Source organism: Rhodanobacter sp. AS-Z3 (assembly GCF_029224025.1).
Classification (GTDB): domain Bacteria; phylum Pseudomonadota; class Gammaproteobacteria; order Xanthomonadales; family Rhodanobacteraceae; genus Rhodanobacter.
Map to the genome: position 1 here is coordinate 3,208,291 of NZ_CP119392.1, position 54,228 is coordinate 3,262,518.

Consider the following 54,228-nt stretch of genomic DNA (forward strand, 5'->3'; position numbering starts at 1 on the left):
CGCGGAAGCGACAATTCAACTGTTGCCGCGCTTGCCCTGGTCGCCACGCTGCGCAGCCAACACGCGGCCATCGGCATGGTCGTTGCCAGCATCGACGGCCGGCGGCGAATGCAGATCGACGTGGGTATTTCCGGGCTGGCTCGGATTGGCGTCCGGCCAGGTGGGGCCATGGCGCACGCGGTCGTTCTTCGCCTCCAGCAAGGCCTGTATCCGAGCCACCGCGTCTTCCTGACTGATGTGCGGAACTGGCACATCCAGCGGCGGTTGCCTGCGCGTGGCCGGCTTCGCGACGGCCTTCTTTGCGACGGTCTTCTTCGCGACGATCTTCTTCGCGACGACTTTCTTCGCGATGACCTTCTTTGCGATGACCTTCTTTGCGATGACCTTCTTTGCGACGGCCTTCTTTGCGACGGCTTTCTTTGCCATCGGCGCCTTTTTGACTGCGGCCTTCTTTGCTGCGACCTTCTTTGCCACGATCTTCTTGGTTGCAACCTGCTTTGTCGAGATCTTCTTGGCAGCCGTCTTTTTCGCAGCAGTTTGCTTGCCCACTGGTTTTTTCGCTGCAGGTTTTTTCGCTGCAGGGCTTTTCGCTGCGGGTTTGCTCGCCGCCACTTTGCGCGGCACCGCCTTCTTGCTGACTGCCGGTTTGGGTGAAAGGGGTTTCTTTGCCGCGGACTTCTTCGCAACCGACTTCTTGGTCGTAGCCATGCGTTCGTTCTCCTGCGGTGGTCGTTGGAGTGGTGAGGGTCAGTATGCTCGCCTCGACCGCTGCCAGCATTACCCAGTAGTGGAATCGTTCAGCCTCGGAAGCCCGGTTGCAGCAGCGCATTGATGAAATGTCCGAACACTCGCGGGTTCACCAGCACCGTGAACAGCACGCCGTAGGCCGCGCCCCACAAATGCGCACTGTGGTTGATATTGCCCGCACCACGGCGATCCATGTAGATCGAATAGGCGGTGTACAGCACCGCGTAAATGATCGCAGGCATCGGCACCACCAGCACGATGATGCGCGACCACGGCGATAGCAGCACGAACGAGAACAACACCGCCGACACCGCACCCGACGCACCGAGGCTGCGATAGTTCGGATTCGCGCGATTTTTCAGGTAAGTCGGCAGGATCGAAGCCACCAGCGCACCGATGTAGAACAAGGCAAAACCCAGCGGACCCAGTTGCGCGGTGAAGAAACTCTCCATTGCGCGGCCAAAGAAAAACAACGTGATCATGTTGAACAGCAGGTGCCCGAAATCCGCGTGCACCACGCCATAGGTCACCAGGCGGTGGTATTCGCGCTGGCGGGTGATCGCCGGCGGCCACAGGATCAGGTCGTTCATCAGGCGACTGTTGTTGAGCGCCATGAACGAGACGATGCAGGTGATGGCAATGATGCCAAGGGTAATCAGCATGAACAGTTCCGTGACAGGCAGCAAAAACGCACATCTTGAGACTCCCAACGCGGCTTGTCGACTCGATATCCATAGCGCGCGATAGACGTGGGCCATTCACACTCGAAATGCCCTTATGCCCTGCGGTCACACCGACATGCCAGATCGTGACTGCCACGGAACGCGTCTGCCGGCTATCATTCGGCGCCTTATGCGGCGCGCAGCGCCCGATCAACCGACTTGATGAATGCCATGACCCCGCTCCGCTATCTGCACCTGGACGTCTTTGCCGCCACCGCTGGCGGCGGCAACCACCTTGGCGTGGTGATGGGTGCTGAGACATGGAGCTGCGACGCGATGCAGCGTTTCGCACGCTGGACGGCGCTGGTCGAGACGACCTTCCTGCTGCCGCCGACCGATCCGAAGGCCAGCTATCGCGTGCGCATTTTTACCCCGCACAAGGAAATTCCCTTCGCCGGACATCCCAGCATCGGTAGCGCCCATGCCGCACTGGCATGCGGACTGGCTGAACCACGTGACGCACTGCTGTGGCAGGAGTGTGGTGCCGGCACCTTGCCGATCCGTGTCGAGGGCCACGGCGCCAGCCGCGAACTGCTGCTGCAGTCCCCCGGCGAACGCGTGCTGGCTACTGGCGTGGATGCCCACCCGCTACTCGCCTCGGCACTGGCGGGCATCGACCTCGGCCAGCTGCCGCCAGCCCTGGTCGATGGGGGTCGACGCTGGTGGCTGGCCGAAGTGGCCGATGAAGCCAGCCTGCGTGCGTGGCAGCCAGACCATCAGGCGATTCTTGCGCTGGCAACGGCCAGTGACAGCATGGGCTTGTGTGCATTCGCGCGCGTCAGCCACGCCGACCGCCGACTGGTAGTGCGCGCCTTTCCGGCTGGTGTGGGCATCGTCGAAGACCCAGCCTCGGGCGCGGCCAACGGCTTGATCGGCGCTTACATTGCCCACGCCGAACCGCACGGCCCGCTGGCCCGCGGCTACGAAGTCAGCCAGGGGCGCGAGATGGGCCACGACGCACGCCTGGTGGTGCAGATTGACGGCGCGTCAATCTGGGTCGGGGGCAGCAGCCACACGGTGATCGATGGCGCGCTGACCTGGTCCACCTGAGCAGGTGGACCACCGCCGGCAAGCGAGTGACTCAGTTGCCGCGTTTGTCCAGATGTGCGCGACGCGCTGCCACCAGTGACAGCGCCGACCAGTCCATGTCCTCATCACCCGCAGCCAGCGCCTCCAGCAGGCTGTCGCGCAACACGCCGGCAAACGGCAGCGGCACGCGCGCGGCGTCGCCCGCCGCCAGCGCCAACCCCACGTCCTTGTAGCCAAGCGGCAGTGCAAAACCGGCGGGTTTGAAGCGCTGCTCGGCAATCATCTTGCCGTACACCTGATAGGCGGGAGTGGCGAACATATTGCTGGTTACCACCTCGAGGAAGTCCGCTGCGCTGACGCCATGAGCGCGAGTCAGCGCGGTCGCCTCGGCCATGCTCTCGATGGCGCTGGCCAGCATGAAGTTGCCGGCAATCTTGACCACTGCGGCGCGCTCGGGCGCTTCACCCAGCAACCACGTCCTGGCACCCATCGCCTGCAATAGCGGCTGCACCGTTTCGATGGCTTCTGCCTTGCCGGCTGCCACGATACTGAGCTTCGCCGCGGCGGCCATTTCAGGCCGACCGAACACCGGTGCAGCGACGTAATCCAGCCCGCGCTGCGCGTGTGCAGCAGCCAGCTCGCGGGTCAACTCTACTGAGAGCGTAGCGTGGTTTACATGCACCGTGCCCGGGTCCATCGCATCCAGCAGACCGCCGTCGAAAAACACCGCGCGAACCGCCCGGTCGTCCGCCAGCATGCTGCACAACACCTCGCCCTGAGCCGCGCGTTCTGGTGTCGAAGCCACCCTGGCGCCCAGCGAAGCCAGCGGCGCGCAGGCCTCGGCAGAACGATTCCACACCGTGACCGCATGACCGGCCGCGATCAGGTTGCTTGCCATCGCGCTACCCATCGCGCCCAGACCAATGAATCCAACTTTCATGAAGCATTCCTCGTAAATGTTTTCCCGCAGTGAAGCACGGAAAACGTTCATGCGCCGCGAACTTGCCCGAACGGCCGGATCACCCGGACGCTGACTTGATCACGCCCAGGGCTTAAGCTGACCCCAACGTCGACCACCGGGGAGTCCGACTGTGTTCCATCCTTTGCAATGGCTTGGTCGTTCGCTGGCCCGCTTCCTGGCGAAACCGCGACCGGTGGAAATGCACTTCAGCACTTCGGGCTTCGATCTGCTGGTGGCGTCCCTGCGCAAGGGTGACGTGTTGCTGGTCGAAGGCAGCAGCCGATTCAGTACGGCGATCAAGTATCTGACCCAGTCCAGCTGGTCACACTCGGCGATCTATGTCGGTGATGCAGTACTCGACCGCTTTCCCGAACTGGGTCCGCATGTGTTGATCGAAGCGGATGTGGTGGATGGCGTGCGTGCCCTGCCCGTGGACAGCTACCGCGGCGTGCATACGCGCATTTGTCGACCGGTCGGGCTGGCGCCCAACGAAATCCAGCACGTGCTGAGGCACGTCGTTGGTCGACTCGGGCAGCGTTACGACATGCACAATGTGTTCGACCTGATGCGCTATCTGCTGCCGACACCACCCATACCGGGGCACTGGCGGCGGCGGCTGCTGGCGCTCGGTGGCGGCGAGCCAACCGAAGCAATCTGCTCGTCATTGATTGCGGCGGCATTCCACAGCGTGCGCTACCCGATCCTGCCGATATTGGATCGCGATTACCGCGCGTTGCGTGGCACGCGTCAGGCGCGCAAGGAAATCCTGCGTATCCGCAACACCAAACTGTTCACGCCACGCGACTTCGACATCTCGCCGTACTTCCGCATCGTCAAGCCGTTGCTCGAATACCATTTCGACCCGCACCGCGTGCACTGGGCGCAGGCCGAGCCGATCGAGGAAGCCGAGCTGGCCCTGCCGTTCACGCTGCGCGAACCGCCCGAAGCGTGACTGCCCGACTGCCGGCAAAAATCCTGGCCTGCATTACGCTACCTGCCCCGCCGCCTGCCCCGATGCCCACGCCCACTGGAAGTTGTAGCCACCCAGCCAGCCGGTGACATCGACCACCTCGCCGACAAAATACAGACCGGGCACCAGCTTCGACTGCATCGTGCTGGAAGAAATGCCATCGGTGTCGACGCCACCAAGGGTGACTTCGGCAGTGCGATAGCCTTCGGTGCCGCTGGCGATGATCGGCCACGCATTGAGCTGACTGCCAATCTGCAACAGTTCGGCCTCGCGGTATTGGCGCATCGGACGACTCTCGAACCACTGTTCGCACAATCGTTGGGCAAGCCGTTTCGGCAGCGCGTCGCCCAGCACCGTCTTCAGTTCGGCCAGTGGCCGCGCGGTGCGCTGCCCGACCAGCCAGTCACCGGCATCACGATCCGGCAGCAGATCGACACGCAGGTCGTCACCGGGCTGCCAGTACGAGGAAATCTGCAGAATCGACGGACCACTGATGCCGCGGTGAGTGAACAACAGACCCGCACGGAAGCCCTGTTTGCCCACTCGCGTTTCCACCAGCGGCAACGCCACCCCGGCGAGATCCTGGTAATGCTCCTGATGCTTGCCACTCAGCGTCAACGGCACCAGTCCGGCGCGCGTCGGCAGCACGGTGTGACCAAACTGGCGTGCCAGTTCGTAACCGAAACCGCTGGCGCCCATGCTGGGAATCGACAGACCACCGCAAGCGACCACCAGTGATTCGGCATGCACCTCGCCGCGCGCGGTCTTCACGCTGAAACCTTCCGGCGTCTTGCGCACACCCTGCACGCCACAACTCGCCTCCACGGTGACACCCGCCGCCGTGCACTCATCCAGCAACATGCGCACGATCTGTTTGGAGGAGTCGTCGCAGAACAGTTGACCCAACTCTTTCTCGTGATAGGCGATGCGGTGTTTGTCGACCAATGAAATGAAATCCCACGGCGTATAGCGGGCCAGCGCGGATTTGGCGAAATGCGGATTGGCCGACAGGTAATTCTCCGGGGTGGCGCCCATGTTGGTGAAATTGCAGCGCCCACCGCCGGACATCAGGATCTTCTTGCCGACCTTGTTCGCATGATCGACCACCAGCACGCGGCGACCGCGCTGGCCGGCGGCAATCGCGCACATCAGGCCGGCAGCGCCCGCGCCGATGATCAATACGTCCACTTTCACGAATACCGATTCCCGCACATTACTGGTTGCGCATTATCGCCCAGCTGCATCGCTTACACTGGCCTGCCCTTTCCACCGAGTCATCCCCATGCCTTCCTTTGACGTGATTTCCGAAGTCGACAAGCACGAACTGACCAATGCCATCGACCAGGCCAACCGCGAACTGACCACCCGTTTCGACTTCAAGGGCGTGGATGCAAGCTACGTGCTGGACGATTCGGTGATCACCCAGAGCGCGCCCAGCGACTTCCAGCTGCAGCAGATGCTGGACATCCTGCGTGGTCGGCTGGCGGCGCGAAAAATCGACGCCCGCGCACTGGATATCGGCGAGCCGGAAGTAAACCTGGGCGGTGCCAAGCAGAAGATCACCGTCAAGCAGGGTATCGAGCAGCCGGTGGCGAAGAAGCTGGTGGCGGCGCTGAAGGCGGCCAAGCTCAAGGTCGAGGCGCAAATCAACGGCGACAAGCTGCGCGTGACCGGCAAGAAGCGCGACGACCTGCAGGACGCCATGGCCCTGCTGCGCAAGTCGGACGTGGAGCTGCCGTTGCAGTTCGACAACTTCCGCGACTGAGCACCGTTCCGTATCCGTAGGAGCGCACAGGGTGTGCTCCTACGCCTTGGACAACAGCCGTCCGCCCATCGCCGCGTTGACAGCCACCACGAACGCTACCGCCGCCGCATGCGTCAGCAGGTCGGTAGCGGCCGAATCGTAAGCGTGGCAAATTTCCAGCAAGCTCGCCGACGCCGCTGCGCTGGCCAGTCCGACCAGCACCGCGGTCAACACCGGTCGCAGCGGACAGGCGCGGCGCAGCAGAAACACCAGTAGCGCCGACAGCGGCACCGAGAAGCCGATGATGAACAACAGGCAGTCGGCCGACTGATGCAAGCCGGCCACTTCGGTGCCCGGCGCGATCCACGTGCGCAGGCAGCCCAGGCCGCTGGCGCCGATCCACAACACGGCCGCCGGCAGCGGCAGCCAGGCCCACGCCCGGTTGCGCCCCGGCACGCCCAACGAGAACGCCGCCCACGCCGCACTGATCGCCGTGGCCACCGCACCAAGACCGGCCCAGGCCAGATCCGGCGTTGCCGTCCAGCGTCGCAGCATCGGGTCGGCACCGTAATGCATCAACAACAGCACGGCGATACCCGCCACCGCCAGCAGCCAGCCGACGGTGCGCAGCCACGGTGGCAACAGGCGCCGCACTGGCACCAGCTCGATGCCGAGTTGGTCGATCAATGCTGCGTGCGGGCGCAATTCGGGCATGGCCTCAGGGTTCTCCGTGGAAACGTTCGCGCAACGCTTTCAATGCGCGATGCAGGTTTACTTTCAATGCACCGGGATTGCGCCCGGTCAGTGCGGCCGCTTCGCTCAGCGAGCGCTCATGCAGGCCCAATTGCTCGACCGCCTCGCGCTGGCCCGGTGGCAATTCGGCAATCGCTTCGCGCAGACGCTGCGCGCGCTCATCGCTTTCCGTCGCAGCACTGGCATCACCCTCGTCCGCATGGCTGTCGAAGGCATGTTCATCGTGTACTTCGCGGCTGTCGCGACGACCGCGGCTGCGTAGTGCGTCGATCGCACGGCGGCGGGCAATCGCGGTCAGCCACGCATCGTAGGAACGCGCCGGGTCATAGGTATGCCGCACCCGGTGCACGGTGATCAGGGTTTCCTGCACCACATCGTCGAGATGATCCTGCGCCACGCCTTGCCGCCGCGCCGCGGCACGGATCAGCGCTACCGAATCACCCAGCAATTTCTCGTAGGCGCGCCGGTCGCCCGCCTGGGCAGCCGCCATCCACGCCGCCCGACGTTGGTCGGGAGACTTGCTATCGCTTGCCTGGGTGAAATCGACTGGCACGATCCGGCTGGGACTCGTCCGCAAACAAAGTCCGCTATCTAGGCTCAATCGGCCGTTGGCAGTCAAGGTTTGCGACATGGATGCTCCATCGTGGGACCCTCACCATGCATTCGCCGCATCCATCGCCGCAGTTACCTCGTAACTAACAGGTAACCGGCGACAACCCGGCAGCGAAAGACCAGAAAACCACCCACGGATGAACTCCCCATGCTTGTGTTGATCCTCGCCTACCTCGGCGGCGTACTGACCATTCTCAGCCCGTGCATCCTGCCGGTGCTGCCGTTCGTGTTTGCCCGTTCGGACAAGCCGTTCATGCGCAACGGCTTCCCGATGTTGCTGGGCATGGCGATCACCTTCGCGGGTGTTGCCACGTTGGCCGCACTGGGCGGTGGCTGGGCGGTGCACGCGAACCAGTACGGCCGGGTCATTGCGTTGGTGGTGCTGGCCTTCCTCGGCTTGACCCTGCTGTCGAGCCACCTCGCCGAATGGCTGACCCGACCGTTCGTGGCGTTGGGCAATCGTCTGTCGCAGCGCTCCGCCAGTGAAGGCGACTCGATCTGGAGTGCCGCTGGTCTGGGCGTGGCCACCGGCCTGCTGTGGGCACCGTGCGCGGGGCCGATCCTCGGCCTGCTGCTGACTGGCGCAGCGTTGAACGGTGCCAGCGTGCAAACCACCTTGTTGCTGCTCACCTATGCCGCTGGTGCAGCCACCTCGCTGGGGCTGGCGCTGCTGATCGGCGGCAAGGTGTTCAGCCTGATGAAGCGCTCGCTGGGTGCTGGCGAATGGGTACGCCGCGCGCTCGGTGTGCTGGTGTTGGGCGGTGTGGCGGCGATTGCGCTGGGGCTGGATACCGGCGTACTGACCCGCATCTCGCTGGCCAGCACCGGCGGCATCGAACAGAAATTGATCAACGCCGTGCGCCCGGCACCCGCGCCGCAGCCGGTGTTGAAAGCCGGTGACGCGTTGCCAGTGGAAGGCACGATGCCGTCACTCGCTGGCGCCACCCAGTGGATCAACAGCGCACCGCTGACCACCGAATCGCTGCGCGGCAAAGTGGTGCTGGTCGATTTCTGGACCTACTCCTGCATCAACTGCATCCGCACCCTGCCGTATGTGCGCGGCTGGTATGACAAGTACAAGGATCACGGCCTGGTGATCATCGGCGTGCATGCGCCGGAGTTCGCGTTCGAGAAGAATCCCGACAACGTCATCAAGGCCGTCAAGGATCTTGGCGTCAGCTATCCGGTAGCGCTGGATAACGACTACGCGATCTGGAAAGGCTTCAACAACGAATACTGGCCCGCGCACTATTTCATTGACGCGCAGGGGCAGATTCGCAGCCATCACTTCGGCGAGGGCAATTATCGCGAAAGCGAAGACGTGATCCGCCAGTTGCTCACCGAAGCCGGCCAGAAGAACCTGCCCGGCGGCTACATCAACGACGTCAACCACGGTGTCGAAGCCGCCGGATCGGGCGATCCCACCCGTTCACCGGAAACCTATGTCGGCTATGCCCGCGCACAGAACTTCGTCGGCGGTCGGGTGACCCACGACGACGCCCACGATTATCAGGCGCCACGCTCGCTCGCCTCTAACCAGTGGTCACTCGACGGACGCTGGACGGTGCGCGATGAAAGCGCGCAACTGGAGAAAGCCGGCGGCGCCATCGTCTATCGCTTTCGCGGCCGCGACCTGCACCTGGTACTGGGGCCAGCCAGCGACGGCAAGCCAGTCCGCTTCCGCGTCACCATCGACGGCAAGCCGCCGGGCGCCGACCACGGCATGGATACCGATGCCGATGGCAACGGCACCATCGACAGCCAACGCCTGTACCAACTGGTACGCCAGGCCAACGGCAGCGGCGAGCGATTGTTCAAAATCACCTTCCTTGATCCGGGTGTGCAGGCGTTCGCCTTCACCTTCGGCTGATTCCCAACCCACGCCTGCGGAGGTTGCCATGTCACGTCTTGAAGAAACCCTTGCGATGGATCGCCGCCGCTTTCTGCGCGCCGCGCTGACGGGTGGTGCCGTACTGCTGGCCGGCGGCGGATTGCTCGCCTCGCGCGTGCGCGCGGCCGTCAATACGCCTGTCGGCCAGCCGGGCAAGGTGCTGGTCGACATTTTTGATGACCATGGCCGCGATCTAGGGCCGCGAGAAATACCCAAGCTGATCCTCACCGATGCGCAGTGGCAACAGAAATTGCCGCCGGCCTCCTACGACATCATGCGACGCAACGGCACCGAGCGTGCCTTCAGCGGCGACCACGAACGCCCTGCGGTCGCCGGCCTGTTTCGCTGCAAGGCGTGCGATACCGCTTTGTACGATGCCGCCACGGAATTTGACTCGGGCACCGGCTGGCCCAGCTTCTGGCAACCGATCGCCAGACGCAATGTCATCGAGCAGACCGATCATCTGTTCGGCATGACCCGCACCGCGATCAACTGCAAAGGCTGCGACAGCCACCTCGGCCACGTATTCGATGATGGCCCGGTACCTACCGGCCTGCGCTATTGCATGAACTCGGTGGCGTTGCACTTCGTGCCTTATACGACAGGCTGAAGCAGGCAATGATTCAATGGCTGTTGCCACGGCAGCAGCCAATTTAAGCAGGTGCAAGTCATGGAGCTCCACCTGCGCAGCCCATCCATGGCCGAGCTCCCGCACGGGTCGCGAACCGCCTTCGCACGATTTTGGCAATTCCGTCACGCGCCTGCCACGCCGCCCCCAGCACGGTGTGTTTGCACGCGTGCAGACGTTCGTCTGCCGCGTCTTGTGCATCGACAACGGAGAACTGCCATGAGAACCGTAATGGAAACCTATCGTCGGCAAATGGATCGACAAAAACAGAAAGGTGGCATCGGCTGGGTATTGCTTTGGCTATTGGGCGTTCCAATCCCCGTATTGATCGTGTTGTTCCTGCTGCGCGGCTGCACGTGATGCAGGCGTGCCGAAAACGGGATGCAAAACGACAACACAGTCGCAGCAATGCGGCCATCGGGAGAATGTCATGGCACAGGTAGCAATTGAACGCAGCACAATGGTTGAAGTGACCCAACCATCGATGAGATGGGGAGCCATCATCGCAGGTTGGCTGGTCGCCGTCGGCATCGCCTTCCTGCTGTATGTCGGTGGACTGGCGATGGGCTTCACTGCCTTTGATCCCAACGACGCGCAGGCAACCGCCAAGGGTATCGGCATGGGCACCGCCGCATGGCTGGTGCTGACCTGGGTGGTTTCGTTACTGATCGGCGGCATGTTTGCCAGCTGGTTCGACGGCAGGGATGACGAAACCACCGGCGTGATGCACGGCGTCACGGTATGGGGACTCTCCATTGCGGCTTCCGGATTGTTGCTGGCGCTGGGCATGGGCGGCGCGATTGGCAGCGGTGCCAACCTGGTTGCAGCAGGCGCTGGCATGAATCACCACAGCAGGGGTTGGGACGCAGATAGCGCCCATGGCTCACTGCAGATGGGCAACAACGCGACCATTTTGCTGCAGGCACAACTGTCGCAAAAAGTCCGCGCCGCACGCAGCACCGCGTTGGCAGCGCCGATGAGTGCGAGTGGTGCTCCGATGCCGGATATGCAGAATGGTGCCACGCTTGGTGCCGCATCAGCTCGTGGGCTTGACCCGAAGACCGCAGGCGCGGCGACCATGGCCTTGCTCGCCGATCACCCGGACACCGCGAAGGCCTTGCTCGCAGCCAACACGGACATGTCTCCGGCGAATATCGACGCCACCGTTCAAAGTCTGTCGCCCCAAGTCAGCGAGGCTCAGGCGACGCTTAAAGCCGCGGCGGACAAAACGGCGCATTACGCCGCGATGGCAATGTGGGTTCTGTTCCTGAGCATCGTGCTGTCCTTGCTTGCTGCAGCGCTAGGTGGCTGGTTGGGTGCGTCGCACGTGCACCGCGTCTATCACCTTCGTCGCTACACGCGCAGCGTTCCGCTGCGTTGATTCATCGTGCGCGCCATGGCCACCACCCGTGGCCATGGCGCGCATAGTGATCCGCCGCACGCTCCAATGGATTGCGCACGCTGATCCCGCCAAACAGCAAATAGATCGGAAGAAACAACGGCCCCAGCACCATGTACTGCAACACATGCGCGCGCTCGTGGTCAGCCAGCCAGATCATCGGCTCGATGCTGCGGCCGGCACGATGGGCATAGGTGCAGCAAGGAGTGTCCAACTGTGGCCCCGTATGCACGATGACGTTGCCCAGGGTCAGCGCACCACCCGACCCCCACGGCCAGCATCGCACCACCATCGCCAGTTCGCGCGACTGCCAACGCATGCGTGCTCCGAACGGCATCCCGCAACATCCGAGCAACAGCCCGAGCGCACTGTTGGGCAACGTCCACAACATGCCAAGCGCAAGCATCATGCGACGTAACCACGCCCTAAGAACGGGAGGTGTCGGTCCGGATAAATCCACTCGACTTGGATTCACGCTGGCCAGCCGCCATCTGATCGACATGGGCGCATCGTGCCTGCCCGGAAATCTGAGTTTGCCATGAGTACAGCGCTTGCGATCCCGTGCCCGCACTGCGGGGCCATCAACCGCGTGCCTGCCGAGCGCGCCGACGAGCATCCGAACTGCGGGCGGTGCAAGCAGGGCTTGTTCAGCGGCCACCCGGTCGAATTCACTGCAACCAACTTCGACGCCATCGCCACGCGCGGCGACCTGCCAGTATTGGTGGACTTCTGGGCGCCCTGGTGCGGGCCGTGCGTGGGCTTCGCCCCGGTGTTCCTGCAGGCCGCGGCGAAGTTCGAGCCGCGCTTGCGGCTAGGCAAGGTCGATACCGAAGCCCAACCCCAACTGGCCGCGCGTTTCGGCATTCGCAGCATCCCCACGCTGATCCTGTTCAAGGACGGGCGCGAGGCGGCGCGGCAGTCCGGCGCACTCAATGCAGCGCAACTGCAGCAGTTCGTCGCTAACGCACTGGCACCGCACTGACCGCCGCACAGCGCTGCAGCGACGCAGCCACGGCAGACCGCTGATCGCGTTGTCACCGCGAACGGGGCCGCACCACCCATGCCTTTAAGCACAGTGCAGTACCCATCGCAGCCGTTAGTCTTGAGTTTTCGTCTGCGAGGAACGCCCGTGCGCAAACCCCTTCATTCCGCCCTGTTGGCCGCCTTCGTGCTGGCTGGGTTCGTTGCATCGCCGGTCTTTGCCGCCGACAACCACAAGCCCGCAGCAGCGGAAGCCAGTGCCAGCAGCGACTTCCACCTGCCGCCGCTGCCCGCCGATGCCCACGTCACGCAGTCCGCCACGCTGGACGGCAAGACCCTCAAGTACACCGTCACCGTAGGCTCGCTGCCGGTACGCGACGACAAGGGCAAGATCACCGGTGAAGTGGTGTTCACTGCCTACACCATGGCCGGCAACGACCGGCCGGTGACCTTTGCCTTGAATGGCGGCCCTGGCGCCTCGTCGGTCTACCTCAACCTGGGTGCGATCGGCCCGAAGAAAGTGGCATTCGGTGCCGAGGGGGATTCGCCATCCGAACGCCCAACCCTGCACGACAATCCGGGCACCTGGCTGGGCTTTACCGATCTCGTCTTCATCGATCCGATTGGCACCGGCTACAGCCGCGCACTGGTCGATGACAAGGAAGCGACCAAGCAGTTCTACAGCACCGATGTCGACATCAAATACCTGTCGCGGATCATGTACGACTGGCTGGTCAAGAACGGCCGCATGGATTCGAGCAAGTATTACGTGGGCGAAAGCTATGGTGGCTTCCGCGGTCCGCGCATTACCGAATACATGCAGACCCAGCTGGGCGTGGCGATGAGCGGCGTGACGCTGATTTCGCCGTACCTCGATCCTGGCGCATGGAGTGACGACACCGTCTCGCCACTGCCGTGGATGACCACCCTGCCGTCGATTGCCGCGGCGCATCTGGAGCGCGAAGGCAAGCTCAGCGCCGAGGCGATGGCGCCGATCATCGCGTATACGCGCGGCGAGTACGCCAGCACCTTGATGAAGGGTCGCGCCGACCCGGCGGCCACCACCGCGATGATCCAGAAGGTCACCGAGCTGACTGGACTTGATCCGGTGTTCGTGAAGCGCTCCGGCGGGCGCATTGAAACCCAGGCCTATCTGCGTGAGGTGTATCGCGCCGAAGGCAAGCTGGGTAGCCGCTACGATTCCAATGTCACCGCATGGGACCCGTTCCCGTACGCACCGCGCCAGCAGACCGGCGACCCGATCTTGAACGGCATCATTGCGCCGACCACCTCGGCGATGGTTCACTTCGTGACCCAGACCGTGGGCTGGAAGGCGCAAGGTCGCTACAACGCACTCAGCTACGAGGTGAACCGGCTGTGGCATGAAGACGATGACGCTCGTGAAGGTTCAGTCAGCCAACTGCGTGAAGCGGTCGCCAACGACCCCAAGCTGCGTGTATTGATTGCCCACGGCTGGGACGATCTGTCCTGCCCGTTCATGGTGTCGGTGCTGGCCGTCGACCAGATGCCGGCGATGGGTGACCCAAGTCGCGTGCAGGTCAAGGAATATCCCGGTGGCCACATGTTCTATGCGCGCGCCGACAGCCAGGCCGCGCTCACCGCTGACGTGAAGAAACTCTACGGCGTGAAGTAAGCACCTTGACGGGGGCCGGCGCAACGCCGGCCCGTTTCCGCTCAGCGCGCCACCGCGCTGGTGCGCACCAGGTATTGCACGGAGAACATCTGCTGCGGGTCGGTCCAGCTGCGCATCACGGCGAGACCGGCCTTGGCGGCCAGCGCAGCAAAATCCTCCAGCGAATACTTGCAGCTGTATTCCACCTGGATAACCTCGTCGCTGCGGAAGTTGACCCTGCTGCTGCCGACCTTCACCTGCTGCTCGGCCTGACTGACCAGATGCGTTTCGATGCGACCTGCCATCGGGTTGTAACGCGCGCGATGGCGGAAAGCTGACAGGTTGAAATCACTGCCAATCTCACGATTGAGTCGTGCCAGCATGTTGAGGGTGAACTCGGCCGTGACGCCGGCACGGTCGTTATACGCCGCTTCGATTCGCGTCACGTCTTTTTTCAGATCGACACCGACCAGGATGCCGCCGGCATCGCCCATTTCGTTACGCATCTTGCGCAACAGCTTCACCGCGTCGCCCGCCTCGAAATTGCCGATAGTGGAGCCGGGAAAATACAACACGGTTCGCCGCGGGGCGCATGGCGGAATCGGCAATCGCAGCGGTTTGCTGAAGTCCGCACACAGGGGTTGCAACGTCAACGCCGGAAATTCCTCGGCCAGCCGTCGCATGCTCTGGCTCAGCGGAGTGGCTGAAATCTCGACCGGCACGTAGGCCACTGGCCGATCCATCTGGCGCAGCAGCATCCGCGTTTTCAGGCCACTGCCACTGCCGTATTCAACCAGCCGCACTTCACTACCCAGACTGTCCGCGATACTGCCGGCGTGCTGCTCCATCAGGGCAACTTCGCAACGCGTGAGGTAGTACTCCGGTTGCTCGCAGATTTGTTCGAACAAAGCCGAGCCACGCGCGTCGTAAAACAGCCAGGACGGCAGCCGCTTCGGCTCGATTGCGAGGCCGCGTCGAACGATGGACAGAATGTCGTTCAACGGTGGGCGACGATCATCGTCACTGGTACCGCAAGGTTGCACACTACTCATCGATCTTGTCCCAGTCGCAGCCCGGCAAATTGCCAGCGGGCGTGAGGCGGAAAGAAGTTGCGGTACGTGGCACGCAGATGATCGCCTGGCGTGACGCACGAGCCGCCACGCAACACCCACTGACCGCACATGAATTTGCCGTTGTATTCGCCCAGCGCACCAGGCAACGGGCGAAAGCCCGGATAGCTGACGTACGGCGATGAAGTCCACTCCCATACGTCGCCGAACATCTGCAACAAGCCCTCACCCGCAGCGGCCGCCAACGGCTGAAAACGATCCTGCTGCTGCAGGTTGCCGATCACCGGCAGGCCTTGCGCGGCCGACTCCCATTCAGCCTCGGTTGGCAGCCGTGCACCCGCCCAGCGGGCGAATGCCTCGGCCTCGAAATAACTCAGATGGCAGACCGGTTCCTGCAGATCGATTTCCCGCATGCCGGCCAGCATGAATTCGCTGGCCAGGTCATCCTGCCAATAGATCGGGTGCTGCCAACCTTCACGCTGCACTGTGGCCCAGCCCTCGGACAACCATAACGCCGGCTCGCGGTAACCACCCTCGCGCACGAAGGCGAGGTACTCACCGTTGGTTACCAGACGATTGGCCAGCGCATGCGGCTGCAACAGCGTGCGATAGCGTGGCGTTTCGTTGTCGAACGCAAACCCGTCGCCGCGATGGCCGATCTCCACAATACCTTCGCCACCATCAATGAAGCGAAGAGGTACCACGCTCGCCGTCGCTTCGAATGCCAGCGGCGCGCGATAGCCTGGCCGCAACGGGTTGCACCAGAACGCATGTTTGATATCGGTGAGCAGCAACTCTTGGTGTTGCTGTTCGTGGTGCAGACCCAGTTCGACCAACGTGGCCAGTTCGGCATCGTCGCTGTGCATCAGCAGGTTCGCCACCCGATCGTCGATCCGCTGCCGGTAGTCGCGCACCTCATCGAGCGACGGCCGCGACAGCAAGCCGCGCTGCGGCCGCGCATGCATCGGCCCGACCGACTGATAGTAGGAATTGAACAAATAGTTCCACTCCGCATCGCGTGGCCGATAGTGCGGATCGTGCCCCAGCACGAACTGTTCAAAGAACCACGTGGTGTGCGCCAGATGCCATTTGCCGGGACTGGCATCGGGCATCGACTGCAACTGGAGATCCTCGGCCGTGAGGCTGGCGCAAAGTACAAGCGTGCGCTGTCGCACCCGCAGGAATCGGGTGCCGAGATCCTCAGCGGTCGACGCGTTGATAGCCATCAAGCGCAGCTCCGGCGCTGGGCCTGATCGACACTCGCAACGGCAGACCTGACTATCGTGTACTTGATGGATGGCATACCCGCCAGCATGCCGGGCCAGCCGTTTATTTCTTGTGACCATACGACCGTCAACGCTCATGATGGCTGACGCAGCCCGGCAAGGCAGCAGTCCATCGCCATGGGAACACGTCCGGAAAGCAAAGGGCCCGGAGTGACCGGGCCCTTTGTTCAAGCGTTCTCATCGAGCGATGCGATCAATCGTCGTCACCATCGTAACCGTCATCGCGGACGTAGCGCGTCTGGTAACCGTCGTCGTAAACCACGGTGCGAGTTTCCACCACGCGGCGGCGCACGACGGGAACGTCGCGATAAACCACGGTCCGCTGCTCGCGGTAAGCCGGGGCACCGTAATACACCGGCGCCGGGCGCATCGCGCTGTCGACCAGGCCGATGACCGCGCCAGCAACAATGGCACCGGCAATCCAGCGACCGCCACTCCAGTGACCGCCATGCCCGTAATAGCCACCGCGCTGACCGCCGTAATAGCCGCGATCGTAACTGCTGTGGTAACCACCACCGCGATGGTAATCATGGCCACGCGCTGACGCACTCAGCGGCATTGCTACCGCCGCCGCGACTGCCAAACCAATGACTGCCAACTTGCCCGCACCACTGAAACGTCGAGTCATGTCCGTTCTCCATTGTACGAGGTGGATGCTCGTCGGATTACGCTTAATGTGAACTGAAGGGTTCACTTTTTTATGCGCGCCGTATCCCAAGGGTTTATCCCCGGATCCGCCTTGCGTCGACGCAGCAACCAACAGCCGTGGATATCGGTTCGCCGAGCGAAGTCAAACGGAATGCTTGGTGCACTCCAATCCTCGATTTCGAAATGTGTTTCCAGCGCTTCACGATCCAGCTTGAAACGACGGAAGTTGTTGGAGAACACGATCACGCCGTCTCGCGTCAGTCGTTCATTGCACGCTTCGAGCAGCTTTACATGGTCGCGCTGCACATCGAAATCTTCTGCGCGCTTGGAGTTGGAGAAGGTCGGCGGGTCGACGAAAATCAAACCGTAATGGCCGCGATCACGCTGCAGGAACTCCAGCGCGTCGAACTGCATCAGCCGATGACTGGAGCCGCTGTAACCATTCAACGCCAGATTGCGCGACGCCCACTCCAGATAGGTGGCCGACAGATCAACGCTGGTGGTTTCCAGCGCACCACCGGCCGCCGCATGCACGCTGGCAGTGGCGGTATAGGCAAACAGGTTAAGGAAGCAACGACCCTCGGCCAGTTCGCGCACCTTGCCGCGCACCAAGCGATGATCGAGGAACAGGCCGGTATCGAGATAATCGGTAAGGTTGACCAGCAACTTCAGCCCATCCTCATCCACCTCGATGAACTCGTTGCGCTGATCCATCTGACCGTATTTCGAACCACCCTTGCCGCGCTCACGGGTTTTCAGCGCGATGCGCTCACGCGGCACGCCCAGCACTTCACCGGCAACGCGAGCGATCTCGCGCATGCGCAAACGCGCCACGTCGGCGGGCACATCCGCCGGTGCGCGGTACTCCTGGATGTGCAGGTGGTCGTCACCATGGGTGTCGCCATAGACGTCAATGGCAGCGGCGTATTCCGGCAAGTCCTGATCGTAGGCACGCCAGCAATGGATGCCCTCACGGGTGAGTCGCTTGCGCAGGTGCCTGACGTTCTTTTCCAGCCGGTTCTTCAACATCTGCGCGCCGGCTGACAATGGCTTCAGCTCGCGTGGCGCCTCGTCGCGCGGTTTCAGATCAAAAGTCAGCAGCACGGTTTCCAGTGCGCCGTTGTACAGCGCGTAACGCTTTTCTGCATGCAGCTGCATCGCCCGACCCAGCTCCACGTCACCGGCCAGTACCGCTGCGCGCCAGCCACTGAAACGTTCGCGCAAGGTGTCGCCCAGCGCACGATACAGCTGCGGCATTTCGGCACGTTCACCCAGTCGCTCGCCATACGGCGGATTGGTGATCACCAGGCCACTCTCGATACCCGGCGGCGGGGCCGCGCGGGTCATGTCCTGCTTGTCCAGGGTGAAGAATCCAGACACGCCGGCTTCCTGCGCGTTGCGTTTGGCCGTCTGTACCATGCGTGGATCGGCGTCGCTGCCGAAGAACGCGCTGCGCAGCGCGCGCAGGCCGGTTTCGGCACGCACGGTCGCCTCGTCCAGCAAGCCACGCCACGACGCGATGTCGTGTTGCTGCCAGCCGAGGAAGCCGAAATATTCGCGACGCAAGCCCGGCGCCACATCGGCCGCCATCAACGCACCTTCAATCAGCAGCGTGCCCGAGCCACACATCGGATCGAGCAGCGCGCCGCCAGCGGCGTAAACCTCCGGCCAGCGCCCACGCAACAGCATCGCGGCGGCGAGGTTTTCCTTCAGCGGTGCCTCGCCCTGCTCCTCGCGCCAGCCGCGCCGATGCAACGGCTTGCCGGCCAGATCCAGCGACACGGTGGCGCGGTCACGGCGCAGGCGCAGGTTGATGCGGATGTCCGGCTCGTCGGTATCGATGCCCGGACGTGAGCCATCGCGCTGGCGGAACTGGTCGACCACCGCGTCCTTGGTGCGCAGGCCAATGAACTGGCTGTGGGTGAGCTTGCTCATCGCGGTGCCGGCATCCACCGCGAACGTGGCGTGCGCCGCCAGATGCTGGCTCCAGTCGATATCCTGCACGCCGCGATACAGCGCGTCGTCGTCAGCCGCATCGAACTCGGCCAGCGGCAGCAGAATCCGGCTGGCCAGACGCGACCACAAGCAGGCCTTGTAGGCCGTTTCCAGCGTGCCGGAGAAATGTGCGCCAGCCAGCGCCTCGCGCACGTCGCTGGCGCCAATGGCCACCAATTCGTCGCGCAGCAGATATTCCATGCCTTTCGGGCAGGTGGCGAAGAACGAACGGGAGGTCGAGGTGCTCATGCGGCGGCCTCCTGATGGAGCCAGTGATGGAACTGTGCGCTGATCATGGCCATGCTCGCACCCAGTCGATGGTCGTCATCCAGCACCAGCAGCGGCAGCCGATGGCGCGCGGCGAAGGCATGCATGCCGGCCAGCGGGCAGACTTCGTCGCGCCAGCCGTGGATCAACAAGGCGGTGCCTTGGGTACGCAGGTCGAAGCGACGCGAGTAGCCGGGAATTTCGCTCGGCGTAGCCAGCAGCAGCAAACCGGCCACCGGCACCTCCAGCGAGACCAGTCCGGAAACAAACGCGCCCATGCTGGAGCCGACCAGCAGCGGCGGTGCATCCAGCGCCTCGATGGTGGCACGCAGGCGGGCAATCCGGGGTGCCACCGAGTCGGCGTGGCCGCGGCTGTCATCGCTGCGATAGTCCGGCCGTTGCGTGCGCCAGCCCAGCCCTTCCGCCTGCGCGGCCAACTGGCTGATCTTGGTCGCGTCCGGCCCGGTATCCGAGCCATGCGAAAGAATGATCTGGCCGCGCATGGCGGTCTCCATGAAAATACGCTGAAAGCAAGGCGTGCATGGTAACAGGCGGCGTTTCCACCGCGGCTCCGGCGCATGCGAGACTGCCCGAATGAGCCTGACCATTCACGAACAACCGCTGCCCTACATCGACCTGCTGCCCGAACGTGCTGCTTCGGCGGTCCAACTGGTGGTGATCCACTGTACCGAACTGCCGGATATGGCCACCGCACGCGAGTATGGCGAACGCGTGCTGCATCCCAGTGGTGCCGGGAACAGTGGGCATTACTACGTTGACCGCGATGGCGCGGTGTTCCGCTACGTACCCGGCACGCGCGTGGCCAACCATGTGCGCGGGTACAACCCGGCATCCATCGGCATCGAACTGGTCAACCTGGGGCGTTACCCGGACTGGTGGGATTCACGCCATCAGCAGATGACCGAGCCCTACACCGACGCCCAGATCACCGCGCTGCGCGCCTTGCTGGCCGAATTGTGCCGTGCGTTCCCGAACCTGCAGCACATCGCCGGACATGAAGAACTCGATACCGCGCTGATGCCAGCCAGCGACGACGCCAGCGTGCAGATCCATCGCAAACTCGACCCCGGCCCGCTGTTTCCGTGGGCCGACGTGCTCGACGGGCTCGGGCTGCACCGCCTGCTGCCCCCGTAAGCCACGCCACCGCCGGCTATAATCGGCGGCTTCGCCCCTGTCGAGCCTGATTCCATGTCACCCAACCACGTTACCGAACTGGTCGAGCTGCTGCAGCTTGAGCGACTGGAAGACAACCTGTTCCGCGGTCAGAGTCGCGACATCGGCACCCGTTTCGTGTTTGGTGGTCAGGTGCTCGGGCAAGCTCTGTCGGCCGCCCAGCAGACGGTCGATCCGGCTCGCGAAGCGCATTCGTTGCACGCCTACTTTCTGCGCGCCGGCGATATTCGTGCGCCGATTGTTTACAACGTCGAACGTACGCGTGATGGCGGCACGTTCTCTTCGCGCCGGGTGGTGGCGATCCAGCATGGCCAGCCGATTTTGAACGGTTCGGTGTCGTTCCAGGTGCCGGAAGTCGGCGTCGAGCACCAGACCAGCATGCCCGAAGTGCCGGCGCCGGAAGACATCGCGCCCCAGCCACCGCTGCCGCCGGACGAACTCTCGCGCCTGCCGGTGAAACTGCAGCGCTGGCTGGGCATCGATGGCCCGTTCGAGTTCCGTCAGGTATGGCCGCGCGACGAAATGCACCCGGTGAAGCGTCCGCCGATCCAGCACATCTGGTTCCGGCTGACTTCGCCGATCGACGACTCCGCCGTGCTGCATCGCACGTTGCTGGCGTATGCCTCGGACTTCCACCTGATCGGCACCGCCACCCTGCCCCACGGCATTTCGTACATGACCCACAACGTGCAGATGGCGAGCCTCGACCACGCGCTGTGGTTCCACCGTCCGTTCCGCGTCGACGAATGGTTGCTGTACACGTTCGACAGCCCCACCGCGCAGGGCGGCCGCGGGCTGGCACGCGGGCAGATTTTCAGCCGCGACGGGCGCTTGATTGCCTCCACCGCGCAGGAAGGCCTGATCCGCGTGCGCAACGACTGATCGCGTAGACTCCCGCCCATGCGCCAGATCTATACCTCCCCTCGCGAACAGAACATCGATACCGTGGTGGCCTTGATGGCCGAACACGGCATCGGGGCCACCGTGTCCAATCGCTCCAACTACAACCGCTCAACGTGGCAGCGTTTCAGTTACACGCAGCGCAAGGATGACCGCTCCAGTTGGCCGCAGGTATGGATTACCAGCGCCGACGACTACACCCGCGCCCGCACCCTGCTACGCGACATCGGCATTGAGCCGGTGATTCGCTACGGCGAAGAACTGGCGGCCGCGCGCAACCCCGGCAGCACCGACCGGCGCGCCCTTACGGTGGCCCGCGTTCGCCGTATCGTGCTGCTGGTCGTGCTCGGTGTGGCGGCGATGGCCATGCTGCGCGATCTGCATGTGATCTGATTCATCCGCGTGCGATGCCGGCAGCAGCGGCATAGAATCAGGGCATGCGCCGATCCGATCCCGTCCGACTGTTCCAGACGCTGCCCCACGCCTGCGGCTATTACGACGACCGTACGGCGCAGAACCTGGTGCTTGATCCGGCTGCGCCGAACCTCGATCAACTCTACGGCCCGGCACTGGAGCGCGGCTTTCGCCGCGCCGGTGGCCACCTGTATTTCCCGAACTGCGCCAGCTGCCGTGCCTGTACGCCGTGCCGCATCGACGTGGAAAACTTCCAGCCCGACCGCAGTCAGCGCCGCTGCCTGAAACGCAATGCCGACGTGGTCATCAGCGAATGCCTCCCCGGCTACAACCGCGAACGTCACGCACTCTACGAGCGTTATCTGCACAACCGGCATGCCGGTGGCGGCATGGATGACGCCGAAGCAAGCGACTTCCGCCGCTTCCTCACCGCACCGTGGAGCCCCACCGTGTTCATGGAGCTGCGCGTCGGCGAGCGTCTGCTTGGCGTCGCCGTCACCGATGTCTGCCTCAATGCGGTTTCGGCCGTCTATACCTTCTTCGATCCGGACGAGGCCGCGCGCAGCCTTGGCACGTTTGCGATCCTGCAGCAGGTGGAACTGGCGCGGCGCCGTGGCATCCCGTGGTTGTACCTCGGCTTCTGGATCGACGGCCATCCGAAGATGGACTACAAGCGTCGCTTCAAGCCGCTGCAGATTCGCACGTCAACGGGCTGGACCACGATGCCGTAAGGCGGGCACGGCCCGCCGTGTTGCATCAGCTTCGCCGCAGAGTCTGCCTACTGCGCTGACTGCTCCCGCTGCGGATACGGATACAACTTCTCCAGCGGAATCGACAAGCCGTCATCGCCAACCACGCGGCAATGTCGGCGATTGAGCTGTCGCGGTTCGCTGACGCCGCAACTGTGCGCAATGATGCCGACTTCGTGCATCACGTTCTTTGCGTAGTGGAACACCCGCTCGGTCTTGTCGGTGACCACCAGGCCGCGCTGCAGTTTCGGGTTCTGCGTGGTGATGCCGGTGGGACAGGTGTTGCGATTGCACTGCAATGACTGGATGCAGCCCAACGCGAGCATGAAGCCGCGTGCCGAGTTGACGAAGTCGGCACCGATCGACAACGCCCACGCCACGTCATAGGCGGTGATGCACTTGCCCGAACAGATCACCTTGGTTCGTTCGCGCAAACCCTTGACGATCAGCATGTCGATCAGCGCCGGCAGCGCCTCATGCAAGGGCAGACCCACGCCTTCCATCAGCGTCTGTGGCGCCGCACCGGTGCCACCTTCGGAGCCGTCGACAATGATGAAATCCGGCGCACTCTCGATGCCGCGTCGATGCACTTCGTCGCACAGCTCGCCAATCCATTCCGCTCCGCCGAGCACCGCCTTGAAGCCGACTGGCTTGCCGGTCAGCTCGCGAATATGCGTGATGCTGTCCATCAATTGCGACACGTTGGCAATGTCCAGGTGACGGTTCGGACTCTGCGAATCCTCGCCCACCGGAATACCGCGAATAGCCGCGATCTCGGCGGTGACTTTTGCACCCGGCAGCAGGCCGCCCATGCCGGGCTTGGCACCCTGACCCAGTTTGATGCTGACCATCTTCACCTGCTGGTGCGCGCAAATCGCCAGCAGCTTGTCGTCGTCCAGCTTGCCGTCCGGCGTGCGCACACCGTACTTGGCCGTGCCGATCTCGAAAATGATGTCGCAGCCGCCCTCCAGGTGATACGGCGCCAGCCCACCTTCGCCGGTATCCATCCATATACCGGCCTTGGCCGCGCCGCGCGACAGCGCGCGTACCGCGGGTGCCGACAACGCACCGAAGCTCATTGCCGAAATATTGAAGAATGCGGCGTGGCTGTAGGGCTGGCGCGCATACGGCCCGATCGTCACCGGCACCGGCTCGACGTGATCGGTGCCCAGATCCGGGAACGGCGCATTGACGAAGAACGGCACGCCTTCAGCACGCAGATCGCGACTGGAGCCGAACGCGTTGGTGTTGTCCACGTTCTTCGCCGCGCGATACACCCAGGTGCGCTGGGCGCGATTGAACGGCATTTCCTCGCGATCGCTGGAATAGAGATACTGACGAAAGAACTCGCCAAGATGCAGAAACCAGTAACGGAAGTGTCCGATCACCGGGAAGTTGCGCAACACCGCGTTGCCGGTCTGGTTGCGGTCAACCACCCAGGTCGCCAGCAGCACCACCACCGCCAGCGCGAGCGCCAACAGCGCAAACGTGGTGACCACTTCCACCAGCACGATCAGCCAATGCGCGAATCCACCTGATTCCATCCTTGCCTCTCCCCGATCAATAGCTCGCCGTCGGCAGCGAGCGGTCCCGACTCAATCATCGTCGTCGATACGGCAAAGCCTATCGCATCAGGTTGCCGGATGCCCCTCGATCACAGCTCGATGCGTAATTTCCCGGCCGCACGCACCGACTTGGCCACCGCCTCATCCAGCGTGTCAGCACGTGCCAGCGTCACCGCCATGCGCCGACGCCCTTTCACCGCCGGTTTGCCGAAGATGCGCAACTGCGTGTCTGGCTCGGCCAGCGCGGCAGCCACACCGTGGTAGAGCGGACCGGCGCCGTCGCCTTCGACCAGCACCGCGCACGAGGCAGACGGCCCGTATTGATGGATCACTGGAATCGGCAGGCCGAGAATCGCCCGTACATGCAGCGCGAATTCGGAGAATTCCTGCGAGATCAGCGTAACCAGCCCGGTGTCGTGCGGCCGCGGGCTGACCTCGGAGAAGATCACCTGATCCCCCTTGACGAAAAACTCCACACCAAACACGCCCCAGCCGCCGAGCGCGCCCGTGACCGCTGCGGCCTGCCGCTGCGCCTCGCTCAGCGCCGCTTCGCTCATCGGCTGCGGCTGCCAGGATTCGCGGTAGTCACCTTCTTCCTGGCGATGACCGATCGGCGCGCAGAAGCTCACGCCACCCGCATGCTGTACGGTGAGCATGGTGATCTCGTAGTCGAAATCGACGAAGCCCTCGACGATCACCCGGCCCTTGCCTGCACGGCCGCCCGATTGCGCGTAATCCCATGCCTGCTGCAGTTCGTCGTCGCTGCGCACCACGCTCTGGCCCTTGCCGGACGAACTCATCACCGGCTTGATCACGAATGGATAGCCGATCAGCGCAGCCGCCTCCCGGTACTGCGTTTCGTCATCGCAAAAACGATAGGGTGAGGTCGGCAGCTCCAGTTCCTCTGCCGCCAAGCGACGAATACCTTCGCGGTCCATCGTCAGCCACGCCGCGCGCGCCGTGGGAATCACCCGCTGCCCGGCCTTCTCCAGTTCGATCAGGGTCGGCGTGTGGATCGCCTCGATTTCCGGCACCACCAGATCAGGCCGCTCCAGTTCGATCACCGCGCGCAGCGCGTCGCCGTCCAGCATGTCGATGACATGACTGCGATGGGCCACCTGCATGCCCGGCGCATTGGCGTAGCGATCCACCGCAATCACTTCGACCGCATAGCGCTGCAACTCGATCGCCACTTCCTTGCCCAGCTCGCCGGCACCAAGCAGCAGGACGCGCAAGGCGCGCTCGGAATGAGGTGTACCGAAGGGCTTCATCGAGTTCTCCAGAACAGGCAAACCGCGATTGTATGCGGCTTGACAAGGTGCGAAGCAGCCTGCCGGAAGACCTCTTGCGTTAGATATCATTTTGATATCTAATTTCGGCACCTCAGGGAGAATCCTCATGAATGAACACAATGGCTTTTCGTTTGCCGGCATTCCTTTCGTCGGGTTTTGCCTGGTGCTCGCCGCGATCGGCGTTGGGCTGGTGATCACCGCGATTCACGGTCAACCGGACGCGCCACCGCTGGCCCAGCTATTCGCCGGCGTGATCCTGGTGACGATTGACGCCTTCCTGCTCAAGGGCTTCTTCCAGGTGGCACCAAACGAAGGTCAGGTGCTGCAGTTGTTCGGCAAGTACGCCGGCACCGTGCGCCACGAAGGCCTGCGCTGGACCAACCCGTTCTTCAGCCGCCAGCGCATCTCGCTGCGCGTGCGCAATTTTGAAAGTGGCAAGCTGAAGGTCAACGACAACGACGGCAATCCGATCGAGATCGGCGCGGTGGTGGTGTGGCAGGTGCTGGATACTGCCGAGGCTGTGTTCTGCGTCGACGACTATGAGAACTACGTGCACATCCAGAGCGAATCGGCACTGCGCCAGATGGCACAGAGCTATCCCTACGATGCACACGATGACGGTCAGCCCTCGCTGCGCAGCCATGGCGACATCATCAATTCGCACCTGCGTGATGAAATCCAGACACGACTCGGCAAGGCCGGGGTGCAGGTGGTGGAGGCGCGCATCAGCCACCTCGCCTACGCCCAGGAAATTGCCCAGGCCATGCTGCAGCGGCAGCAAGCCGGCGCCATCATCGCCGCCCGTACCAAGATTGTCGAAGGTGCGGTAAGCATGGTCGAAATGGCGCTGGCGCAACTCAGCCAGCGCGGCGTGGTGAACCTGGATGAGGAACGCAAGGCAGCCATGGTCAGCAACCTGCTGGTGGTGTTGTGTGGCGAACGCGGCACCCAGCCGGTGCTCAACACCGGCACGCTGTACTGATCGCAGCAGATGGCCGTTGAAAAAAAAGCGTACCCCCTGCGTATCAGCGCTGCCGTGCTGGATGCCATGCAGCGCTGGTCCGACGACGAGTTGCGCAGTGTCAACGCGCAGATCGAATACGTGCTGCGCGAAGCGCTGCGCAAGGCCGGCCGCCTGAAGTCCGGCAAAGCCGAGCCGGTAGCGGACGACGACCACCATTGATTTCATTGAACGGAGAACTTCATGCTCAAGCTCGCCGCTTCACTCTGCATCGTGTATGGCCTTGGTATCGGCGTGGCGCAAGCCGCCGCGCCGTCGTGCGAGGCAACCTCCAGCAAGATGCTGGCCCAGCTCGACAAGGGCGATTATTCCGGCGCCACGGCAGACTTCAATGAACAAATGAAGTCAGCGCTTGATGCCGACCGCCTGAACAAGATCTGGACGGCGATCGCACAGCAGTTCGGCGCACGTGGTGCGCACGACCCGGCCCGGGTCTCCGAGGTAAAGGGACATACCGTGGTGATCACCCCGCTGCACTACGGCACTCATCGGGTCGATGCGCGCGTGGTCTGCGATCCCGACGGCAAGGTCGCCGGCTTCTTCATCAAGCCGCTCGATTGAGCCATGAACATGACGCCGCCTGAACTGCCGGTGCGTGGACCGCACCTGAAACTTGCGCTGCTGCTTGGTGTGGCAGGCGCGCTCGCCGCACTGGCGCTGAGCCCGTATCTGCTGGCAGTGATGCCGCTGAAATTCGCGCTGCTGCCGATGCCGCTATGGGTGGCGCTGGGCGCACAGGCGGTGCAGGCCGGCCTGTTGTGCTGGCTGCTCGGCTGGCTAGGCCTGTTCCTCGGCGCACACCATCAGCTGGATGCACCGTGGCTGCGCGCGTGGGTTTACCGGCAGCCGCGTCCATCTTTCCGACCGCAGCGCTGGTGGCTGGCTGCGTTACTTGGAGTACTGGTCGCCCTGCTGATCATTAGCATCGATCTGATCGCTTCGCACGGACCAACCGGCACATCGGCGCACGCGTCTTTCGGCGCGGCATGGCGTGGTGGACTGGCTTCGTTCTATGGCGGCATCGTCGAAGAAACCGAATGCCGCCTGTTTCTGGTCAGCCTGTTCGTCTGGCTGCTGGCATGGACCAACCAGCGACAGGCGAAACCATGGATGTTCATCGTCGCCATCGTGCTGGCGGCCCTACTGTTCGGCGCCGCCCATCTTCCGGCCGCGTTCGCGATGGGCATGGCCCACACGCCACTGGTGATCGGCCGCATCGTGCTGCTGAATGCGCTGGTAGGCCTGGTAACCGGCAGCCTGTTCTGGAAATACGGACTGGAGCACGCGATGCTGGCGCATTTTTGCGCCGACCTGGTCTTGCATGTGGCGCTACCGCTAATCGGTGCAGGCTGATTCTTGAGCGCCGGCTTACTCGCTGCGGCTGCGTAGCGACCAGCCCAGTGCCATCCAGCCGGTGACAAACGCCAATCCGCCGAACGGCGTGATCACGCCGCACCAGCGTGGCGCGCCCAAGGCCAGCGCATACAGGCTGCCGCTGAACAGCACGATGCCGATGGCGAACGCCCACGTAGCGATCCGCGCACTGCGGCCACGCCCAAAGCCAATCGTCAACACCAGCGCCAGTGCGTGCCATACGTGGTAATTCACCGCCGTATGCCACAACTCCGCCGCACGGGCATCCAGCACATCGCGTAGAGCGTGTGCGCCGAACGCGCCCAACAACACGGCGCTGGCGCCCGCCAGACCCACCAGAACAGCAACTTTCGTCGAAACCTTTTCTTGCATCACGTGGGTATTTCCGTGCTCGGTGAACGCGGCAGCAATGCCGGTGTCGTATGCTTGAACCGATGAAGACCAAGGATTCTCGCATGATGGGGTTGCGCTGGCGGTACGTTCCGCTGTTGATGTTGCTGCTGCTTTCCGGCTTTTTGCTGGGCGCGTGCCACCGCAGCGAACCGTTGCCGTTCCGTCTGACCAACATCAGCGGACACATGCCAGATCTGGATTTCAAGCTGACTGACGACAACGGCAAGGCGGTCACCGGTGCCGATTATCGCGGCAAGGTGACCCTGCTGTATTTCGGCTACACCCATTGCCCCGACGTCTGCCCGCTGACCCTGGCCCAACTTCACGTGGTGATGCAACGGCTTGGCCCGTTGGCTGATGACGCGCGCATCCTGTTCGTCAGCGTCGACCCGGCACGCGATACGCCAGCCGTGATGCACGCCTACGTCCGTGCGTTCGACAAGCATGCGGTGGGTCTGGTCGGTGACGCGCGCAGCGTGGAAGCCTTGAGCAAGCGCTACCGCTCGGCGTTCACCCGCGAGCCCGGCGACGCGGCGGGCAACTACGAAGTAAGCCACAGCTCGGCCATCTATGTATTTGACCGCGACGGCCATGCGCGCGTGCTGGCCACGCCGTCCGCGTCACGCGATGACCTGGTCCACGACCTGCATCTGCTGCTCGACACCGGAGCCCACTGATGAAAATGCCCAAACTGCCGATGTTGACGGCCGGCCTGCTGCTGGCCTGCGGCGTCCACGCCACCGATGCCGAGCACATTCGCGCCAGTCACGCGTGGATTCGCGTACTACCCAGTGCCCTGCCAGCTGGCGGGTATGTCACGCTGGAAAACGACAGCGATCAGCCGATCGCCCTGCAAAGCGCCAGCAGCACGAATTACGCCGACGTGATGTTGCACCAGAGTTCAACCGCTGGCGGCGTCAGTCGCATGAGCATGGTCGACGCGATGAGCGTGCCGGCGCACGGCAAGGCGCAGCTTGCACCAGCGGGCTACCATCTGATGTTGATGCAGCCGAAGCAGCCAATAAAACCGGGTGACACGGTGGTGCTGACCCTGAAGTTCAGCGATGGCAGCACGCTGGCCATCGACTTCATCGCACGACCGGCAAACGCATTGGATGCAGGCGACGAACACGCCATGCCGGGCATGGACCACGACGGCATCCAGCACGCGCACTGAGCCGCGACAACACTCAGTCGGAAACCGTCACCTCACTGACCACCGGCGCGCGGACTACCACCCGGCGCGGCGGCTTGCGCGGCAGCCGGCCGTTGCGCGACAGGCGCAACCACAGGCGCAGCGCCATCAGGCCGCCGATCGATTCCACCAACGCGGACGGCACCCAGATAATCACGCCGCCAATCAGCTGGCCGGTGAGCACATTGAAGGTGAACGCGCGTCCGCAGATTTCGAAGATCGGATAGAGGTCGATCTTGGAAAACGTGACGATCGCGCCGGCAACAATCTGCGGCGTCATGGTGATCGCCGGAGACAGCACGCGCAGGCCCGCCATCATCCGACCCGGCGGATGCGGACGATGATCCAGCACCAATGACCAGTAGGCAAAACCACTGACCAACATGCTCCAGTTCATGAATCGATAGATGCGCCAGTCCAGCATCGCCAGCGTCTGCATCGAGGGAATCAGCCAGACCAGGATGAAGGCGATGAACAACAGCGTGGCAACGGTCGGATTCCACAGCACGCCAAAGAACAGCCGCCACGGCCACGAACGTTGCAGCGGACGCAGCAGCCGCACGCGCCATGTCAGCGGCAGGCCCGCACGCAACACCGTCGACGGATAGGCCGCAACGATCAGCAGCGGTGCAATGTGATGCAGCAGTAATTGCTGGATGCGGTGCATGAAGAACTCATGCTCGGCGTAATAGTCCAGATAGGTATGCAGCGACAGGTAGATGATCGCCATGCCGGACCAGAACGCCAGCTTGCTGGCAAAGCGCACCGGCAGGCGGCGACAGCCACGCAGGTACAGCACGCTGGTCACCACGAAGCACGTGAGCAATACCCACGAAAACTCCCACGGCACGATCCATTTCAACAAGATTGAACTCACTGCACCAACACTTCTGTCTGTGCCGGCAAGCGCCGGCGACCGCCCAGCTTAACGCCGCGCGCCCTTTCCGTCAGCCGCCAACGGCTTCCTGCACAACGGCAAATGGTCGCGCCTACTGCCGGCGCCGGCTGTAGCGCGTGCGCCGCCAGCCGTACAGCATACCCAACAGCACGATCAGGCCAGGCACCAGAACAATGTTGATGACCTTCACGCGCAGGCCGAGCGCATCGATCTCGGCATTGAGTTGGTGCTGTACATCGCGTAGTTCCTTGTTGATCGCCAGTTGGCGCTGGCGGAACTGTTCGATCTCGCGGCGTTGCTCGACGGAGGCGACATCACCATGACTACCCTTGGCCGGCTGCAACTCTTCCAGCCGGCGTCGGGTATCGGCCAGCTCGCGTTCGAGCTCACGCTCCTTCTGCAGGAATTTCTGGTCCGCAGCGTTACGCAACGCCTGTACCCGGGTGAACGGACGCTGCGAGGTGGAGCGGCCACGAATCGATAGCAAGGACGAGGAACCACTCAGGTTGTCCACCAGATTGGTCAGCATGTCGCCGTTGTTGGCGAAGATCCGCATCATGGTCTGACCCAGCATGGTCTGCGGCTCCACCCACAGTCGATCACTGAGCAGGTCGGTGTCGGCCACCAGAATCACCTCGGCATTGGGTGCCGAGCGGGCCAGGTGCCCCGCTTGCGCGGCACGCTCGGGGAATGCGCTGTCGAAGGTGCCATGCAGCCGCGCCGCCAGCACGTAATGGATATTGTCCGGGGTGTAGTCCTGCAGCAGCGTGGTGGGGTCGGCACTCGAATCCAGCACGCGCTGTGTCGGCACCACCTCGGCCTCGGCACTGCTCTGCAGCAACGGGATCAGCCGTGAACGCGTATCGGGCGCCAGATCAAAGTAGCCCACGGTGGACACATTGATGCGTTGCAGACTGGCCGTGACTGCGTCATTGCGGTTCAACTCCTGCGCGCCGAGGGCGAGCATCGCCGGATGATTGAGGCTGCTGCCGGCCAGTTCGATCTGCAACGCACGCGTGCGATCAAGCACCACTTTTCGCGGGTCGTAGACCACACCCCAGGTTTTGAACAGGCGCGGCAGATCGGACACATGATCGGGAACGGTGATGCTGTCCGGCCCGTACGCTGACAGGTCCAGCTCGGCATCCGGATCAACAAACACCACCAGGTGCCCGCCGCCCAGCACGTACTGGTCAATCGCATATTGCGCATCTGGCGTCAGTCGCTTGGGCTGGATCAGCAGCAGCACCTTGATGCGCGGGTCGACCTTCTGCAATGTCGCCGCGTCGATCGATTTCACATCGAACAATTGGCGCAGTTGCTGAAAAGCCATCCATGGCTGTTCGCTGAGTGCCGGATTGCCGTCGACCGGCAGCGAACTGATTACGCCAACTTGCGGCTTGCTGGTCTGGTTGAGCTCATAAACCAGCTTGGCGACGTCGTACTCGAGAAACGCTTCGCGGGAAGGGTCGAAGAACGCAATCGACAACGTCTTCTCCGGCAGGCGCTCTTCCACACCGTCGCCGTCGATACTGCCGGACATGGCGCTGCCGGCCAGGCCGAAGAACACCCGCTCGCCGTTGCTGCCGCCATTGGCGCCGGTCAGCCCGGCACCTTCGGCGCTGGCTTCGTCATCCGAATACGGCACCGGATCGATGATCTGCAAGCGGATATGTCCACGCGAACGCGCCACCATTTCCTGCAGCATTTCGCGTACGCGCTGCTCGTAACTGCGCAGTTGCGGCAGGTCGCGGGTAGCATGCTCCGAAAAATACAGAGTCAACCGCAACGGGCGCTGCAGGTCGTCCACGATATGCAGCGTGCCGGGCGTCAAGGTGTACAGCTTGTCGCTGGTGAGGTCGATGCGCGACGCATGCAGCCAGCGGCTGCTGGCCACGATCAACGGTACGAACACCAGCACCAGCAACACCAGCGCGAGGTAAAGCAGGCCGCGCCGATTCAGCCGCAGCGGCGTAGACAACCAACGATGGATGCGCGAAAAGGCCATGGCGTCAGCGCGTCCGTTTCAGGTCGAGCAGCAACACGCCGCCAATCAACCAGCCCAGTGTGCTCAACACGAAATACAGCACGTCACGGATATCCAGCACACCGCGGGCAATCGCCTCGAAATGGCGCAGCATCGACAAGTGGGCCACCGCATTGATCAGCCGGCGCGGCAAGCTGCCGGAAAAGAAATCCAGTACCTGCTGTTGTCCGACCAGAATCAGCAGCACGCAGACCAGCGCACTGAGGATAAATGCCACCACCTGGCTGCGGGTCAGTGCCGACATGCAGGCACCAATGGCGGTGAAGCTGCCGGCCATCAACCAGCTGCCGAGATATCCCGCCAGAATGATGCCGTTGTCGGGCGAGCCGAGGTAGTTGACGGTGATCCAGATCGGGAAGGTCAGTGCCAGCGCAAGGCCGATGAACAGCCACGCGGCGAGGAACTTGCCCAACATGGCCTGCCACAAGGTCAACGGCAGCGTCAGCAACAGTTCCAGCGTGCCGCCCTTGGTCTCTTCCGCCCACATGCGCATGGTGATCGCCGGCACCAGGATCAGGTACAGCCAGGGATGCATCACGAAAAAAGGTTGCAGGTCGGCCTGGCCGCGCTCGTAGAAATCCCCGGCGTAGAACGTAAGAATCGCGCTCAACACCAGGAAGATCACCAGGAACACGTAGGCCACCGGCGTCACGAAATAACTGCGCAACTCACGCCGCGCCACTGCCACGATTGGACTCATGCGAGGCTCCCGGCGTTGTCACCAACCGTGGTGATCTGGCGGAACACCTCATCCAGGCGACCACGCTCAAGCTGGATCTCGGAGACCTCCAGCCCCTGTTCGCGCAGCAACGTCTCCACCGCCTCCAGAATGCGTTCGCCGGGCTTGGGGAACACCGTGATGCGGCCATCCAGCGCATCCACCTCGATCGCCGCCACCTGTGGCAGCCGCCCCAGCATTTCCTGCGACATGCCACTGCCCGGCGCACTGAACGACACCGCACCGTGATAGCGCGAACGCGCCTCCAGTTCAGCCGGCGTGGCATCGGCCAGCAGCCTGCCGCTGGCGATGATCACCACCCGATTGCACAGCGCATGAACCTCTTCCAGCAGATGGGTGGAGATCAGGATCGTGCGGTCGCGCGCCAGCGTGTCGATCAACTGACGCACCGCGTGTTTCTGGTTTGGGTCAAGACCGTCGGTTGGCTCATCGAGCATCAACACCGGTGGATCGTGCAGGATCGCCTGGGCCAGCCCGACGCGCCGACGCAAGCCCTTGGACAAGGTGTCGATACCCACGCCAAGCACATCCTCCAGCTGCAACTGCTGCACCACCGCGTCAAACCGGCGATGCGCCGCTTCAGGCTTCAGCCCACGCACGCGTCCGATGAACTGCAGGAACTCGCGCACGGTCATCTCGCCGTAACTGGGCGCACCTTCGGGCAGATAGCCCAACGCCCGCTTGACCTTCAGCGGCTCGCGGCTCACATCGTGACCGCAGACCCGCGCCGTACCCGACGTCGGCACCAGAAAGCCGGCAATCATGCGCATCGCGGTGGACTTGCCGGCACCATTCGGACCGAGCAGGCCCAGCACCTGACCCGGCTCGACACGGATGCTCAACGCGTTCACCGCGATGAGAGGGCCATAGCATCGGGTGAGCTGGTCGGTTTCGATCATGTCCGGTTATGGGTTGTTAAAAAGCGGAACAGCAAGCGAGCAGCACGTGCGCAGCAACGGTCACAACGGGCCCTGCAATGTACCGCAACACGCACCTTCAAGCTCCAAAGAAAAAGGCCCTTCCGTGACGGAAAGGCCTTTTTCAGCTTGCTGCAGAAGACGCGTGAAGAGCTTACTTGCCCGCGCTGGCCGCCTCGGCGGGTGCCGCAGCCGTGGCCGCCGGAGCCGGAGCCGACGCGGCGTTCGCCGGGGCATCGTCCAGCGACGGCGGCTGCAGGCCGGCTTCCTGCTCCGGCGTTTTCTCCGGTGCATCGGAAATCGGCAGGAACACGTCGTACTTCGCATACTGCGTAATGTTGCCGCCGGCATCCTTGACTTCCGGCGTAGCGACCACGTCATAAGGACGGTTGACCACTTCGTCGTACTTGTAGCCATGCGTCTGCGCGTAGGCCTTGAGCATGTCGCGGGTCTGCGGCACACCGGCAAACGTGCCGTTCCACACACCCTTGAGTGCTGCCCCACCAAATGCCAGCGTGGCGCGCACATTGCCGTCCACCACCACGCGACCGAAGCGATCACGACTGCCCGGAGCGATCGCGCTGTCTGCGGCAGCCGCTGCGCTGCTGGCCTCAGCCGGGGCGGCGCCCGCGGTATCCAGCGACGGCGGGGTGGCAGCCATCAGCTGTGCGCTCTGGCCGTTGATGGTCAGCGTGCTGCTGTCAATCGGGAAAGCCACGTCGAAGGCGTAGGTCTGATCGCCGTAATTGGTGGTGATCAGGATGCGCGAACCGGTGATGTTCACGCCAAGCTTCTTGGCAGCTGCCTGAATTTCGGCGGTTGCCTTGGCCACGGCGTCATCCAGCCCTTCCAGGCCTTCCTTGCGCTCAATCGAGGTGGACACCAGCAGCACCGGGGTCGGCTGCGTCTGTTCGATGTACGGCACCAGTTGGCTGTAGTCGATGTTTGGCACGCCAGCCAGCACGTTCTGCAGGTTGTTCAGGCTGAACTGCACGAACGAGTCGGGGTCGCCATGGATATACAGGTTGGCGAAGCGATTGATCAGGTTCCAGCCATAGGACACGTCATACGACCACGTAACCTGGGTGAGCTGGCCGCGGCTGCCCTGGCGTTCCAGATCCAGCGTGAAGTGCTTGTCCAGACCGCGCCAAGCGTTGTCCAGATTCCAGACGATGGTCGCCGTCTTGGTGTTGCTGTCGATCTTGTCGAAGTCGGGCGTGGCGCTGGCGATGGTCAGACCACCGTTGCCGAGCTTGGCATCGCTCGAGGTCCAGCTGATTTCGGCGCCCGGACCGAAAGCTTTGCCCGAGTAGGTGAACTGGACGCTCGGGTCGAGCGAACGCAACACAGCGTAGTCCGGCAGTCGACGATAGTTGTCGAGTACGTCGTAGACCTGACGCATGTCCTTGCCGATGACCAACTGGCGTTCGACATGCCCGCTACCGGGCATGACCACAGCTGCCAGGACACCGATGACCGCGACGATGACCAGGGCAACAAGAAATTCAAAGACACGCATCATTCCAGAGTTCTCCGAAGCGTCTTTACGCCATACCTAGATAATATTTCCCCGGCGTTCCATGCGGACCCGTTGAGGGGTTGTTTCCGCGGGTCTTGGCAGGGGGTCGGCAAACGCCGAAGCTACGGATGTTACTTGCTCAGGGGCCGGAACGCTATCCGCAGCCATTGCTGGTTTGAGTGCCCCAAAAACAGGGCGGGCTGCGGTCGGCGCAGGCACCGCAACCGCTCCACCCACGCCCCGTCACACCTCAAACGATGCCCATTTCCAGCGCCTTCAACACGGCCCGGGTGCGGTCGCGCACGCCCAGCTTGGAAAGGATGTTGGAAACGTGATTCTTCACCGTGCCCTCGGCCACCTTGAGCGAGTTGGCGATTTCCTTGTTGCTGTAACCGCCGGACAACAGTCGCAGGATTTCCGTCTCGCGCTCGGTGAGCGGATCAGGCTGCTCCAGACTGGTGAAATTGTTCTGCATCCGCGACACCCCGGCCATCAACCGCTGGGTGACCATTGGCGCCACCAGTGAGCCGCCGGCAGCCACGGTGCGCACCGCCTCGACCAGTTGTTCCAGCGAGACGTCTTTCAACAGGTAGCCGCGCGCGCCGGCCTTCAAACCCTGCAGCACCAGTTGGTCGTCGTCAAAGGTGGTCAGGATGATGGTGGGCGGCAAGTCGTTGCGGGCCGACAGCGCCTGCAGCACTTCCAGACCACTCATGTTCGGCATGCGCAGGTCCAGCAGCACCACGTCCGGCTTGATGCGCGGAATGTCCTGTACCGCTTGGGCGCCATCGGCGCACTCGGCCACCACACGGATATCTTCGGACAGATCCAGCAACGAGCGGACGCCCTGGCGAACCAGATTCTGGTCGTCAACGAGACAAACGGAAATCATTGCGGGTCCTCGGGAAACTTGGCTTGATGATGTGCTGCTGAATGAGGTGATGCTTGCAGCTGGCAAGGCCGGCCGCGGCGAACGTCGACGCGCTTTTGCACCCCGGCGCCCACATCACAGATTACGACACATTGAGCGCGGGCGGCTCAAGCCGGCTTGGCGCGTGCGCCAGCGCGGGCTGCTCGCCCAGCGGCAGTCGCACGGTCAAGGCGAAACCCTGGCCAAGCCCGGTATCCAGCGTGACACTGCCACCAAACTCAGCCAGCCGCTCACGCATGCCCGACAGGCCATTGCCTGGCTCGACCTTGTCGGCGCCGCGACCGTCATCACGCGCATGCAGGCCGATCAGGCTTTCCCCGGCATAGGCGAAGTTCAGCCACAGGTTGCGCGCGCCGGCATGGCGCGCGGTATTGGTGATGATTTCCTGCGCGCAACGCAGCAGAACCTGGGCCCGCCGCGGGTCTTCCACACTGAATCGCGGCGGCATCACCACGTGCACATGCAGGCCCGGCACACCTTCGGCCAGGCCACGCAAGGCCTGGGTCAAGTCAATCGCATCGTCCTGACGCAACTCGCTGACTACCTCGCGAACATCCGCCAGCAGCAATTTGGCCGTGCTCTGCGCCTTGCGCACGTGCGCACTGGCAGCCTCATTGGTGAGATGACTGGCTACTTCGAGGTTGAGGCTCAGGGCCGTCAGGTGATGGCCGATCAGATCGTGCAGATCCCGCGCGATGCGCATGCGCTCGGCGATTCGACTGGATTCGGCCAGCAAGGCGCGGGTAGCCCGCAGTTCGGAATTCAGGCGCCGCTGCACGTCACGCTGTTCGGCCTGCTGGCTGGCCACCGTGGAGGTGATGAAAACCAGCACCGAAATACCCAGATAGATGCTCGCCTGCAGGAATCCCAACGCCACACTGTGGTCGTACTCGGGGAAGGTGGCGAAGATCGCCACCAGGCTCAAGTGCTGCAGCACCAGCCAGAACACCGCCAGCCAGAACGGCAGCAGCCACGGCAGCACCAGCGAAGCCACCACCATCAGCATCGCCGACAGGCCGCTGTGGCTGTACCAGCCAACCGCCACTGCCGCCGCCGTCATCAAGGCAAGCCCAAGCAGTTTCCACACCGGATGCCGACGCGAACCGAGGTTACTGGTCAGCAGCCAGTACATCAGCCCGAAGATCAGGTAGCACAGCGTCCACAGCAGCAACGAAAAGTTCGGGCGCTGCAGCAGGCTTAGTCGTTCAGTCGCCCAACTGGTGATCAGCGGCGTCCCTACCGACAAGTAGGTGAAGAAGCCCGCGTAGCGGAGCAGGCGAATATGATTGAAGAATGACCAGCGCATGGCATGCATCATTGACGGCGCAGCGGATTCGCGCAATGCGCGAGAAGTCATGGTCGCAACGGGAGCGAGCGGCCCGGAAAATCGTGCTTTACGAAGCTTTTACATGTGCCTCAACGTGATGTAAGGGGCATCCGCGCATGGCATAATGGGCCATTGCGCGAGGCAGTTACCCCGTCTCGTCCCCGAATCCACCCTTGCGGAGCAACGAATGGCCCTTGCCATCCGCGACGTGCGCGAGCACGACCTGGATGCCGTGCTGGCGCTCAACAATGCTGCCGGTCACTCCATCCTCGCACTGGACCAAACCCAGTTGCGCTATTTCTTCGAGCGCGCGGATTATTTCCGCGTGGCCGAGATCGACGGCCAGCTCGCCGGTTTCCTGATCGCCCTGCGCGAAGGGCACGATTACGCCAGCCCGAACTACCGCTGGTTTGCCGAACACTATCCGCAGTTCCTGTACATCGACCGCATCGTGATCACGAATGCGCATCGTCGCCACGGGCTGGGGCGCATCTTCTATTGCGACGTGCACAGCTACGCCGAAGTGCGTGTGCCGCTGCTGACCTGCGAAGTGTTCCTGGAGCCGCGCGATGACGTCGTCGTACTGTTCCACGGCACCTACGGTTTCCAGGAAGTGGGCCAGCAGCGCATGGGTGAGCACGGCCCACAAGTCAGCCTGCTGGCCGTCGACCTGCCCAGCTTCGCCTATGTCCGTGATACCTGGCTGGAGAAGAGTGGCCTGCCCGCGGTGCCATGGCTGGCCGAACGCGAACGGCCCGGCCTGACGCCAACCCATCCACTTCGTCTCGCCGGGGAGCAACGCGCATGAATGCCAGCATGGATGCCGCCGACGCCTGCGACCTGCGTTTCGGGCAGGTCGGTATAGCCTGCGTGCGAGTGCGCCGGGTCGATGCCGCTGCGTTGTGCGACGAACTGGAACGCCGCGTGCGTGCAGCGCCGCAAATGTTTGCCCGCGCCGCCGTGGTGCTGGACCTCAGTCACCTGCTCGACCTGCCTGATGACGGCACCGTCGACGCGCTGCTGGAAGCGGTGCGCAGTGCCGGCATGTTGCCGGTGGGGCTGGCTTACGGTACCAACGAGACCGAGGCGCTGGCCAAGCGCATGGGCCTGCCGCTGATCGCCAAGTTCCGTGCTGCCTATGAACCCGTCCAGGGCGCACCGGTTGCTGCCGAACCCGCGCCGCGCAATGAACCCGCCCCGGTTGAACGGCACGAGGCGATCTTGTCCGCGCCCGCCAGCGGCAGCGTGGGTTCCCAGCAGCACGCAGGCTCGGTGCGCTCCGGCCAGCAAGTCTATGCGCGTGATCGCGACCTGATCGTCACCGGCGCCGTGGCCAACGGTGCCGAAGTGATCGCCGATGGCAACATCCACATCTATGGCGGCCTGCGTGGTCGCGCGATGGCGGGTGCGCAGGGCGACGAAAAGGCGCGCATCTTCGTTTCCGATTTCCGTGCCGAGCTGGTGGCGATTGCGGGGCAATATCGGGTCTTCGAGCAGATCCCTGCCGACCTCGAAGGCCATTCCGTGCAATGCTGGCTCGATGGCGAAAAACTGATGATCGCCAAGCTGTGATCACCCACAACAAAAACAAATCTGCGGAGATGAACCCTTGACTGCTGAGATTATCGTTGTCACCTCCGGCAAAGGCGGCGTCGGCAAGACGACGACCAGCGCCTCGCTGGCCACCGGTCTGGCCATGGCCGGCAAGAAAGTCGCCGTGATCGACTTCGATGTCGGCTTGCGCAACCTCGACCTGATCATGGGTTGCGAACGTCGAGTGGTGTATGACTTCGTCAATGTCGTACATGGCGAGGCCACGCTGAAGCAGTCGCTGATCAAGGACAAGCGCTACGAGAACCTGTTCGTGCTGGCGGCCAGCCAGACCCGTGACAAGGATGCGCTGACCCAGGAAGGCGTCGAGAAAGTCCTCGAGGGCCTGTCCGAAATGGACTTCGACTTCGTCGTCTGCGATTCGCCCGCCGGCATCGAGAAAGGCGCCCACCTGGCGATGTATTTCGCCGACCATGCGGTGGTGGTGGTGAACCCGGAAGTTTCTTCGGTGCGCGATTCCGACCGGATCCTCGGCCTGCTTGCCAGCAAGACCCGGCGCGCGGAAAAAGGCGAGACACCGATCACCCAGCATCTGCTGCTGACCCGCTACAACCCGGCCCGCGTAGCCATCGGCGAAATGCTGAGCGTGAAGGACGTCGAGGAAATTCTCGGCATCCAGGTGGTTGGGGTGATCCCGGAATCGGAGAACGTGCTGACCGCATCGAACAATGGCATCCCGGTGATCGTCGACGCCAATTCACTGGCCGGTCAGGCCTATGGCGACACGGTTGCCCGCATCCTCGGCGAGGAGCGTCCGCTTCGCTTCATCGACGTGCCCAAGAAGGGCTTTCTCCAGCGCGTGTTCGGAGGTTGATCACGATGGGCATTCTCGATTTCCTGAAGCGCAAGCCCGAGGCCACCGCCAACGTGGCGCGCGAGCGTCTGCGCATCATCGTGGCGCAGGAACGTTCCACCCGCGGTGCGCCGGACTACCTGCCGATGATGCGCAATGAGCTGCTTGAAGTGATCAAGAAGTACGTCCACGTCGACCTTGAAGCCATCAATATCAACTTCGAGCGCGACAGCGGCCACGAAATTCTTGAACTCTCGGTCACCCTGCCCGACGGCAAGCTGCCCGCCAAGAGCGAAGCCAAAAACGGCTGAGTCCGCGATGCTGACTACCGCCGGGCGGCCACGCGCCGCCCGGCCTTCCCTTTCCGGCCATTCCATTCGCGCACACTGCGCACCTTCATGCACCCCGACAATCACACTTCCGCCAGCGATCCTTCCAGCCTCGTGCTGTGCGTCGGTCAGATTGGATTAGACCACGCAGCCAGCCTGCTCGACCGGTTTGGGCTGAAGCTGCAACGGGTCGCCGCGAACGCGCCGATCCCCGGCAGCTTCTGGGGCGACCGCGAAGCCGGCATCATCGGCAGCACGGTTTACGCGCGCGACGACACGCCGGTGCATTCGCTATTACATGAAGCCGGCCACCTGATCGTGCTGCCGGCAGAACAGCGCGAACACGTACACACCGACGCCACCGATTCCATCGAGGAAGAAGACGCCACCTGCTATCTGCAGATCGTGCTGGCTGACGAACTTCCCGGCGTGGGCAGGCAGCGTCTGATGACCGACATGGATGCGTGGGGCTACACCTTCCGGCTCGGCTCGACCCAGGCATGGTTCGAGCGCGATGCCGAAAACGCACGCGACTTTCTGATCGCTCGCGGCCTGCCCTGCTGATTCTCGCCAGGCATACCAGGCCGTCGCTTCAACTCACCGATGGCGCCTGATAGCCGCCTACCTCGACCCGGAAGCCGATCGCCAGCCGGTTCCAGCCATTGATCGCGATGATCGCCAAGGTCAGGTCGACCATCGACTTTTCGTCGAACTGCGCGCGCACTTGTTCGTACAACGCATCCGGCAGATCGTTCGATGCCACCAGCGTGACCGCCTCGGCCCAGGCCAGTGCGGCACGTTCGCGCGGCGTATAGAACGGCGCTTCGCGCCACGCTGACAACAGGTACAGGCGCTGCTCGGTTTCGCCGGCGGCACGCGCATCCTTGCTGTGCATGTCCAGGCAATACGCGCAACCGTTGATCTGCGACACGCGCGTCTTCACCAGTTCCAGCAGTGAATGCTCCAGACCCGACTCACGGGCGCAGGTTTCCATGCCAAGCATGGCCTTGAACGCAGCGGGTGATGCTGCCTTGTAATCCAGACGTTGATGCATGAAGAATTCCTTGCAGCCATGACGAGAGGCGCCCATCACTCCGGCGCGAACAGCCGCTGTGCATCGGCGTAAGTGAACTCACTGACGAAGCCATCAAAGCGGCCACTGATCAGCATGCCCCGCACGGCATGGTCGACCGCACCCAGTGCCAAGGTGGCGAGCCGGGTAGCCGTGCTGACACGCGCAACGCCCAACGCGGTCAACTCGGCCACACTGGGCATGCCCACACCAGCGGCGACATTCACCGGCGCATCAAGCGCCTGCACCAGCGCGGCCAAGGTGGCGGGGTCGCTCAGACCAATCGGATAAATGACGTCGGCGCCAGCCTGCAGATAAGCCTTGCCGCGGGCGATCGCGTCGTCGAGACGCATTGCGGGCGCCATATTGTCGGCGTGCATCCAGTTGTCCACCCGCGCATTGATCACGAGGGGAACGCCGCAGGCATCCGCCGCGGCGCGCGCCGCACGCACCCGTGCTGCGGCCTCGGCAAGCGGACGCAGCGGGCCATGCCCGGGTAGTCCGTCCTCGATGTTGATGCCAACCGCGCCGGCGCCGATCACTGCCTGCACGGTTGCCGCCACCGCTTCGGGCGAGTCGCCATAACCGGTTTCGATATCCACCGTCACCGGCAACTCGACCACCCGCGTGATGCGCGCGACCGCCGCCAGCACTTCCGCCAGTGGCGCTCGCTCGCCATCGGCATAGCCCAGCGACCACGCCAAGCCACCGCTGGTGGTGGCCACCGCCGCAAAACCACGTTGCACGAACAATCGTGCGCTGCCGGCGTCCCAGGCATTCGGCAGCAGCAGTATCTTGCGGCGATCATGCAGCGCGCGAAATACCTGTGCCAGCTCGACTTGGGTCGCCTTTGCCATCGTCCGTCACCTGCGCGAAGTGCCTGCCACGCAGCTTACTGCCAACGAACGGCAGAGCGCTTGCCGCAGATCAGCCGCCTCGCTAAAAGCGGCACTGGCCGGGCTGCTCGACGCGCCCTAGAGTTGTGGCCGAGGTTCGTTCGCACATCGTGCCGGAGAACACCGTGGTCATGCGTCGGCTGGTGCTGTTGTTTGACGGTACCTGGAACAAACCCGAATCCAACACCAACGTGGAGCGTCTGCGACGACTGATTGCGCCCGTCGACGACGACGGCAACCTGCAAATGGTCAACTACATTCCCGGGGTGGGTGTGAAGCGCGGACTAACCCACCTGCTCGGCGGCGCGTTCGGCTACGGACTTTCCGACAACGTGATCGACGGCTACCGCTGGTTGTGCGAGAACTGGCAGGCCGGCGACCAGATCCATTTATTCGGCTTCAGTCGCGGCGCCTATACCGCACGCAGCCTCGGCGGCTTGATCCGCAAATGCGGCCTGCTGCGCTGCTCCAGCAACGCAAGCGTCGCGCAAGCGGACGTTGACGCGGCCTACGACTTCTATCGCAACCTCACCAGCAAACCTGACGACCCGGCTGCGGTGGAATTTCGCGCCGACCATTCGATCGAAGTGGACATCCATTTCATTGGCGTCTGGGATACCGTTGGCTCACTCGGCATCCCGGACACGGCGTCGTGGTTCCCCTATGCCCGCGCGCGCTACCAGTTCCACGACACCGAGCTGAGCAAAATCGTGAAGTACGCCTATCAAGCCCTTGCGCTGGACGAGCACCGCGCCGATTTTTCACCGGCCGTGTGGACACGCAATCCGTACACGGTAAAGGCCGGCGAATCGCTGACCTCCAAGAAAGTCGAACAGATCGAGATCGAGCAACGCTGGTTCATTGGCTCGCATTCGGATGTCGGCGGCGGCAACGACCGCGACGGCGCCGGCCGCAAACCCGATCCACTGCCCGACCTGCCGCTGGCCTGGCTGCAACGCAAGGCGATGGATGCCGGATTGTGTTGCAACAAATCATGGATTCCCGCAGAGGATGCGAACAGCGGCATGCCGCGCGATTCCTACAAGGAATTCATGAGCGGCCTCTACAAGGAATTCAAATCGCCGATCGACCGCCTGCTCGGCACCGGCGTCAACGAACGCGTCGACGACTCGGTGTGGCGACGCTGGCTGGCCGATGCCAGCTATCGACCGCCATCACTGGTTCGCGCACTGGCCAATGCCACCGTGCTGATGTCGATTGAAACGGTGGTGCCGCCGGCACGCCCACCCAAGGCGTGGGGCGACGCGCGCTAAAGCGGCTCGATGATCTCGGCCGCCATCACCGCCATGGCATCAGCGTCGCTCACCGGCAACACCGTCTCGCGCGTCACCCCGTGATACCAGAACCACGCCAGCGCACCCGCCACGGTCAGCAGCGATGCTCCCAGTGCCAGATGCAACATGCTGGCCGACAGCAGCGGCGACATCACACCAGCAACAAAACCGCACAACAACAGACTGGCAAACGCCTGCACTGACGAAATGCCGCCGCGATGGTTCGGGAAGCGATCGAGCAGCAGCAAGGTCAAGGTCGGGAACGCCAGTTGCACGCCGACACCGTGCAGGATCAGCGGCAGCATCGACCACGGCAGACGCGGCAGCGGGAATAGCAGCGCCAGCAACACATGGAAGACGCAAGCCAGCAACATCAGCGTATAGCCCAGGTTCACGGTGCGCTTGGCGCTGTAGCGTTCAGCCATCCGCCCTGACAACCAGGCGCCGCTGATCAGTCCAATCACCACCGGAATGAACAGCCACGGAAAACCCTGCGCCGACAAATGCAGCAGCTCGCGCACAATGCGCGGCGCGGAAGAAATATAGAGAAACAAGCCGGCAAAATTAACCGAACTGGAAATCAGCAACGGCCAGAACGAACGGTCGCGCGCAAAGCCCATGTAGCCCGCCAGCAACGGCCGTGGCGCAAAGCGCGAACGCCGTTCCGGTGGATGCGTTTCGTCCAGCAGCGTGTACAGCGCCAGCGACAGCAGCACGGTGAAAGCAGCCAGCAGCCAGAAGATCCCGTGCCAGCCACCCAACGGCAGCAGCAACGCGCCGATCATCGGCGCAATCACCGGCGCCACCCCGAAAATCATCATCACCTGTGACATCAGCCGCTGCGCCGCCGGCCCTTCCAGACTGTCACGAATCACCGCCCGGCCCACCACCAGACCGGCCCCCGCACACATGCCCTGCAGGCCGCGACAGGCCAGCAACATCGCGAACGAAGTGGACGATGCCGCGCCCACCGAGGCCAGCGCGTAGACCAGCATGCCGGTAACGATCACCGGCTTGCGCCCGATCGCGTCGGAAATCGCGCCGTGGAACAGGCTCATCACTGCATACGTCAGCAGGTACATGCTGATCAACTGCTGCAGCGCCGTGTCGTCCACCTGGAAGCGCGCGCCGATCAACGGAAACGCCGGAAACACCGCGTCGATCGAAAACGGACCGATCATCGACAAGCCCGCCAGCAGCCACGGCAGGCTGCGTCGCACGGTGTGCTGGGCTGGGTTCATGAGGATGGTTGATCGCGGCGGGTCGCGCATTATAGACGGCCACGCTTGACGGCAGGGCGGCGGAATCGACTACGATGCGGCATGGGAGATGGCATGCCTCCCGTTCCGGAACACCATCACGGCCCGGAACAAACCACTTCTCGTGATTTCGAGCGTTGAAGTTGATGATGCCTGCTCCCCCGGTTTCCGGCGGTGCAGGCGTGCCTGCATCGCGGCAACCGGACACACCCGTCAGGAGGCACGCTCGTGGGCTTTACCGGATTTTTGGCAATCGGCATCGGCGGCGCCATCGGCTGCTGGCTGCGCTGGGGCTTGGGCATCCTGCTCAACCCGATGTTTCCCACCCTGCCGCTGGGCACGCTTGCCGCCAACCTCACCGGCGGCCTGCTGATGGGCTGCGTGATCGGCGTGTTCGATCACTTCCAGACCTTGTCGCCGGCGCTGCGGCTGTTCGTGTTCACCGGTTTTCTCGGTGGACTCACCACCTTCTCTACCTTCTCTGCCGAGTCAGCCACCTTGCTGCTGCGCCAGCAATACCTGTGGTTCAGCGGCCACGTGGCCGTGCATGTGATCGGCTCGCTGGCGATGACCGTGCTCGGCATCACCCTCACCCGCAGCCTGCTACGCCATTGATCGGGGCCATCGCATGAACCAGGACAACCTCCAGCAAGGCGTGCAGCTGACCTTCTACTGCCACTCGCGCACCAAGCACGACGGCATGCTGCTGTCCGAATGGCTGCTCGAACAGGCCAAGAAACGTGGACTCGGCGGCGGCTCGGTATTCCGCGCCATTGCCGGCTTCGGTCGGCACGGCGTGCTGCACGAAGAGCAATTCTTCGAACTGGCCGACGACCTGCCGGTGAAGATCGAATTCCTGTTGCACGAAGATCAGACCGAAATCCTGTTGCAACTCGTACGCGACGCCAACATCGACGCCACCTATGCATGCTGGCCTGCCAGCTTCGCCGTACTCGGCAAGCACTGAACGGGACAAACGACTGCACCTACGCATGAAGCGCGTCGTGAACCATGACGCGCAGAAGGAACGTACCAGCGGATCACTGGAACAGGCTGGCATTCGCATCCATGACAACGCACCGATCGAGCGGCGCGTTCACGACGATCGCCAGCGCGCCACGCTGACTACTTGCCGACAGCGTCAGGTCGCCGCATAGTCAGGGCTGACCTTTATGTCATCAGGGGATAGCCATGAAGCGCCATATCACCAAATTGCTGGTCACACTGACCCTGCTCGTCGCCACCGTCGCCACCGCAGCGGACACCGCGCCGCCACCCAGCTACTTCGATCACGCCAGTCACGGCGAAATGCTGACCGGCGGCGTGAAAATGATCCCGATCACCACCCCCAAAGGCACGTTCCACGTCTGGACCAAGCGCGTCGGCAACGACCCGAAGCTGGCCGTCCTGCTGCTGCACGGCGGCCCCGGTGAGACGCACGAATACCTTGAGGTATTCGACAGCTTCCTGCCTGCCGCCGGCATCGAATACATCTACTACGACCAGCTCGGCTCGGCCTATAGCGACCAACCGAAAGACGACTCGCTGTGGACCGTCGACCGCTACGTCGACGAAGTGGAACAGGTGCGCCAGGCGCTGCACCTGGACAAGAACAACTTCTGCGTCCTCGGCCACTCCTGGGGCGGCGTACTGGCGATGGAATACGCGCTGAAATACCAGCAGCACCTGAAATGCCTGGTGATCTCCAACATGGTCGATTCGATCCCGGCCTATAACGCCTACGCCAACACCGTGCTGATGCCGGCGATGGACCAGGCCAAGCTGGCCGAGGTGAAGAAGCTGGAAGCCGAACACCGCACCAGCGACCCGCGCTATATGGCCATCCTCGGCCCCATGCAATACGAACAGCACGTGCTGCGCCTGCCCCAGGCGCAGTGGCCCGAGCCAGTCACCCGCTCGTTCGGCCACATGAACGAACACATTTACAACCTGATGCAAGGACCCAGTGAACTGGGCGCCAGTGGCCGACTGCTGAACTGGGATCGCAGCAAAGACCTGCAACGCATCACCGTTCCCACGCTCGTTATCGGCGCCCAACACGACACCATGGACCCGAAGTACATGCAGGGCATGGCTAAAAAACTGCCGCACGGACAATTCCTGCTATGCCCGAAAGGCAGCCACATGGCGATGTATGACGACCAGCAAACGTACTTTGATGGGCTAATCGGCTTCTTGAAAAAGGTGGAAGCCGAGTGAGTCAAACAACACATCCGGACACTGCAGGATTAGATTGCGGCAATAGCACCAAGTCGTTGATCGGTCGCGCCGCGACAAGTAATCGTGGAGGACCGGCTGCAGGCTTACCCTGCACTTTGAAATCTACATAGCGTCAGACGTCAGAGCGGCGTTCTTCTACGCTTGTGAAGCGTGTTGCACGTTTGCAATTTTCTCAGGCTCGCCGCGTTGTGTTGTTCCTGGCTGGCCTGCATTGGGGTCTTTCGCGCGCTCGATTTTCATCGCAATTCGCGCGCGTGTGGACGCCTCGCTTTTGTATACTTCGTGGCGCGCGCGGTTCGTCGCAATGTGTAGTGTGTCGTCAGCGGTTCGTTCTTCGCGCGCAGGCCACAACCTTCCCGTGATTGCCCAGCATTCAAAGCAGCGGTATGGTTCTGGTTCACGACGGCATGGGGCTCTGCCTTCTTACCAGTCATTCAAGCGGCCGGCTCCGCCGCTGCTTGATTCCAGCGTTATGTGGATGCGACCAGGCACCAGATGCCTCGACCCGCATGAACCCTTACGCCTTGCTGTCCGGCAACTGGGGCTGGGCAGACACCGATGATTGCGCGGCGACGCCCAAGCAGATCCGCTTCAGCGAAGACCGGCAGAAGATGTTTCTTTCGCTGGTGCCTCGCCGTGAGGACGGTACCCGCGAGCCTCGCCGTGAGGCCACCTACCAGGTTCTCGGCGAGCTTCCCGACGGCTTGCGCATGTCAATGGACGGAGAGCAGCGACTTGATGCGGCCGGCAAGCCGATCGACTGGGACCTGATGGTGATTGAACCTGACCAGATTTGCTGGCATCGCAGCGACTGGCCCGCGGGTGGCTGCACCAAATCCATCCATCGCTGCAAAGCCTGAAGCAGGCATCCGCTTACGCGCTGCCGCTGAGGAAGCGACTCGTGACGCACGTCAATTCCCAAGGAAGCTGCCATGCAAAGGCCGGTTCGTTCCATCCATCGCGTAGTCGCCGCCGTGCTGGCCATCATCTGGTTGCTGGTGGGAGCCGTGGGTTTCATCGTCATGGCGCGATCCGGCCAGTGGTGGTGGGCGCTGTTTGGGTTGTTCGCGTTCTGGTACGCGTGGGTCTGGGTACTGGTGGTAGCCAAGGGGCGCCTGCTGACCTGGCAAGAGGCCAGCAGGCCGTGGCGCATCCATGCGCCAGAGCCGGGCAAACCGTCTGCGTCACCACGCAAAAAGCAGCGCGACGCATGATCTTTCAGCAACGAGGCACGGCATGAAGAAGCGCAATTCCATGACCAATTGTCAGGTTATGCTGTCGATGCTTCTGCAGTCATCTTGAAGAAACATGCCAGTCGGCGTACACCAGCCTGCGAACCCGCTGATGGAACGACCATGAAGATCGAGCGCAGCTACTGGTTTCCGGCCAAACGTTACGGTTGGGGCTGGGGCTTGCCGACCCGCTGGCAAGGCTGGGTTTGCTTTGCCATCTACGCAGGCGGCATTTCGCTGGTCATGCATTTCTTCCGACCCGTACGCGAACCGGGCTTGTTCACCCTCGGCATCGTATTGCTCACCCTCGGTCTGATTGCGGTGTGCTGGCTGAAGGGCGAACCACCTGGCCGACGCGGGAACGATTGATCGACGTTGACGAGCGGCCGTCCCAACACGATTGAACTGGGCTGCACTTGCCGCAACACTGCTCGGCATGAAACATCTGCTCACCCGCTGTGCCGTCGCACTGCTTCTGCTGCTGCCCGCGGCCGCCATCGCCGACCCGGCGCTGTGGGTGGTGAAGGACGCCGACACCACGATCTACCTGTTCGGCACCGTGCACCTGATGCCGAAGGACGCCGACTGGCACTACCCGGTACTGGACCGCGCGCTGGCCGACAGCCAGACCTTGTACATCGAACTGACGGACGACAACCCGGCCAACATCGCCGGCCTGGTATTGCGCATGGGCATGGATACCGCGCATCCGTTGACCGGCCAGCTCAGCGAGTCCGAAGCGCAGCGCCTGCGCATGCTCGCCAACAAGGCCGGTGTACCCGGCGGCATGCAAACCTTGAACATCATGCGACCGTGGCTGGCTGCCTTGACCTTGTCACTGTCACCGCTGAAGAACGCCGGCATGGACCCGGCGCAAGGCGTGGATAAACAACTGCGCGCACAGATGACGGCCGCGCACAAACCCGTGGTCGGGCTGGAAACCGCCGAGCAGCAGATCCACCTGCTTGCCGACATGCCGCGCTCGGTCGAACTGGGGCTGCTGCGCTCAAGCATGCGTGATGCGGACAAGGGCACGACCCAACTGGAGGAGATGATCGCCGCCTGGAAGGCCGGTGACCCGGACACCCTCGACCGCGTCGGCACCGCCGAGATGCGCACACAGGAACCGAAGCTCTATCAGGTGATGCTGGTGCAACGGAACCAGGCCTGGGCGGCGAAGATCGCCAGCCTGCTGCAGCAACCCGGCACCGTCTTCATCGCGGTCGGCGCGGCGCATCTGGCCGGGCCGGACAGCGTGCAGGTGCAGCTGAACAAGCTCGGCATTTCGGCCGTACGGGAGTAGTTCTCCTACAAGAACCGGGTGCTTTCTGGCACCATCGACCGGTTATCCGCGCGCCGCGCGCCACTTTTCAAGATCCAACGCATGAACCTGCAAGCCAATTACGAACAGATCCCGCTGAAGGAATACGCCGAGCGGGCTTATCTCGATTACTCGATGTACGTGGTGCTGGACCGCGCCCTGCCCTTCGTCGGGGACGGCCTGAAGCCGGTGCAGCGACGCATCATCTACGCGATGAGCGAGCTGGGGCTGGCCTCCACCGCCAAGCCGAAAAAGTCCGCGCGCACCATCGGTGACGTGATCGGCAAATTCCATCCGCATGGCGACAGCTCCAGCTACGAAGCGATGGTGCTGATGGCGCAGCCATTCTCGTACCGCTATCCGCTGGTCAATGGCCAGGGCAACTTCGGCTCGCCGGACGACCCGAAAAGCTTCGCCGCGATGCGCTATACCGAAAGCAAGCTCAGCCCGATCGCCGAAGCGCTGCTGGGCGAACTGGCTCACGGCACGGTCGACTGGGTACCGAATTTCGACGGTACGCTGGAAGAGCCAAGCTGGCTGCCAGCGCGCGTGCCGCATGTGCTGTTGAACGGCTCGATGGGCATTGCGGTGGGCATGGCCACCGACATTCCGCCACACAATCTGCGCGAACTGGTCACCGCCTGCATCCGTCTGCTGGACGAGCCGAACGCGACGGTCGCCGAACTGTGCGAACACGTGCTCGGCCCGGATTATCCGACCGAGGCGGAGATCATCACCTCGCGCGCTGACCTGTTGTCGATCTACCAGACTGGCGGGGGTTCGGTGCGCGCCCGCGCGATCTACCAGCGCGAGGAAGGCAATATCGTGATCACCGCGCTGCCGCATCAGGTCAGCCCGTCGAAGATCCTCGAACAGATCGCCGCGCAGATGCGCGCGAAAAAACTGCCGATGATCGAGGACCTGCGCGACGAGTCCGATCACGAGAACCCGACCCGGCTGGTGATTGTGCCGCGCTCGAACCGCGTCGATGCGGACGAGACCATGCAGCACCTGTTCGCCACCACCGACATGGAGAAGAGTTTCCGCGTCAATCTCAACATGATCGGCCTGGATGGCCGGCCGCAGGTGAAGGATCTCAAGCGTATTCTCAGCGAATGGCTGGCGTTCCGCACCAGCACCGTGACGCGCCGACTCGAACACCGTCTGGCCAAGGTCGACCGCCGCCTGCACCTGTTGGAAGGCCTGCATACCGCCTACCTCAATCTCGACGAAGTGATCCGCATCGTACGCACCGAGGACGAGCCCAAGCCGGTGCTGATGGCGCGCTTCCGACTCAGCGAGGAGCAGACCGACTACATCCTCGAAACGCGCCTGCGCCAGCTGGCCCGTCTTGAGGAAATGAAGATCAACGCCGAGCGCGATCAGCTCGAAGAGGAGCGCGCGCGCATCAACGTACTGCTGAAATCGCCAGCCAAGTTGAAGACCCTGATCAAGGAAGAGCTGCGTGCCGACGCCGAGAAATTCGGCGACGATCGCCGCTCGCCGCTGGTCGAGCGTCAGGTGGCGCAGGCACTGGACGAAAGCGCGCTGGTGGCCAGCGAACCGGTCACCGTGGTGCTGAGCCAGAAGGGTTGGGCACGCGCTGCCAAGGGTCATGACGTGGATGCCGACGGTCTGAATTACCGCGAAGGCGATGCCTTGCTCGCTGCCGTGAAGGCACGCACCACGCAACAGATTGCCTTCATCGACTCTACCGGTCGCGCCTACTCCACGCCGGCGCACACGCTGCCATCCGCACGCGGCAACGGCGACCCGCTGACCGGCCGCTTCAGTCCCGTCGCCGGCGCCAGCTTCGATGCGCTGGTGGCTGGCGACAACGACAGCCGACTGGTGCTAGCCAGTGACTTCGGCTACGGCTTCGTCACCCGCTTCGAAGCACTCACCGGCCGCAACAAGGCCGGCAAGCAGATCATCAGCCTCAGCGACCAGGCCAAGGTGCTGGCACCGCAACTCACCGCCGACCCGGCACGCGATCGCATCGTGGTGGTCACTACCGAAGGGCATCTGCTGATGTTCTCGGTCGCCGAGCTGCCCGAGCTGGACAAGGGCAAGGGCAACAAGCTGATCGAGATCCCCAAGAAGCAACTGGCCGAAGGCGAACGCGTGGCCGGCGTGGCGGTGGTCAGCGAAGGCAAGGGCGAAGTGACGATGTATGCCGGCGCGCGCAAGCTGACCCTGAAGTGGGCCGACCTGGTCGAGTACGGCGGCACCCGTGCCACCCGCGGCAATCTGCTGCCACGCGGCTTGCGTCGAGTTGAACGGATCGAGACCACCGCGTGAACTGATGCGTAAAAATGTCCTCGCGGGAGCCCGCTGGCGGGCGATGCTTTTTTTGCCGATACGCAGAACAGGAGCATCGCCCGCCAGCGGGCTCCTACGGGCGGTGGTTTACTCGGCAGGAACTTGTCGGCGCGCGGCCGTTCCAACAGGGATGTACACGCGAACGCAGCCCCGCGCGTTCACCACGTGATACCCGGAGTCCCCATGAGCATCCAACGCACCCTACCCGCCCTGTTCGCCACACTGCTGGCCACCACAGCATGGGCACAAACCGCGCACAAGCCGCTGAACCTCAAGCTGCCGCCCAGCGACGTTCCCGCCGCCAGCAGCAGTGCCGCGGCACCCGCCACGTCCAGCACCAGCGCACCAGGCGTCTATTACGGCGACACCAGCGGTCGCATGGGCAATACCGAAGTAGCCAGCGACACCCGGCGTGACTGCGACGACTCCAGCTACAACCAGCCACAAGTGCATGGCAGCGTGGGCATGGGCGTAGTCGGCGGCAATCACGTCAGCGGGAACTACCAGACCGGCACGGTGAACGTCAGCAAGGCGTTTGGCAGTTGCGATCATCCCAGCGGCGGTATCAGCATCTCGGTCGGCACCAGCACCGGCCACTTCCACGGCCGCGGTCACTGATCGACGTTATAATCGCCGGATAGTGTCGAGGAGGGTCTCCATGCACGGCGAATACAAGATGCCTGGCGGCAAACTGGTGGTGGTTGACCTCGACACCAGCGACGGCCGCTTGACCCATGTTCATTTAAGCGGCGACTTTTTTCTGGAGCCGGACAGCGCGCTGGATACGATCAACGCCAGCTTGCTTGGGCAACCCGTGCATACCGGTGAAGTCGAACTGGCCACCACCATCCACGCCGCGCTCGGCACCGAGGTGATGATGTTCGGCATTTCACCCGAAGCCATTGCAGTGGCGGTACGTCGTGCGCTGGACGGAGACACCGCGGCATGATGCGCACCGATTGGCACGATCACGACTGGCAGCTGATCCACACGATTCCGCAATCCCCAGCCCTGCATATGGCACTGGAAGACGTGCTGACGCACGAGGTCGGCGCCGGGCTTCGCCCGCCCACGCTACGCATCTGGGAATGGGCCTCACCGGCGGTGGTCATCGGCCGCTTCCAATCGTTGCGCAACGAGGTGGATACGGAAGCTGCGAAGCGGCACGGCATCGAAGTGGTGCGCCGGGTTTCCGGTGGCGGCGCGATGTTCATCGAACCGGGCAACACCATCACCTATTCCATCTACGCGCCGCAGTCGCTGATCAAGGGCCTGTCGTTTCAGGAAGCCTATGCTTTCCTCGACGAATGGGTGCTGGCGGCACTCGCCGACATGGGCATCAAGGCGTGGTACAAGCCGCTCAACGACATCACCTCCGAAGGCGGCAAGATCGCCGGCGCGGCGCAGGTGCATCGCGGTGGCGCCGTGCTGCATCACGTCACCATGGCCTATGACATCGACGCGACCAAGATGCTGGAAGTGTTGCGCATCGGTCGCGAGAAGCTGTCGGACAAGGGCACTACCAGTGCCGCCAAGCGGGTCGATCCGCTGCGCAGTCAGACTGGCCTGCCCCGTGAGGAAGTGATCGAACGCATGATCGCCACGTTCCGCCGCCTGCATGGACTGAACAACGGCAGCTTGACCAGTGAGGAACTGGCCCAAGCCGAGGCACTGGCGATCAGCAAGTTCGGCAGCGCAGCCTGGCTGAGTGACGTGGCGTAACCCCTTCTGCAGCGTGCAGGACGGACGCTGCCCACTGCCCCGGTGGTGTGGAAGACCTGACGGGCGGTGCCCGCCCTACGCCATCAGCGCAGCAATGGCAGGATGTGCTCACGGCTGAGCTGCGCCACGGGCACGTCCGGTGCGGCCGGGTCGATCCAGCGCAGTTCTTCGATTTCGGCTTGCGATGTAACCACGCCGCATACCTCAACAACGTAGACAACCGCCTCGACGCGGTGACCCGGCTCGTTCGCGGCCGGCGCACTGCAATGGCACAGCAAGCGTGCGGAAGCAGTTACCAGTGCGCAGCCCAGCTCCTCGCGCAAT

At 63.1% G+C, this 54,228-nt stretch carries 63 protein-coding genes and 1 riboswitch (1 of these 64 only partly in view); of the genes, 37 read left to right on the plus strand and 26 right to left on the minus strand.

Going from position 1 to position 54,228, the window contains the following annotated elements:
- Positions 1-15: 15 nt before the first annotated feature.
- Both PY254_RS14325 and PY254_RS14330 read right to left on the minus strand, forming a co-directional pair.
- Entirely contained in the window at positions 16-624 is a 609-nt protein-coding gene (locus tag PY254_RS14325; RefSeq protein ID WP_281012713.1) for a histone H1-like repetitive region-containing protein, read from the minus strand.
- Between the two features lie 173 nt (positions 625-797).
- Positions 798-1,409, minus strand: coding sequence for a rhomboid family intramembrane serine protease (locus PY254_RS14330; RefSeq protein WP_281012714.1), 612 nt, complete (start codon positions 1,407-1,409; stop codon positions 798-800).
- Between the two features lie 231 nt (positions 1,410-1,640).
- Between PY254_RS14330 and PY254_RS14335 the strand changes: the two genes are divergently transcribed.
- Positions 1,641-2,519, plus strand: coding sequence for a PhzF family protein (locus PY254_RS14335; protein WP_281012715.1), 879 nt, complete (start codon positions 1,641-1,643; stop codon positions 2,517-2,519).
- 31 nt (positions 2,520-2,550) lie between these two features.
- On the opposite strand, the gene PY254_RS14340 is transcribed toward PY254_RS14335, so the two are convergent.
- A complete protein-coding gene (locus PY254_RS14340; RefSeq protein WP_281012716.1) occupies positions 2,551-3,438 on the minus strand; it encodes an NAD(P)-dependent oxidoreductase in 888 nt (295 codons plus the stop codon).
- Between the two features lie 151 nt (positions 3,439-3,589).
- Between PY254_RS14340 and PY254_RS14345 the strand changes: the two genes are divergently transcribed.
- Positions 3,590-4,411 (plus strand): C40 family peptidase, encoded by an 822-nt coding sequence (locus tag PY254_RS14345; protein WP_281012717.1) that lies wholly within the window; start codon positions 3,590-3,592, stop codon positions 4,409-4,411.
- Positions 4,412-4,444: 33 nt separating this feature from the next.
- On the opposite strand, the gene PY254_RS14350 is transcribed toward PY254_RS14345, so the two are convergent.
- Entirely contained in the window at positions 4,445-5,623 is a 1,179-nt protein-coding gene (locus tag PY254_RS14350) for a BaiN/RdsA family NAD(P)/FAD-dependent oxidoreductase (protein WP_281012718.1), read from the minus strand.
- 88 nt (positions 5,624-5,711) lie between these two features.
- On the opposite strand from PY254_RS14350, the gene PY254_RS14355 reads away from it, so the two are divergent.
- Entirely contained in the window at positions 5,712-6,194 is a 483-nt protein-coding gene (locus PY254_RS14355; protein ID WP_281012719.1) for a YajQ family cyclic di-GMP-binding protein, read from the plus strand.
- Between the two features lie 39 nt (positions 6,195-6,233).
- On the opposite strand, the gene PY254_RS14360 is transcribed toward PY254_RS14355, so the two are convergent.
- Both PY254_RS14360 and PY254_RS14365 read right to left on the minus strand, forming a co-directional pair.
- Positions 6,234-6,887: an NrsF family protein gene (locus PY254_RS14360; RefSeq protein ID WP_281012720.1), complete on the minus strand. Its 654-nt coding sequence runs from the start codon at positions 6,885-6,887 to the stop codon at positions 6,234-6,236.
- 4 nt (positions 6,888-6,891) lie between these two features.
- Positions 6,892-7,416, minus strand: coding sequence for an RNA polymerase sigma factor (locus PY254_RS14365; protein ID WP_281012721.1), 525 nt, complete (start codon positions 7,414-7,416; stop codon positions 6,892-6,894).
- 270 nt (positions 7,417-7,686) lie between these two features.
- On the opposite strand from PY254_RS14365, the gene PY254_RS14370 reads away from it, so the two are divergent.
- The 4 genes from PY254_RS14370 to PY254_RS14385 all read left to right on the plus strand — a co-directional run bounded on the left by PY254_RS14370 (position 7,687) and on the right by PY254_RS14385 (position 11,438).
- Positions 7,687-9,408: a cytochrome c biogenesis protein DipZ gene (locus PY254_RS14370; protein WP_281012722.1), complete on the plus strand. Its 1,722-nt coding sequence runs from the start codon at positions 7,687-7,689 to the stop codon at positions 9,406-9,408.
- Between the two features lie 28 nt (positions 9,409-9,436).
- On the plus strand, positions 9,437-10,039 hold the full coding sequence (gene msrB, locus PY254_RS14375) for a peptide-methionine (R)-S-oxide reductase MsrB (protein ID WP_281012723.1): 603 nt from the start codon (positions 9,437-9,439) through the stop codon (positions 10,037-10,039).
- A 237-nt stretch (positions 10,040-10,276) separates the two neighbouring features.
- On the plus strand, positions 10,277-10,417 hold the full coding sequence (locus PY254_RS14380) for a hypothetical protein (RefSeq protein ID WP_281012724.1): 141 nt from the start codon (positions 10,277-10,279) through the stop codon (positions 10,415-10,417).
- A 70-nt stretch (positions 10,418-10,487) separates the two neighbouring features.
- Positions 10,488-11,438 (plus strand): hypothetical protein, encoded by a 951-nt coding sequence (locus PY254_RS14385; RefSeq protein WP_281012725.1) that lies wholly within the window; start codon positions 10,488-10,490, stop codon positions 11,436-11,438.
- 1 nt (position 11,439) lies between these two features.
- Here PY254_RS14385 and PY254_RS14390 read toward each other — a convergent pair whose 3' ends face one another.
- Positions 11,440-11,862: a hypothetical protein gene (locus PY254_RS14390; RefSeq protein WP_281015233.1), complete on the minus strand. Its 423-nt coding sequence runs from the start codon at positions 11,860-11,862 to the stop codon at positions 11,440-11,442.
- 132 nt (positions 11,863-11,994) lie between these two features.
- On the opposite strand from PY254_RS14390, the gene trxC reads away from it, so the two are divergent.
- A complete protein-coding gene (gene trxC, locus PY254_RS14395) occupies positions 11,995-12,438 on the plus strand; it encodes a thioredoxin TrxC (protein ID WP_281012726.1) in 444 nt (147 codons plus the stop codon).
- Positions 12,439-12,585: 147 nt separating this feature from the next.
- Positions 12,586-14,091 carry a S10 family peptidase gene (locus tag PY254_RS14400; protein ID WP_281012727.1) on the plus strand — a complete coding sequence of 502 codons (1,506 nt, stop codon included), beginning with the start codon at positions 12,586-12,588 and terminating at the stop codon, positions 14,089-14,091.
- 41 nt (positions 14,092-14,132) lie between these two features.
- On the opposite strand, the gene egtD is transcribed toward PY254_RS14400, so the two are convergent.
- The 5 genes from egtD to PY254_RS14425 form a co-directional block, all read right to left on the minus strand.
- Complete coding sequence (gene egtD / locus PY254_RS14405; protein ID WP_281012728.1) at positions 14,133-15,122, minus strand: L-histidine N(alpha)-methyltransferase; 990 nt, start codon at positions 15,120-15,122, stop codon at positions 14,133-14,135.
- Entirely contained in the window at positions 15,119-16,366 is a 1,248-nt protein-coding gene (gene egtB, locus PY254_RS14410) for an ergothioneine biosynthesis protein EgtB (RefSeq protein ID WP_281012729.1), read from the minus strand. Before egtB ends, egtD begins: the two co-directional genes overlap by 4 nt.
- 253 nt (positions 16,367-16,619) lie before the next feature.
- Complete coding sequence (locus PY254_RS14415; RefSeq protein WP_281012730.1) at positions 16,620-17,054, minus strand: hypothetical protein; 435 nt, start codon at positions 17,052-17,054, stop codon at positions 16,620-16,622.
- A 62-nt stretch (positions 17,055-17,116) separates the two neighbouring features.
- Positions 17,117-19,318: a bifunctional 23S rRNA (guanine(2069)-N(7))-methyltransferase RlmK/23S rRNA (guanine(2445)-N(2))-methyltransferase RlmL gene (gene rlmKL, locus PY254_RS14420; RefSeq protein WP_281012731.1), complete on the minus strand. Its 2,202-nt coding sequence runs from the start codon at positions 19,316-19,318 to the stop codon at positions 17,117-17,119.
- Positions 19,315-19,839, minus strand: coding sequence for an alpha/beta hydrolase (locus tag PY254_RS14425; RefSeq protein ID WP_281012732.1), 525 nt, complete (start codon positions 19,837-19,839; stop codon positions 19,315-19,317). The genes rlmKL and PY254_RS14425 overlap by 4 nt, the downstream gene beginning before the upstream one ends.
- A gap of 91 nt (positions 19,840-19,930) precedes the next feature.
- On the opposite strand from PY254_RS14425, the gene PY254_RS14430 reads away from it, so the two are divergent.
- Genes PY254_RS14430 through PY254_RS14445 form a run of 4 tightly spaced genes read left to right on the plus strand, consistent with a single transcriptional unit; the run spans position 19,931 to position 22,575 of the window.
- Positions 19,931-20,491 (plus strand): N-acetylmuramoyl-L-alanine amidase, encoded by a 561-nt coding sequence (locus PY254_RS14430; protein ID WP_281012733.1) that lies wholly within the window; start codon positions 19,931-19,933, stop codon positions 20,489-20,491.
- A gap of 54 nt (positions 20,492-20,545) precedes the next feature.
- Entirely contained in the window at positions 20,546-21,412 is an 867-nt protein-coding gene (locus PY254_RS14435) for an acyl-CoA thioesterase (protein ID WP_281012734.1), read from the plus strand.
- Positions 21,413-21,430: 18 nt separating this feature from the next.
- Positions 21,431-21,823 carry a hypothetical protein gene (locus PY254_RS14440; RefSeq protein WP_281012735.1) on the plus strand — a complete coding sequence of 131 codons (393 nt, stop codon included), beginning with the start codon at positions 21,431-21,433 and terminating at the stop codon, positions 21,821-21,823.
- Positions 21,824-21,867: 44 nt separating this feature from the next.
- On the plus strand, positions 21,868-22,575 hold the full coding sequence (locus PY254_RS14445; protein WP_281012736.1) for an arginyltransferase: 708 nt from the start codon (positions 21,868-21,870) through the stop codon (positions 22,573-22,575).
- Between the two features lie 47 nt (positions 22,576-22,622).
- On the opposite strand, the gene PY254_RS14450 is transcribed toward PY254_RS14445, so the two are convergent.
- Positions 22,623-24,137 carry an FMN-binding glutamate synthase family protein gene (locus PY254_RS14450; RefSeq protein WP_281012737.1) on the minus strand — a complete coding sequence of 505 codons (1,515 nt, stop codon included), beginning with the start codon at positions 24,135-24,137 and terminating at the stop codon, positions 22,623-22,625.
- Between the two features lie 110 nt (positions 24,138-24,247).
- On the minus strand, positions 24,248-25,429 hold the full coding sequence (gene purT / locus PY254_RS14455) for a formate-dependent phosphoribosylglycinamide formyltransferase (RefSeq protein ID WP_281012738.1): 1,182 nt from the start codon (positions 25,427-25,429) through the stop codon (positions 24,248-24,250).
- Positions 25,430-25,556: 127 nt separating this feature from the next.
- On the opposite strand from purT, the gene PY254_RS14460 reads away from it, so the two are divergent.
- Genes PY254_RS14460 through PY254_RS14475 form a run of 4 tightly spaced genes read left to right on the plus strand, consistent with a single transcriptional unit; the run spans position 25,557 to position 27,824 of the window.
- Entirely contained in the window at positions 25,557-26,432 is an 876-nt protein-coding gene (locus tag PY254_RS14460) for an SPFH domain-containing protein (protein ID WP_281012739.1), read from the plus strand.
- Positions 26,433-26,441: 9 nt separating this feature from the next.
- Positions 26,442-26,633: a type II toxin-antitoxin system antitoxin gene (locus tag PY254_RS14465; RefSeq protein ID WP_281012740.1), complete on the plus strand. Its 192-nt coding sequence runs from the start codon at positions 26,442-26,444 to the stop codon at positions 26,631-26,633.
- A gap of 21 nt (positions 26,634-26,654) precedes the next feature.
- Positions 26,655-27,032 carry a DUF3887 domain-containing protein gene (locus PY254_RS14470; RefSeq protein WP_281012741.1) on the plus strand — a complete coding sequence of 126 codons (378 nt, stop codon included), beginning with the start codon at positions 26,655-26,657 and terminating at the stop codon, positions 27,030-27,032.
- 3 nt (positions 27,033-27,035) lie between these two features.
- Complete coding sequence (locus PY254_RS14475) at positions 27,036-27,824, plus strand: CPBP family intramembrane glutamic endopeptidase (protein ID WP_281012742.1); 789 nt, start codon at positions 27,036-27,038, stop codon at positions 27,822-27,824.
- Positions 27,825-27,839: 15 nt separating this feature from the next.
- Here the strand turns inward: PY254_RS14475 and PY254_RS14480 are convergent, their stop codons facing one another.
- A complete protein-coding gene (locus tag PY254_RS14480) occupies positions 27,840-28,217 on the minus strand; it encodes a DUF423 domain-containing protein (RefSeq protein ID WP_281012743.1) in 378 nt (125 codons plus the stop codon).
- Between the two features lie 83 nt (positions 28,218-28,300).
- Between PY254_RS14480 and PY254_RS14485 the strand changes: the two genes are divergently transcribed.
- Both PY254_RS14485 and PY254_RS14490 read left to right on the plus strand, forming a co-directional pair.
- Complete coding sequence (locus PY254_RS14485) at positions 28,301-28,915, plus strand: SCO family protein (protein WP_281012744.1); 615 nt, start codon at positions 28,301-28,303, stop codon at positions 28,913-28,915.
- Positions 28,915-29,415: a copper chaperone PCu(A)C gene (locus PY254_RS14490; RefSeq protein WP_281012745.1), complete on the plus strand. Its 501-nt coding sequence runs from the start codon at positions 28,915-28,917 to the stop codon at positions 29,413-29,415. The genes PY254_RS14485 and PY254_RS14490 overlap by 1 nt, the downstream gene beginning before the upstream one ends.
- Before the next feature lie 13 nt (positions 29,416-29,428).
- On the opposite strand, the gene PY254_RS14495 is transcribed toward PY254_RS14490, so the two are convergent.
- From PY254_RS14495 to PY254_RS14525, 7 genes are all read right to left on the minus strand, one after another.
- Positions 29,429-30,310 carry a cytochrome c oxidase assembly protein gene (locus tag PY254_RS14495; protein ID WP_281012746.1) on the minus strand — a complete coding sequence of 294 codons (882 nt, stop codon included), beginning with the start codon at positions 30,308-30,310 and terminating at the stop codon, positions 29,429-29,431.
- A 112-nt stretch (positions 30,311-30,422) separates the two neighbouring features.
- Positions 30,423-32,339 (minus strand): Gldg family protein, encoded by a 1,917-nt coding sequence (locus PY254_RS14500; RefSeq protein WP_281012747.1) that lies wholly within the window; start codon positions 32,337-32,339, stop codon positions 30,423-30,425.
- A gap of 4 nt (positions 32,340-32,343) precedes the next feature.
- Positions 32,344-33,078, minus strand: a complete 735-nt coding sequence (locus tag PY254_RS14505; RefSeq protein ID WP_281012748.1) for an ABC transporter permease subunit — start codon at positions 33,076-33,078, stop codon at positions 32,344-32,346.
- Positions 33,075-34,016, minus strand: a complete 942-nt coding sequence (locus PY254_RS14510) for an ABC transporter ATP-binding protein (RefSeq protein ID WP_281012749.1) — start codon at positions 34,014-34,016, stop codon at positions 33,075-33,077. The genes PY254_RS14505 and PY254_RS14510 overlap by 4 nt, the downstream gene beginning before the upstream one ends.
- A 172-nt stretch (positions 34,017-34,188) precedes the next feature.
- Positions 34,189-35,556 carry an SRPBCC family protein gene (locus tag PY254_RS14515; RefSeq protein WP_281012750.1) on the minus strand — a complete coding sequence of 456 codons (1,368 nt, stop codon included), beginning with the start codon at positions 35,554-35,556 and terminating at the stop codon, positions 34,189-34,191.
- Positions 35,557-35,803: 247 nt separating this feature from the next.
- On the minus strand, positions 35,804-36,445 hold the full coding sequence (locus PY254_RS14520) for a response regulator (protein ID WP_281012751.1): 642 nt from the start codon (positions 36,443-36,445) through the stop codon (positions 35,804-35,806).
- A gap of 121 nt (positions 36,446-36,566) precedes the next feature.
- Positions 36,567-37,790 (minus strand): sensor histidine kinase, encoded by a 1,224-nt coding sequence (locus PY254_RS14525; protein WP_281015234.1) that lies wholly within the window; start codon positions 37,788-37,790, stop codon positions 36,567-36,569.
- Positions 37,791-37,998: 208 nt separating this feature from the next.
- Between PY254_RS14525 and PY254_RS14530 the strand changes: the two genes are divergently transcribed.
- From PY254_RS14530 to PY254_RS14550, 5 genes are all read left to right on the plus strand, one after another.
- On the plus strand, positions 37,999-38,619 hold the full coding sequence (locus PY254_RS14530; RefSeq protein ID WP_281012752.1) for a GNAT family N-acetyltransferase: 621 nt from the start codon (positions 37,999-38,001) through the stop codon (positions 38,617-38,619).
- Positions 38,616-39,383 carry a septum site-determining protein MinC gene (minC, locus tag PY254_RS14535; RefSeq protein ID WP_281012753.1) on the plus strand — a complete coding sequence of 256 codons (768 nt, stop codon included), beginning with the start codon at positions 38,616-38,618 and terminating at the stop codon, positions 39,381-39,383. Before PY254_RS14530 ends, minC begins: the two co-directional genes overlap by 4 nt.
- 37 nt (positions 39,384-39,420) lie before the next feature.
- Complete coding sequence (gene minD / locus PY254_RS14540) at positions 39,421-40,236, plus strand: septum site-determining protein MinD (RefSeq protein ID WP_281012754.1); 816 nt, start codon at positions 39,421-39,423, stop codon at positions 40,234-40,236.
- Positions 40,237-40,241: 5 nt separating this feature from the next.
- Positions 40,242-40,526 (plus strand): cell division topological specificity factor MinE, encoded by a 285-nt coding sequence (gene minE / locus PY254_RS14545; protein ID WP_281012755.1) that lies wholly within the window; start codon positions 40,242-40,244, stop codon positions 40,524-40,526.
- Between the two features lie 87 nt (positions 40,527-40,613).
- Positions 40,614-41,108, plus strand: a complete 495-nt coding sequence (locus tag PY254_RS14550) for a hypothetical protein (protein WP_281012756.1) — start codon at positions 40,614-40,616, stop codon at positions 41,106-41,108.
- A gap of 28 nt (positions 41,109-41,136) precedes the next feature.
- Here PY254_RS14550 and PY254_RS14555 read toward each other — a convergent pair whose 3' ends face one another.
- On the minus strand, positions 41,137-41,598 hold the full coding sequence (locus PY254_RS14555) for a carboxymuconolactone decarboxylase family protein (RefSeq protein ID WP_281012757.1): 462 nt from the start codon (positions 41,596-41,598) through the stop codon (positions 41,137-41,139).
- A gap of 35 nt (positions 41,599-41,633) precedes the next feature.
- On the minus strand, positions 41,634-42,473 hold the full coding sequence (locus tag PY254_RS14560) for an isocitrate lyase/PEP mutase family protein (RefSeq protein WP_281012758.1): 840 nt from the start codon (positions 42,471-42,473) through the stop codon (positions 41,634-41,636).
- A gap of 170 nt (positions 42,474-42,643) precedes the next feature.
- Between PY254_RS14560 and PY254_RS14565 the strand changes: the two genes are divergently transcribed.
- The gene (locus PY254_RS14565; RefSeq protein ID WP_281015235.1) at positions 42,644-43,786 is read left to right on the plus strand and encodes a T6SS phospholipase effector Tle1-like catalytic domain-containing protein; all 1,143 of its coding nucleotides are present in this window, start codon (positions 42,644-42,646) and stop codon (positions 43,784-43,786) included.
- On the opposite strand, the gene PY254_RS14570 is transcribed toward PY254_RS14565, so the two are convergent.
- A complete protein-coding gene (locus tag PY254_RS14570; protein WP_281012759.1) occupies positions 43,783-45,048 on the minus strand; it encodes a multidrug effflux MFS transporter in 1,266 nt (421 codons plus the stop codon). The genes PY254_RS14565 and PY254_RS14570 overlap by 4 nt on opposite strands.
- 75 nt (positions 45,049-45,123) lie before the next feature.
- Positions 45,124-45,229, plus strand: a riboswitch (Fluoride riboswitch).
- 65 nt (positions 45,230-45,294) lie between these two features.
- Here PY254_RS14570 and crcB point away from each other — a divergent pair.
- The 12 genes from crcB (at position 45,295) to PY254_RS14630 (ending at position 53,904) form a co-directional block, all read left to right on the plus strand.
- Positions 45,295-45,681, plus strand: a complete 387-nt coding sequence (gene crcB / locus PY254_RS14575) for a fluoride efflux transporter CrcB (protein WP_281012760.1) — start codon at positions 45,295-45,297, stop codon at positions 45,679-45,681.
- Positions 45,682-45,694: 13 nt separating this feature from the next.
- Positions 45,695-46,033 (plus strand): putative PII-like signaling protein, encoded by a 339-nt coding sequence (locus PY254_RS14580; protein WP_281012761.1) that lies wholly within the window; start codon positions 45,695-45,697, stop codon positions 46,031-46,033.
- Between the two features lie 25 nt (positions 46,034-46,058).
- Entirely contained in the window at positions 46,059-46,223 is a 165-nt protein-coding gene (locus PY254_RS14585; RefSeq protein WP_281012762.1) for a hypothetical protein, read from the plus strand.
- A 34-nt stretch (positions 46,224-46,257) separates the two neighbouring features.
- Positions 46,258-47,286, plus strand: a complete 1,029-nt coding sequence (locus PY254_RS14590) for a proline iminopeptidase-family hydrolase (protein WP_281012763.1) — start codon at positions 46,258-46,260, stop codon at positions 47,284-47,286.
- A gap of 530 nt (positions 47,287-47,816) precedes the next feature.
- Positions 47,817-48,167: a hypothetical protein gene (locus tag PY254_RS14595; RefSeq protein WP_281012764.1), complete on the plus strand. Its 351-nt coding sequence runs from the start codon at positions 47,817-47,819 to the stop codon at positions 48,165-48,167.
- Between the two features lie 72 nt (positions 48,168-48,239).
- Positions 48,240-48,521: a hypothetical protein gene (locus PY254_RS14600; RefSeq protein ID WP_281012765.1), complete on the plus strand. Its 282-nt coding sequence runs from the start codon at positions 48,240-48,242 to the stop codon at positions 48,519-48,521.
- 141 nt (positions 48,522-48,662) lie between these two features.
- Positions 48,663-48,908: a hypothetical protein gene (locus PY254_RS14605; protein ID WP_281012766.1), complete on the plus strand. Its 246-nt coding sequence runs from the start codon at positions 48,663-48,665 to the stop codon at positions 48,906-48,908.
- A gap of 67 nt (positions 48,909-48,975) precedes the next feature.
- Entirely contained in the window at positions 48,976-49,842 is an 867-nt protein-coding gene (locus PY254_RS14610) for a TraB/GumN family protein (protein WP_281012767.1), read from the plus strand.
- An 81-nt stretch (positions 49,843-49,923) separates the two neighbouring features.
- Positions 49,924-52,161: a DNA topoisomerase IV subunit A gene (gene parC, locus PY254_RS14615; protein WP_281012768.1), complete on the plus strand. Its 2,238-nt coding sequence runs from the start codon at positions 49,924-49,926 to the stop codon at positions 52,159-52,161.
- A gap of 204 nt (positions 52,162-52,365) precedes the next feature.
- Complete coding sequence (locus PY254_RS14620) at positions 52,366-52,800, plus strand: hypothetical protein (protein ID WP_281012769.1); 435 nt, start codon at positions 52,366-52,368, stop codon at positions 52,798-52,800.
- A gap of 40 nt (positions 52,801-52,840) precedes the next feature.
- Entirely contained in the window at positions 52,841-53,131 is a 291-nt protein-coding gene (locus PY254_RS14625) for a lipoate-protein ligase small subunit (RefSeq protein WP_281012770.1), read from the plus strand.
- Positions 53,128-53,904, plus strand: a complete 777-nt coding sequence (locus PY254_RS14630; protein ID WP_281012771.1) for a lipoate--protein ligase family protein — start codon at positions 53,128-53,130, stop codon at positions 53,902-53,904. The genes PY254_RS14625 and PY254_RS14630 overlap by 4 nt, the downstream gene beginning before the upstream one ends.
- A gap of 83 nt (positions 53,905-53,987) precedes the next feature.
- Here the strand turns inward: PY254_RS14630 and PY254_RS14635 are convergent, their stop codons facing one another.
- Positions 53,988-54,228, minus strand: the 3' portion of a protein-coding gene (locus PY254_RS14635) for an NUDIX hydrolase (RefSeq protein WP_281015236.1). The gene runs 158 nt beyond the window's last position; only the last 241 of its 399 coding nucleotides appear in the window; its start codon lies beyond the right edge, outside the window — the gene reads right to left on this strand; it ends in the stop codon at positions 53,988-53,990.

Bases quoted from the DNA above. Each gene is read 5' to 3' on its own strand.
- PY254_RS14330 (WP_281012714.1), bottom strand. From the start codon at position 1,409: ATGCTGATTACCCTTGGCATCATTGCCATCACCTGCATCGTCTCGTTC.
- PY254_RS14335 (WP_281012715.1), top strand. From the start codon at position 1,641: ATGACCCCGCTCCGCTATCTGCACCTGGACGTCTTTGCCGCCACCGCT.
- PY254_RS14340 (WP_281012716.1), bottom strand. From the start codon at position 3,438: ATGAAAGTTGGATTCATTGGTCTGGGCGCGATGGGTAGCGCGATGGCA.
- PY254_RS14355 (WP_281012719.1), top strand. From the start codon at position 5,712: ATGCCTTCCTTTGACGTGATTTCCGAAGTCGACAAGCACGAACTGACC.
- PY254_RS14360 (WP_281012720.1), bottom strand. From the start codon at position 6,887: ATGCCCGAATTGCGCCCGCACGCAGCATTGATCGACCAACTCGGCATC.
- PY254_RS14365 (WP_281012721.1), bottom strand. From the start codon at position 7,416: ATGGCGGCTGCCCAGGCGGGCGACCGGCGCGCCTACGAGAAATTGCTG.
- PY254_RS14370 (WP_281012722.1), top strand. From the start codon at position 7,687: ATGCTTGTGTTGATCCTCGCCTACCTCGGCGGCGTACTGACCATTCTC.
- msrB (WP_281012723.1), top strand. From the start codon at position 9,437: ATGTCACGTCTTGAAGAAACCCTTGCGATGGATCGCCGCCGCTTTCTG.
- PY254_RS14380 (WP_281012724.1), top strand. From the start codon at position 10,277: ATGAGAACCGTAATGGAAACCTATCGTCGGCAAATGGATCGACAAAAA.
- PY254_RS14385 (WP_281012725.1), top strand. From the start codon at position 10,488: ATGGCACAGGTAGCAATTGAACGCAGCACAATGGTTGAAGTGACCCAA.
- PY254_RS14390 (WP_281015233.1), bottom strand. From the start codon at position 11,862: ATGCTTGCGCTTGGCATGTTGTGGACGTTGCCCAACAGTGCGCTCGGG.
- trxC (WP_281012726.1), top strand. From the start codon at position 11,995: ATGAGTACAGCGCTTGCGATCCCGTGCCCGCACTGCGGGGCCATCAAC.
- egtD (WP_281012728.1), bottom strand. From the start codon at position 15,122: ATGAGTAGTGTGCAACCTTGCGGTACCAGTGACGATGATCGTCGCCCA.
- egtB (WP_281012729.1), bottom strand. From the start codon at position 16,366: ATGGCTATCAACGCGTCGACCGCTGAGGATCTCGGCACCCGATTCCTG.
- PY254_RS14415 (WP_281012730.1), bottom strand. From the start codon at position 17,054: ATGACTCGACGTTTCAGTGGTGCGGGCAAGTTGGCAGTCATTGGTTTG.
- rlmKL (WP_281012731.1), bottom strand. From the start codon at position 19,318: ATGAGCACCTCGACCTCCCGTTCGTTCTTCGCCACCTGCCCGAAAGGC.
- PY254_RS14425 (WP_281012732.1), bottom strand. From the start codon at position 19,839: ATGCGCGGCCAGATCATTCTTTCGCATGGCTCGGATACCGGGCCGGAC.
- PY254_RS14430 (WP_281012733.1), top strand. From the start codon at position 19,931: ATGAGCCTGACCATTCACGAACAACCGCTGCCCTACATCGACCTGCTG.
- PY254_RS14435 (WP_281012734.1), top strand. From the start codon at position 20,546: ATGTCACCCAACCACGTTACCGAACTGGTCGAGCTGCTGCAGCTTGAG.
- PY254_RS14440 (WP_281012735.1), top strand. From the start codon at position 21,431: ATGCGCCAGATCTATACCTCCCCTCGCGAACAGAACATCGATACCGTG.
- PY254_RS14445 (WP_281012736.1), top strand. From the start codon at position 21,868: ATGCGCCGATCCGATCCCGTCCGACTGTTCCAGACGCTGCCCCACGCC.
- PY254_RS14450 (WP_281012737.1), bottom strand. From the start codon at position 24,137: ATGGAATCAGGTGGATTCGCGCATTGGCTGATCGTGCTGGTGGAAGTG.
- purT (WP_281012738.1), bottom strand. From the start codon at position 25,429: ATGAAGCCCTTCGGTACACCTCATTCCGAGCGCGCCTTGCGCGTCCTG.
- PY254_RS14460 (WP_281012739.1), top strand. From the start codon at position 25,557: ATGAATGAACACAATGGCTTTTCGTTTGCCGGCATTCCTTTCGTCGGG.
- PY254_RS14465 (WP_281012740.1), top strand. From the start codon at position 26,442: ATGGCCGTTGAAAAAAAAGCGTACCCCCTGCGTATCAGCGCTGCCGTG.
- PY254_RS14470 (WP_281012741.1), top strand. From the start codon at position 26,655: ATGCTCAAGCTCGCCGCTTCACTCTGCATCGTGTATGGCCTTGGTATC.
- PY254_RS14475 (WP_281012742.1), top strand. From the start codon at position 27,036: ATGAACATGACGCCGCCTGAACTGCCGGTGCGTGGACCGCACCTGAAA.
- PY254_RS14480 (WP_281012743.1), bottom strand. From the start codon at position 28,217: ATGCAAGAAAAGGTTTCGACGAAAGTTGCTGTTCTGGTGGGTCTGGCG.
- PY254_RS14485 (WP_281012744.1), top strand. From the start codon at position 28,301: ATGATGGGGTTGCGCTGGCGGTACGTTCCGCTGTTGATGTTGCTGCTG.
- PY254_RS14490 (WP_281012745.1), top strand. From the start codon at position 28,915: ATGAAAATGCCCAAACTGCCGATGTTGACGGCCGGCCTGCTGCTGGCC.
- PY254_RS14500 (WP_281012747.1), bottom strand. From the start codon at position 32,339: ATGGCCTTTTCGCGCATCCATCGTTGGTTGTCTACGCCGCTGCGGCTG.
- PY254_RS14505 (WP_281012748.1), bottom strand. From the start codon at position 33,078: ATGAGTCCAATCGTGGCAGTGGCGCGGCGTGAGTTGCGCAGTTATTTC.
- PY254_RS14510 (WP_281012749.1), bottom strand. From the start codon at position 34,016: ATGATCGAAACCGACCAGCTCACCCGATGCTATGGCCCTCTCATCGCG.
- PY254_RS14515 (WP_281012750.1), bottom strand. From the start codon at position 35,556: ATGATGCGTGTCTTTGAATTTCTTGTTGCCCTGGTCATCGTCGCGGTC.
- PY254_RS14520 (WP_281012751.1), bottom strand. From the start codon at position 36,445: ATGATTTCCGTTTGTCTCGTTGACGACCAGAATCTGGTTCGCCAGGGC.
- PY254_RS14525 (WP_281015234.1), bottom strand. From the start codon at position 37,790: ATGCGCTGGTCATTCTTCAATCATATTCGCCTGCTCCGCTACGCGGGC.
- PY254_RS14530 (WP_281012752.1), top strand. From the start codon at position 37,999: ATGGCCCTTGCCATCCGCGACGTGCGCGAGCACGACCTGGATGCCGTG.
- minC (WP_281012753.1), top strand. From the start codon at position 38,616: ATGAATGCCAGCATGGATGCCGCCGACGCCTGCGACCTGCGTTTCGGG.
- minE (WP_281012755.1), top strand. From the start codon at position 40,242: ATGGGCATTCTCGATTTCCTGAAGCGCAAGCCCGAGGCCACCGCCAAC.
- PY254_RS14550 (WP_281012756.1), top strand. From the start codon at position 40,614: ATGCACCCCGACAATCACACTTCCGCCAGCGATCCTTCCAGCCTCGTG.
- PY254_RS14555 (WP_281012757.1), bottom strand. From the start codon at position 41,598: ATGCATCAACGTCTGGATTACAAGGCAGCATCACCCGCTGCGTTCAAG.
- PY254_RS14560 (WP_281012758.1), bottom strand. From the start codon at position 42,473: ATGGCAAAGGCGACCCAAGTCGAGCTGGCACAGGTATTTCGCGCGCTG.
- PY254_RS14565 (WP_281015235.1), top strand. From the start codon at position 42,644: ATGCGTCGGCTGGTGCTGTTGTTTGACGGTACCTGGAACAAACCCGAA.
- PY254_RS14570 (WP_281012759.1), bottom strand. From the start codon at position 45,048: ATGAACCCAGCCCAGCACACCGTGCGACGCAGCCTGCCGTGGCTGCTG.
- PY254_RS14580 (WP_281012761.1), top strand. From the start codon at position 45,695: ATGAACCAGGACAACCTCCAGCAAGGCGTGCAGCTGACCTTCTACTGC.
- PY254_RS14585 (WP_281012762.1), top strand. From the start codon at position 46,059: ATGAAGCGCGTCGTGAACCATGACGCGCAGAAGGAACGTACCAGCGGA.
- PY254_RS14590 (WP_281012763.1), top strand. From the start codon at position 46,258: ATGAAGCGCCATATCACCAAATTGCTGGTCACACTGACCCTGCTCGTC.
- PY254_RS14595 (WP_281012764.1), top strand. From the start codon at position 47,817: ATGAACCCTTACGCCTTGCTGTCCGGCAACTGGGGCTGGGCAGACACC.
- PY254_RS14600 (WP_281012765.1), top strand. From the start codon at position 48,240: ATGCAAAGGCCGGTTCGTTCCATCCATCGCGTAGTCGCCGCCGTGCTG.
- PY254_RS14605 (WP_281012766.1), top strand. From the start codon at position 48,663: ATGAAGATCGAGCGCAGCTACTGGTTTCCGGCCAAACGTTACGGTTGG.
- PY254_RS14610 (WP_281012767.1), top strand. From the start codon at position 48,976: ATGAAACATCTGCTCACCCGCTGTGCCGTCGCACTGCTTCTGCTGCTG.
- parC (WP_281012768.1), top strand. From the start codon at position 49,924: ATGAACCTGCAAGCCAATTACGAACAGATCCCGCTGAAGGAATACGCC.
- PY254_RS14620 (WP_281012769.1), top strand. From the start codon at position 52,366: ATGAGCATCCAACGCACCCTACCCGCCCTGTTCGCCACACTGCTGGCC.
- PY254_RS14625 (WP_281012770.1), top strand. From the start codon at position 52,841: ATGCACGGCGAATACAAGATGCCTGGCGGCAAACTGGTGGTGGTTGAC.
- PY254_RS14630 (WP_281012771.1), top strand. From the start codon at position 53,128: ATGATGCGCACCGATTGGCACGATCACGACTGGCAGCTGATCCACACG.